At 59.1% G+C, this 51219-nt stretch carries 71 protein-coding genes, 3 tRNA genes and 1 pseudogene (1 of these 75 only partly in view); 26 read left to right on the top strand and 49 right to left on the bottom strand.

The genetic code is table 11. The annotated features are described in order from the left end of the window. Positions 1-557, bottom strand: a 557-nt coding sequence (locus ACWKV4_RS18705) for a tail assembly protein (RefSeq protein WP_483833605.1), incomplete at its 3' end; no start/stop codon positions are given. Next, the gene (locus ACWKV4_RS18710; protein WP_483833606.1) at positions 550-1320 is read right to left on the bottom strand and encodes a C40 family peptidase; all 771 of its coding nucleotides are present in this window, start codon (positions 1318-1320) and stop codon (positions 550-552) included. The genes ACWKV4_RS18710 and ACWKV4_RS18705, both read right to left, overlap by 8 nt. 101 nt (positions 1321-1421) lie before the next feature. Between ACWKV4_RS18710 and ACWKV4_RS18715 the strand changes: the two genes are divergently transcribed. Continuing rightward, positions 1422-2504, top strand: a complete 1083-nt coding sequence (locus ACWKV4_RS18715) for a type I restriction endonuclease (protein ID WP_483833607.1) — start codon at positions 1422-1424, stop codon at positions 2502-2504. A gap of 26 nt (positions 2505-2530) precedes the next feature. On the opposite strand, the gene ACWKV4_RS18720 is transcribed toward ACWKV4_RS18715, so the two are convergent. The 20 genes from ACWKV4_RS18720 to ACWKV4_RS18815 all read right to left on the bottom strand — a co-directional run bounded on the left by ACWKV4_RS18720 (position 2531) and on the right by ACWKV4_RS18815 (position 16758). Then, a complete protein-coding gene (locus ACWKV4_RS18720) occupies positions 2531-3229 on the bottom strand; it encodes a phage minor tail protein L (protein ID WP_483833608.1) in 699 nt (232 codons plus the stop codon). After that, positions 3229-3567 carry a phage tail protein gene (locus ACWKV4_RS18725; RefSeq protein WP_483833609.1) on the bottom strand — a complete coding sequence of 113 codons (339 nt, stop codon included), beginning with the start codon at positions 3565-3567 and terminating at the stop codon, positions 3229-3231. The genes ACWKV4_RS18720 and ACWKV4_RS18725 overlap by 1 nt, the downstream gene beginning before the upstream one ends. Beyond that, positions 3564-6092, bottom strand: a complete 2529-nt coding sequence (locus ACWKV4_RS18730) for a phage tail tape measure protein (RefSeq protein ID WP_483833610.1) — start codon at positions 6090-6092, stop codon at positions 3564-3566. The genes ACWKV4_RS18725 and ACWKV4_RS18730 overlap by 4 nt, the downstream gene beginning before the upstream one ends. A 747-nt stretch (positions 6093-6839) precedes the next feature. After that, a complete protein-coding gene (locus tag ACWKV4_RS18735; protein ID WP_483833611.1) occupies positions 6840-7091 on the bottom strand; it encodes a phage tail assembly protein T in 252 nt (83 codons plus the stop codon). 23 nt (positions 7092-7114) lie between these two features. Then, a complete protein-coding gene (locus ACWKV4_RS18740; protein ID WP_483833612.1) occupies positions 7115-7474 on the bottom strand; it encodes a phage tail assembly chaperone family protein, TAC in 360 nt (119 codons plus the stop codon). Positions 7475-7483: 9 nt separating this feature from the next. Next, positions 7484-7984 (bottom strand): phage tail tube protein, encoded by a 501-nt coding sequence (locus tag ACWKV4_RS18745; protein ID WP_483833613.1) that lies wholly within the window; start codon positions 7982-7984, stop codon positions 7484-7486. A gap of 72 nt (positions 7985-8056) precedes the next feature. Then, positions 8057-8422, bottom strand: coding sequence for a tail completion protein gp17 (gene gp17, locus ACWKV4_RS18750; protein ID WP_483833614.1), 366 nt, complete (start codon positions 8420-8422; stop codon positions 8057-8059). Beyond that, positions 8419-8901 carry an HK97-gp10 family putative phage morphogenesis protein gene (locus tag ACWKV4_RS18755; protein WP_483833615.1) on the bottom strand — a complete coding sequence of 161 codons (483 nt, stop codon included), beginning with the start codon at positions 8899-8901 and terminating at the stop codon, positions 8419-8421. The genes gp17 and ACWKV4_RS18755 overlap by 4 nt, the downstream gene beginning before the upstream one ends. After that, positions 8894-9232 (bottom strand): phage head closure protein, encoded by a 339-nt coding sequence (locus ACWKV4_RS18760; protein WP_483833616.1) that lies wholly within the window; start codon positions 9230-9232, stop codon positions 8894-8896. The genes ACWKV4_RS18755 and ACWKV4_RS18760 overlap by 8 nt, the downstream gene beginning before the upstream one ends. Further along, the gene (locus tag ACWKV4_RS18765) at positions 9232-9708 is read right to left on the bottom strand and encodes a head-tail connector protein (protein ID WP_483833617.1); all 477 of its coding nucleotides are present in this window, start codon (positions 9706-9708) and stop codon (positions 9232-9234) included. The genes ACWKV4_RS18760 and ACWKV4_RS18765 overlap by 1 nt, the downstream gene beginning before the upstream one ends. 3 nt (positions 9709-9711) lie before the next feature. Then, positions 9712-9993, bottom strand: coding sequence for a hypothetical protein (locus tag ACWKV4_RS18770; RefSeq protein WP_483833618.1), 282 nt, complete (start codon positions 9991-9993; stop codon positions 9712-9714). Between the two features lie 42 nt (positions 9994-10035). Beyond that, on the bottom strand, positions 10036-11226 hold the full coding sequence (locus tag ACWKV4_RS18775) for a phage major capsid protein (protein ID WP_483833619.1): 1191 nt from the start codon (positions 11224-11226) through the stop codon (positions 10036-10038). After that, entirely contained in the window at positions 11223-12086 is an 864-nt protein-coding gene (locus tag ACWKV4_RS18780) for a head maturation protease, ClpP-related (protein ID WP_483833620.1), read from the bottom strand. Before ACWKV4_RS18780 ends, ACWKV4_RS18775 begins: the two co-directional genes overlap by 4 nt. A 3-nt stretch (positions 12087-12089) precedes the next feature. Next, positions 12090-13400: a phage portal protein gene (locus ACWKV4_RS18785; RefSeq protein ID WP_483833621.1), complete on the bottom strand. Its 1311-nt coding sequence runs from the start codon at positions 13398-13400 to the stop codon at positions 12090-12092. Then, positions 13393-13557 (bottom strand): hypothetical protein, encoded by a 165-nt coding sequence (locus ACWKV4_RS18790; RefSeq protein WP_483833622.1) that lies wholly within the window; start codon positions 13555-13557, stop codon positions 13393-13395. The genes ACWKV4_RS18785 and ACWKV4_RS18790 overlap by 8 nt, the downstream gene beginning before the upstream one ends. Beyond that, entirely contained in the window at positions 13554-15287 is a 1734-nt protein-coding gene (locus ACWKV4_RS18795) for a terminase large subunit (RefSeq protein WP_483833623.1), read from the bottom strand. Before ACWKV4_RS18795 ends, ACWKV4_RS18790 begins: the two co-directional genes overlap by 4 nt. Further along, positions 15287-15766: a phage terminase small subunit P27 family gene (locus tag ACWKV4_RS18800; protein ID WP_483833624.1), complete on the bottom strand. Its 480-nt coding sequence runs from the start codon at positions 15764-15766 to the stop codon at positions 15287-15289. Before ACWKV4_RS18800 ends, ACWKV4_RS18795 begins: the two co-directional genes overlap by 1 nt. A gap of 150 nt (positions 15767-15916) precedes the next feature. Continuing rightward, complete coding sequence (locus tag ACWKV4_RS18805) at positions 15917-16291, bottom strand: HNH endonuclease (protein WP_483833625.1); 375 nt, start codon at positions 16289-16291, stop codon at positions 15917-15919. Then, positions 16291-16479 carry a hypothetical protein gene (locus tag ACWKV4_RS18810; protein WP_483833626.1) on the bottom strand — a complete coding sequence of 63 codons (189 nt, stop codon included), beginning with the start codon at positions 16477-16479 and terminating at the stop codon, positions 16291-16293. Before ACWKV4_RS18810 ends, ACWKV4_RS18805 begins: the two co-directional genes overlap by 1 nt. 60 nt (positions 16480-16539) lie before the next feature. Next, positions 16540-16758 carry a hypothetical protein gene (locus tag ACWKV4_RS18815; protein ID WP_483833627.1) on the bottom strand — a complete coding sequence of 73 codons (219 nt, stop codon included), beginning with the start codon at positions 16756-16758 and terminating at the stop codon, positions 16540-16542. 100 nt (positions 16759-16858) lie between these two features. On the opposite strand from ACWKV4_RS18815, the gene ACWKV4_RS18820 reads away from it, so the two are divergent. Further along, positions 16859-17077, top strand: coding sequence for a DUF6434 domain-containing protein (locus tag ACWKV4_RS18820; RefSeq protein ID WP_483833628.1), 219 nt, complete (start codon positions 16859-16861; stop codon positions 17075-17077). 3 nt (positions 17078-17080) lie between these two features. On the opposite strand, the gene ACWKV4_RS18825 is transcribed toward ACWKV4_RS18820, so the two are convergent. Together ACWKV4_RS18825 and ACWKV4_RS18830 are read right to left on the bottom strand one after the other, a co-directional pair. Next, the gene (locus ACWKV4_RS18825; RefSeq protein WP_483833629.1) at positions 17081-17419 is read right to left on the bottom strand and encodes a hypothetical protein; all 339 of its coding nucleotides are present in this window, start codon (positions 17417-17419) and stop codon (positions 17081-17083) included. Next, a complete protein-coding gene (locus ACWKV4_RS18830) occupies positions 17412-17789 on the bottom strand; it encodes a chemotaxis protein (protein WP_483833630.1) in 378 nt (125 codons plus the stop codon). The genes ACWKV4_RS18825 and ACWKV4_RS18830 overlap by 8 nt, the downstream gene beginning before the upstream one ends. Positions 17790-17900: 111 nt before the next feature. On the opposite strand from ACWKV4_RS18830, the gene ACWKV4_RS18835 reads away from it, so the two are divergent. Next, entirely contained in the window at positions 17901-18083 is a 183-nt protein-coding gene (locus ACWKV4_RS18835) for a type II toxin-antitoxin system HicA family toxin (protein ID WP_483833631.1), read from the top strand. A 39-nt stretch (positions 18084-18122) separates the two neighbouring features. Then, positions 18123-18524 carry a type II toxin-antitoxin system HicB family antitoxin gene (locus ACWKV4_RS18840; RefSeq protein ID WP_483833632.1) on the top strand — a complete coding sequence of 134 codons (402 nt, stop codon included), beginning with the start codon at positions 18123-18125 and terminating at the stop codon, positions 18522-18524. Positions 18525-18635: 111 nt separating this feature from the next. Here the strand turns inward: ACWKV4_RS18840 and ACWKV4_RS18845 are convergent, their stop codons facing one another. The 13 genes from ACWKV4_RS18845 to ACWKV4_RS18905 form a co-directional block, all read right to left on the bottom strand. Then, positions 18636-19214, bottom strand: coding sequence for a hypothetical protein (locus ACWKV4_RS18845; protein WP_483833633.1), 579 nt, complete (start codon positions 19212-19214; stop codon positions 18636-18638). Between the two features lie 11 nt (positions 19215-19225). Then, complete coding sequence (locus ACWKV4_RS18850; RefSeq protein WP_483833634.1) at positions 19226-19492, bottom strand: hypothetical protein; 267 nt, start codon at positions 19490-19492, stop codon at positions 19226-19228. 44 nt (positions 19493-19536) lie between these two features. After that, positions 19537-20838, bottom strand: a complete 1302-nt coding sequence (locus ACWKV4_RS18855; protein WP_483833635.1) for a tyrosine-type recombinase/integrase — start codon at positions 20836-20838, stop codon at positions 19537-19539. Next, the gene (locus tag ACWKV4_RS18860) at positions 20835-21254 is read right to left on the bottom strand and encodes a VRR-NUC domain-containing protein (RefSeq protein ID WP_483833636.1); all 420 of its coding nucleotides are present in this window, start codon (positions 21252-21254) and stop codon (positions 20835-20837) included. Before ACWKV4_RS18860 ends, ACWKV4_RS18855 begins: the two co-directional genes overlap by 4 nt. Positions 21255-21292: 38 nt before the next feature. Next, positions 21293-22495 (bottom strand): polysaccharide lyase family 7 protein, encoded by a 1203-nt coding sequence (locus tag ACWKV4_RS18865; protein WP_483833637.1) that lies wholly within the window; start codon positions 22493-22495, stop codon positions 21293-21295. Further along, the gene (locus ACWKV4_RS18870; protein ID WP_483833638.1) at positions 22495-22800 is read right to left on the bottom strand and encodes a nuclease domain-containing protein; all 306 of its coding nucleotides are present in this window, start codon (positions 22798-22800) and stop codon (positions 22495-22497) included. Before ACWKV4_RS18870 ends, ACWKV4_RS18865 begins: the two co-directional genes overlap by 1 nt. Before the next feature lie 304 nt (positions 22801-23104). Beyond that, positions 23105-23272: a hypothetical protein gene (locus ACWKV4_RS18875; protein ID WP_483833639.1), complete on the bottom strand. Its 168-nt coding sequence runs from the start codon at positions 23270-23272 to the stop codon at positions 23105-23107. Continuing rightward, positions 23269-23436: a hypothetical protein gene (locus ACWKV4_RS18880; RefSeq protein ID WP_483833640.1), complete on the bottom strand. Its 168-nt coding sequence runs from the start codon at positions 23434-23436 to the stop codon at positions 23269-23271. The genes ACWKV4_RS18875 and ACWKV4_RS18880 overlap by 4 nt, the downstream gene beginning before the upstream one ends. Continuing rightward, a complete protein-coding gene (locus ACWKV4_RS18885; protein WP_483833641.1) occupies positions 23429-24139 on the bottom strand; it encodes a replication protein P in 711 nt (236 codons plus the stop codon). Before ACWKV4_RS18885 ends, ACWKV4_RS18880 begins: the two co-directional genes overlap by 8 nt. Next, positions 24139-24921 (bottom strand): helix-turn-helix domain-containing protein, encoded by a 783-nt coding sequence (locus ACWKV4_RS18890; RefSeq protein ID WP_483833686.1) that lies wholly within the window; start codon positions 24919-24921, stop codon positions 24139-24141. The genes ACWKV4_RS18885 and ACWKV4_RS18890 overlap by 1 nt, the downstream gene beginning before the upstream one ends. Positions 24922-24932: 11 nt before the next feature. Next, on the bottom strand, positions 24933-25577 hold the full coding sequence (locus ACWKV4_RS18895; RefSeq protein ID WP_483833687.1) for a phage antirepressor KilAC domain-containing protein: 645 nt from the start codon (positions 25575-25577) through the stop codon (positions 24933-24935). Positions 25578-25735: 158 nt separating this feature from the next. Further along, a complete protein-coding gene (locus ACWKV4_RS18900) occupies positions 25736-26158 on the bottom strand; it encodes a phage regulatory CII family protein (protein WP_483833642.1) in 423 nt (140 codons plus the stop codon). A gap of 83 nt (positions 26159-26241) precedes the next feature. After that, entirely contained in the window at positions 26242-26478 is a 237-nt protein-coding gene (locus ACWKV4_RS18905) for a helix-turn-helix domain-containing protein (RefSeq protein WP_483833643.1), read from the bottom strand. A gap of 111 nt (positions 26479-26589) precedes the next feature. Between ACWKV4_RS18905 and ACWKV4_RS18910 the strand changes: the two are divergent. From ACWKV4_RS18910 to ACWKV4_RS18920, 3 genes and pseudogenes are all read left to right on the top strand, one after another. Beyond that, positions 26590-27258 (top strand): annotated as a pseudogene (locus ACWKV4_RS18910) (S24 family peptidase); the annotation flags it as partial. A 79-nt stretch (positions 27259-27337) separates the two neighbouring features. After that, positions 27338-27853, top strand: a complete 516-nt coding sequence (locus ACWKV4_RS18915; RefSeq protein ID WP_483833644.1) for a hypothetical protein — start codon at positions 27338-27340, stop codon at positions 27851-27853. Continuing rightward, positions 27850-28605: a DUF1828 domain-containing protein gene (locus tag ACWKV4_RS18920; protein WP_483833645.1), complete on the top strand. Its 756-nt coding sequence runs from the start codon at positions 27850-27852 to the stop codon at positions 28603-28605. Before ACWKV4_RS18915 ends, ACWKV4_RS18920 begins: the two co-directional genes overlap by 4 nt. Positions 28606-29179: 574 nt before the next feature. Here ACWKV4_RS18920 and ACWKV4_RS18925 read toward each other — a convergent pair. Beyond that, positions 29180-29488 carry a hypothetical protein gene (locus tag ACWKV4_RS18925; protein ID WP_483833646.1) on the bottom strand — a complete coding sequence of 103 codons (309 nt, stop codon included), beginning with the start codon at positions 29486-29488 and terminating at the stop codon, positions 29180-29182. Between the two features lie 321 nt (positions 29489-29809). Next, positions 29810-30040, bottom strand: coding sequence for a hypothetical protein (locus tag ACWKV4_RS18930; RefSeq protein WP_483833647.1), 231 nt, complete (start codon positions 30038-30040; stop codon positions 29810-29812). A 159-nt stretch (positions 30041-30199) separates the two neighbouring features. On the opposite strand from ACWKV4_RS18930, the gene ACWKV4_RS18935 reads away from it, so the two are divergent. The 6 genes from ACWKV4_RS18935 to ACWKV4_RS18960 all read left to right on the top strand — a co-directional run bounded on the left by ACWKV4_RS18935 (position 30200) and on the right by ACWKV4_RS18960 (position 33217). Beyond that, positions 30200-30637 (top strand): tellurite resistance TerB family protein, encoded by a 438-nt coding sequence (locus ACWKV4_RS18935; RefSeq protein WP_483833648.1) that lies wholly within the window; start codon positions 30200-30202, stop codon positions 30635-30637. Continuing rightward, the gene (locus tag ACWKV4_RS18940; protein ID WP_483833649.1) at positions 30638-30808 is read left to right on the top strand and encodes a DUF3927 family protein; all 171 of its coding nucleotides are present in this window, start codon (positions 30638-30640) and stop codon (positions 30806-30808) included. Between the two features lie 195 nt (positions 30809-31003). After that, positions 31004-31339: a hypothetical protein gene (locus ACWKV4_RS18945; RefSeq protein ID WP_483833650.1), complete on the top strand. Its 336-nt coding sequence runs from the start codon at positions 31004-31006 to the stop codon at positions 31337-31339. After that, positions 31336-31773: a hypothetical protein gene (locus ACWKV4_RS18950; RefSeq protein ID WP_483833651.1), complete on the top strand. Its 438-nt coding sequence runs from the start codon at positions 31336-31338 to the stop codon at positions 31771-31773. The genes ACWKV4_RS18945 and ACWKV4_RS18950 overlap by 4 nt, the downstream gene beginning before the upstream one ends. A gap of 265 nt (positions 31774-32038) precedes the next feature. Next, complete coding sequence (locus ACWKV4_RS18955) at positions 32039-32386, top strand: hypothetical protein (RefSeq protein ID WP_483833652.1); 348 nt, start codon at positions 32039-32041, stop codon at positions 32384-32386. 15 nt (positions 32387-32401) lie between these two features. After that, positions 32402-33217, top strand: coding sequence for a DUF2303 family protein (locus tag ACWKV4_RS18960; RefSeq protein ID WP_483833653.1), 816 nt, complete (start codon positions 32402-32404; stop codon positions 33215-33217). A 275-nt stretch (positions 33218-33492) separates the two neighbouring features. On the opposite strand, the gene ACWKV4_RS18965 is transcribed toward ACWKV4_RS18960, so the two are convergent. Continuing rightward, entirely contained in the window at positions 33493-34428 is a 936-nt protein-coding gene (locus ACWKV4_RS18965) for a hypothetical protein (RefSeq protein ID WP_483833654.1), read from the bottom strand. A gap of 195 nt (positions 34429-34623) precedes the next feature. Between ACWKV4_RS18965 and ACWKV4_RS18970 the strand changes: the two genes are divergently transcribed. From ACWKV4_RS18970 to ACWKV4_RS19025, 12 genes are all read left to right on the top strand, one after another. Beyond that, a complete protein-coding gene (locus ACWKV4_RS18970) occupies positions 34624-35481 on the top strand; it encodes a phosphoadenosine phosphosulfate reductase domain-containing protein (RefSeq protein WP_483833655.1) in 858 nt (285 codons plus the stop codon). 440 nt (positions 35482-35921) lie between these two features. Beyond that, positions 35922-37001 carry a DNA-methyltransferase gene (locus ACWKV4_RS18975; protein WP_483833656.1) on the top strand — a complete coding sequence of 360 codons (1080 nt, stop codon included), beginning with the start codon at positions 35922-35924 and terminating at the stop codon, positions 36999-37001. Positions 37002-37059: 58 nt separating this feature from the next. Beyond that, positions 37060-38991 carry a DNA cytosine methyltransferase gene (locus tag ACWKV4_RS18980; protein WP_483833657.1) on the top strand — a complete coding sequence of 644 codons (1932 nt, stop codon included), beginning with the start codon at positions 37060-37062 and terminating at the stop codon, positions 38989-38991. Then, positions 38988-39233 carry a DUF7220 family protein gene (locus ACWKV4_RS18985; RefSeq protein WP_483833658.1) on the top strand — a complete coding sequence of 82 codons (246 nt, stop codon included), beginning with the start codon at positions 38988-38990 and terminating at the stop codon, positions 39231-39233. Before ACWKV4_RS18980 ends, ACWKV4_RS18985 begins: the two co-directional genes overlap by 4 nt. Positions 39234-39375: 142 nt before the next feature. Continuing rightward, positions 39376-40065: a hypothetical protein gene (locus ACWKV4_RS18990; RefSeq protein ID WP_483833659.1), complete on the top strand. Its 690-nt coding sequence runs from the start codon at positions 39376-39378 to the stop codon at positions 40063-40065. Between the two features lie 151 nt (positions 40066-40216). Next, complete coding sequence (locus ACWKV4_RS18995) at positions 40217-40777, top strand: hypothetical protein (RefSeq protein ID WP_483833660.1); 561 nt, start codon at positions 40217-40219, stop codon at positions 40775-40777. Then, the gene (locus ACWKV4_RS19000) at positions 40774-40935 is read left to right on the top strand and encodes a hypothetical protein (protein ID WP_483833661.1); all 162 of its coding nucleotides are present in this window, start codon (positions 40774-40776) and stop codon (positions 40933-40935) included. The genes ACWKV4_RS18995 and ACWKV4_RS19000 overlap by 4 nt, the downstream gene beginning before the upstream one ends. Further along, the gene (locus ACWKV4_RS19005) at positions 40932-41156 is read left to right on the top strand and encodes a hypothetical protein (RefSeq protein ID WP_483833662.1); all 225 of its coding nucleotides are present in this window, start codon (positions 40932-40934) and stop codon (positions 41154-41156) included. The genes ACWKV4_RS19000 and ACWKV4_RS19005 overlap by 4 nt, the downstream gene beginning before the upstream one ends. Before the next feature lie 51 nt (positions 41157-41207). Then, entirely contained in the window at positions 41208-41705 is a 498-nt protein-coding gene (locus ACWKV4_RS19010; protein WP_483833663.1) for a hypothetical protein, read from the top strand. A gap of 47 nt (positions 41706-41752) precedes the next feature. Further along, a complete protein-coding gene (locus ACWKV4_RS19015; protein ID WP_483833664.1) occupies positions 41753-42547 on the top strand; it encodes a hypothetical protein in 795 nt (264 codons plus the stop codon). Between the two features lie 34 nt (positions 42548-42581). Continuing rightward, the gene (locus ACWKV4_RS19020; protein WP_483833665.1) at positions 42582-42902 is read left to right on the top strand and encodes a helix-turn-helix domain-containing protein; all 321 of its coding nucleotides are present in this window, start codon (positions 42582-42584) and stop codon (positions 42900-42902) included. Beyond that, positions 42788-43897: a tyrosine-type recombinase/integrase gene (locus ACWKV4_RS19025; protein ID WP_483833666.1), complete on the top strand. Its 1110-nt coding sequence runs from the start codon at positions 42788-42790 to the stop codon at positions 43895-43897. Before ACWKV4_RS19020 ends, ACWKV4_RS19025 begins: the two co-directional genes overlap by 115 nt. Before the next feature lie 8 nt (positions 43898-43905). Here ACWKV4_RS19025 and ACWKV4_RS19030 read toward each other — a convergent pair. The 3 genes from ACWKV4_RS19030 to ACWKV4_RS19040 all read right to left on the bottom strand — a co-directional run bounded on the left by ACWKV4_RS19030 (position 43906) and on the right by ACWKV4_RS19040 (position 44242). Further along, positions 43906-43990, bottom strand: a tRNA-Leu gene (locus ACWKV4_RS19030). A 54-nt stretch (positions 43991-44044) separates the two neighbouring features. Further along, positions 44045-44120, bottom strand: a tRNA-His gene (locus tag ACWKV4_RS19035). Between the two features lie 45 nt (positions 44121-44165). Then, positions 44166-44242, bottom strand: a tRNA-Arg gene (locus ACWKV4_RS19040). Positions 44243-44530: 288 nt separating this feature from the next. Between ACWKV4_RS19040 and folD the strand changes: the two genes are divergently transcribed. Beyond that, a complete protein-coding gene (gene folD / locus ACWKV4_RS19045; RefSeq protein WP_483833667.1) occupies positions 44531-45385 on the top strand; it encodes a bifunctional methylenetetrahydrofolate dehydrogenase/methenyltetrahydrofolate cyclohydrolase FolD in 855 nt (284 codons plus the stop codon). Positions 45386-45493: 108 nt separating this feature from the next. On the opposite strand, the gene ACWKV4_RS19050 is transcribed toward folD, so the two are convergent. The 6 genes from ACWKV4_RS19050 to ACWKV4_RS19075 form a co-directional block, all read right to left on the bottom strand. Next, a complete protein-coding gene (locus tag ACWKV4_RS19050; RefSeq protein ID WP_483833668.1) occupies positions 45494-47236 on the bottom strand; it encodes an ABC transporter substrate-binding protein in 1743 nt (580 codons plus the stop codon). Positions 47237-47313: 77 nt separating this feature from the next. Further along, positions 47314-47586 carry a DUF2160 domain-containing protein gene (locus tag ACWKV4_RS19055; protein ID WP_483833669.1) on the bottom strand — a complete coding sequence of 91 codons (273 nt, stop codon included), beginning with the start codon at positions 47584-47586 and terminating at the stop codon, positions 47314-47316. Positions 47587-47598: 12 nt separating this feature from the next. After that, complete coding sequence (locus tag ACWKV4_RS19060) at positions 47599-48399, bottom strand: carbohydrate ABC transporter permease (RefSeq protein ID WP_483833670.1); 801 nt, start codon at positions 48397-48399, stop codon at positions 47599-47601. A 4-nt stretch (positions 48400-48403) separates the two neighbouring features. After that, positions 48404-49267 (bottom strand): carbohydrate ABC transporter permease, encoded by an 864-nt coding sequence (locus ACWKV4_RS19065; RefSeq protein ID WP_483833671.1) that lies wholly within the window; start codon positions 49265-49267, stop codon positions 48404-48406. Next, positions 49264-50361 carry an ABC transporter ATP-binding protein gene (locus ACWKV4_RS19070; RefSeq protein WP_483833672.1) on the bottom strand — a complete coding sequence of 366 codons (1098 nt, stop codon included), beginning with the start codon at positions 50359-50361 and terminating at the stop codon, positions 49264-49266. Before ACWKV4_RS19070 ends, ACWKV4_RS19065 begins: the two co-directional genes overlap by 4 nt. Beyond that, on the bottom strand, positions 50361-51219 hold the 3' portion of the coding sequence (locus ACWKV4_RS19075; RefSeq protein WP_483833673.1) for an ABC transporter ATP-binding protein. Its footprint extends 236 nt past the window's final position; 859 of the gene's 1095 nt are visible here — the last part of the coding sequence; the start codon falls outside the window, past its right edge; the stop codon is at positions 50361-50363. Before ACWKV4_RS19075 ends, ACWKV4_RS19070 begins: the two co-directional genes overlap by 1 nt.

Genomic DNA, 51219 nt, shown 5'->3' on the forward strand with positions numbered 1-51219 from the left:
AGCGGGACCGGGTTGCCCTGGGTGGTGGTGTTCTTGATGCCCGAGAAGTTGTAGCTGGGCGTGTTGTCGGCGCTCTCCGCGCTATCGATCTTGGCCTGGGTGCCGGTAATCATTTGGGCTACACCGCCAAGGGCGAGGGATATCCCAACGCTGCCGGCGATGGCCCACGCACTGCCAGCGGTCGCGGTACCGAAAAGGCCAACACCACCGGCCGCAAGCCCTCCAGTGAAGAAGCTGGCTGCAGCCACAAGTGCGATGCCTAGCACAACCTGAAGCCCGCCACCGCTCTTGCTGCCCTGGACCACCGGCGCGATGCGAATGTCGTTATGGCTGGGTGGCTCGCGCAGCTGGTCCTCGCCCAGGCTGCGCTTGCCATAGAGCACAGCGAAGGCCAGGCCCATATCCCTGGAGCCGATGAGGAACTGCTCGAACCCCTTATGCAGCACACCCAGGGCGCGCACAGCCTCTGCAGCCGAGTTGACCGCCAGGTGATGGACCCGCCCGAACCGGGCGCCGAGCTTGCCGTATAACCGCACCGTTCTGATCCGCTCAGGCATAAGGGGAATCCTTGTGTCGCATGTAGTAGCGCGCCGCCTCGCGCCAATAGCCCCCGAAGGGATCACGCTTCGAGTCACGGCCATAAAGGTGGTGAAGGATGGCACCCGGTACCGGATGAAGGTCTGGCTCCGTCTTCAAAATGCCGTCGGCCAGGTACACCCCGGCGTGGTTGGCCACTGGAGACCGAACCTGCATCACGATCAGGTCACCCTGGCGCAGGTCGTCTCCGCTCACCGGTTCGAAGCCGGCGGCCTTGAAGTTGTCGGCGTAGAGATCCTGGCCCTTGTCCCACCAGCCGTCCTCACGATCAAAGTCGGGCAGATCGATTTCCAGTTCGCGCCTGTAGTAATCGCGCACGAGGGTGTAGCAGTCGAGCACGCCGTGCTGAAACGGCCGCCCCACCAGCGGCGCCTGGTAGCCGCTGGGTTCGTGGATCAGGTGGCCAGTGGGCTCGCCTTCGCGGATTGCAACCACCAGCCAGGGCAGCCCGGTTGCTTCCATGGATACCCGGTCGGCGTGGCTCAGCCGTGCGGATTGGCCAGGGTGACTGTGCACGATGGCCACGACTTTGCCGGCGTCTTCGGCCTCGGCCCAGGCCTCAGCGCTGATGCGGAAGTCTTGGCTAGGGCGCTCGGCTGAGTTGGGCACAGGCAAATAATGACTGGCGCGGTCCCTACGGATGATGAATCCACAAGACTCGTCAGGCAGTCTGGCCTTTGCATCGCCATATATAGCCTTGAGCACACGAGCTGATATTTGCATGGTTAGGCATCCAGCTTGGATAAAGAGCCAGTAGATGAAAAGGATCCATTCGTAGTAGCGTTACGCTGGCACAGCGTGGGTGCCTTACTAGGGGATCGTAAATGGATTTTGTTGAACGCCTGAATAGCCTTTCAGCCAAAGTAAAACAGCAAGCTCTTTCAATAAAAACAGAAGAGGCTACCAAAACTGCTCTTGTAATGCCGTTCATTCATACGGTTCTGGGTTATGACGTATTTGACCCCTCCGAAGTCGTTCCAGAGTACATTTGCGACGTGGGAACAAAGAAGGGCGAGAAGATTGATTACGCGATACTCAAAGATGGCCAGATACAGATTTTAATCGAGACTAAAAAGGTCGGTGAGGCGTTGAATATAAACCACGCAAGCCAGCTGTTTAGGTATTTCCACGTTACGACAGCGCGAATATCAATTCTCACTAACGGCCAAACTTATAAATTCTTTACGGACCTCGACGCTCCGAACAAGATGGACGATAAACCTTTCTTGGAACTGGACCTGCTGGATATAGATGAACACGCCGTACCAGAATTACAAAAACTCACTAAGTCGGCTTTTGATGTAGAGTCCATCATCAGCGCTGCAGGTGAGCTTAAGTACGTAGGCCAGATAAAACGTGAGCTTGCGAAGCAATTCAGCTCTCCAGAGGAGGATTTCGTAAGATTCTTCGCTTCTCGCATTTATGAAGGGACACTGACGCAGAAGGTGCGAGATCAGTTTTCTACCCTGACTAAGAAAGCAACGGCGCAATTTCTCAACGACCAAGTAAATGATCGGTTGAAGTCAGCTATGAGCGGCGCTCCTCTGCCAACCACTGCTGAAACGCAAATTGCCCTCAACACCCAACCAGCTGAGCCTGAGAGCGAAGAAGATCGCGTAGTCACGACTGAGGAAGAAACAGAGGGTTTCCACATCGTGAAGTCGATAGTGCGTACGGAAGTCGACCTCAGCAGAATCTTCTCCAGAGACACTCAAAGTTACTTCGGCATTTTGCTGGATGACAACAATAGGAAACCGATTGCCCGCCTACATTTTAATCGGAGCCAGAAATACATCGGCCTGTTCGACGAAAATAAAGCTGAAACACGGCACCCTATTTCTCAGTTAAATGACATCTACACGTTCGCTGATCAGCTACGAGAGGCCGTAAAACGGTACGCTGAATAGCTCTTTAGACAGCGTATAAGGTTTAATCAGTAACCTGCGCTTGGGTACGATCCATAGCGCAGCGGGTTATTGGCACCGAACCGCAGCTTGCAGCCAGTAAGCGTGCCCGAGCACATATCCTTGGCCGGGTCATCGGTGAGTACATCGTCGTCAGTGGCGTACACGCTCCCGGTGTAGGCGCAGTAAGGGCCGCGGTAGCCGCCGATGGTCAACCACTGGCAGCAGTTGGCAACGATCTGGCGCCCGGGCAGCTTGCGGTCGGTTGCAATCAACGGGGACTTCAGTACGAAGCTCACCGTCAGGTCATCGGCCGTCTGCTTCTGGTCGATGGTGTAGAGGTCATCCGCGAAGTGCTCGGCCGGGTCGGCCTCTGGATTGCCGCCGGGGAAGTTCGCGGCGTCCAAGTAACGGCCCAGGGTGCGGTGGCGAACTACCTTCCCGTCTACTAGATCCTGGTAAGTTGCGCAGAGCGCTGTGATGAACCCAGTGACGTTCGCCACGGTGAGCATGGGGTTGCTCTGCTGCCCTTCCCCTGTCATGCCCATGCCTTCGACCTTGATGGGCCAGGGGGAGTACTCCAGGCCCTGCCAGTAGATCGGCCCGACCTGCGTGTAGCCGTGGAAGCGGTACACGTCACCGCCCAGGCCACTTAGGTCTAGTTCGAACAACTCAACGTACTGGCCCACCTCAAGGCGCTGGATCTCCTCGTAAATACTTTCGGCCATCAGGTCACCTGGTGCGTCTGGTCAAAGGTGGCCGTGAGCTTCCAAACATTGCCGCCCACGGCCGCTGGGTTATACGCGTTGCAAGTGAAATACCTATCCCCATCGAATGGCGTAGACCAGATGAATGTCTTATACCCTTGCTGGGCTCGCAGAAAAGCCAGGATCTCTGCAATACGCGCCTTGCTTCCTGTGAACGTCAGTTCCCACGACTGGCTTTCGTTGTTGATACCATCCGCAGCGCGCTGGGTGTAGCCATTCCCGAACTGGGCCGACCGTACCCGCTGCGTGAAGGTGCCCGGGGCGGACATGTTCGGCTTCCAAGTGAAGGTGTCGGTCATGAATACAGCTTCCCTTGGTTTGCCTTCCACAGAGCGCCGCCGCGGGACGCGCTTTTGGCCTCGTTCTGCTTGATCCTAGAATCAATTAGCTTCAACACGTCCGCCCCTATGCCCTTTCCTAGGTCCGTGTCTGATTCAACTGATGACGAACCGTCTCGATTGATGGTTATGTTCACTTGTGGGGCCATGCTGTCTGCCCCAGCGCTTAAGGCGGGCATGTTGAAACCCGAATTAGCACCCAACGGCGTGATGCTGCCGCCTTGCGCACCCATCATGAGGTAGGTCTTGCCGGACTGGTTTAATAGCTCAGGACCAAGCTCATTCACCTGATACAAGGAGTTGGCAGCTACCGGCCCGCCGCTGGCACGAGCCCCGCCGTAACTGATACCGCTCGAAGCGCTGGCCAAGCTGAAATCAACCGCGCCACCCGGCACCGCCGATGCTCCAAGAGAGGAAATCCCGGCAGCCCCGGCACTGAACAAGTTGCCGAAAATGCTGGAAGCTATATTCGAGGCTGCCGCCTGCGCTGCCATCTTGGCGAGCATTTTTGCGAAGCTGACTGCAACCTCCCCGAAGCTTTCATCTGCACCAAAAGCCCATTCGACGGTGGCGTCGGTAAGGCCGTCGAACAGACTGGTAAACGCCTCTTTGGTCTGTCCAGCGATGTCTTTGGCGTTATCAAGGTAGTTGTTCCAGGCGGAGCTCACACCGGCAAGCCAATCAGCCCGCGCAGCATCTTCCTGGTTGTAGAAGTCCTGCTGATCTATCAGTCGCTGAGCCAGTGCTTCCTTCAAACTATCGGTTTCTTTGGCGTAACGCTCTGGGCTAATGTCGCCAGTGCTCCGCTTATCCTCAAGCTCCTTAAGGTCATCGTAGTAGTCCTGCTGGAGCTTGAATGACTCTTGCAGCCTCTCCTTTTCGCGATCGCCCATACCCGCGCCAGCCAACTGCTGCGCGTAGTTCTGCCGCATGCTCTCAGTTTGAGCTTGTAGCGTGGCGGCATATGAAGCTGCGGCAGCGGTGTCCTCATTGGCCTTCTTGAGCCTCTCCAGGCCATCCAGCTCAGCAGCCAAGGATTCCAGGCGCTTCTGCTGCTCGGCATTGATGCCTACCAGCTTCCCGCTCGCGATCTCGAAATGGAGCTTGTCGGCCTCCGTCGCGTTTTTGGTCGCGTCGGTGCTGGTGTTGACCAGCTCGATCTGACGCCGAAGGTCGGTCTCGGTACCCTTGTAGGCGTCGCTGATTTTCTTCTGGGCAGCATCAGCGGCCTTAGCTGCAGCAGCAGCTGCCTTGTTGGCGGTACCGTCTACGCCTGTCCCGGTGCCAGTGGTCCCCTCGTCGCCGAATAGGCGGTTGCGCTCGGCCGCAGCGGCTTTGGCGTCTGTCACATATTTCTTGAACAGGTCGCCCGCTAATGGGGCCTCTACCTCATCACGGATGGCTCCCGCCGCCTGGGCTGCTATGCCGAACTGAGTCTGAGCGTCGTTAGCTAGGCTTGCGGCATTAGCCTTAAACTGCTTGCTGGCATCTCCGAAGGTGATGAAGCCCAAAGCTTTGTTAGCATCTGCTGACAACTGGTCAATATGGCCAGCGGCAGTGGAGTAGAGGCCAACAATCGTGTTGGCGATGATGGAAAAGGCACCGCGTATGCCATCACCCACATTGGCGACCGATGCGCCGGTGTCTACCAAAGCCTCGCCGGCTTTCTTGGTTACCTCTCCGAGCCCACCCGCCGATTTTATGGCTTCGTTCACATCAGTTGTGAACTGAGCAACTACTGGTAGAAACTCGGCCGCCATGCTGGTCTTGGCCGAGGTCAGGTACTGGCCCAACTGCGTGAGCTGTCCATTGAACTGCTGCGCGGCCACGATCGTATCGCTGCTAAGAATGGCCCCAGCAGCTTCGGCCTGGTCGCCCAGCTGCTTCATGGCTGAGCCATTGTCCTTTAGCAGCGGTATCAACGCGGTGGCGTCGTTGGCCAACGCCTCCATGTAGAAGGTCATTTCGTTCTGGCTGGCCCCTGCCTTTTGCAGGCTCGACACATACAGCTGCAAAGCGTCGGCGCCATTCAGCCTTTTGAACTGAGCGGCAGTTACCCCAACCTTGGGTGCGATATTGGTGAAGAAGTCCTGCAGTTCGCCGCCGCCGGTGTTCATAAAGTCGCCAACCTTATCGTTGACGTCCTTGAATATGTCGGACAGCTTCTCTTGGCTCACGCCAACCGTCGCAGCACCTGCGGCGAGCTTCTGGAAGTCGGTAGTGCTGAGCCCAGCGATGCGCGAGAGGTTGGCAATCTCCACTGCACTGTCGGCAGCACCTGTTATCAGCTCCTTCAACGCGTCAGGCGCCGCCCCGGCGGCTCTGACAGCAAATTCACCCAGCGCGACGCCGGCAGCTACGGTTGACACCTTGATGTCAGTGAAGGATTTCTGCGCCGAGCGGCTGGCTTTATCCAGAGGGCCGGTGAATCCGCCAATCTTAGCGATTAGGTCCAGCGTCAGCGTACCCAGTGATTTGCTGGCCATTCATCTTCTCCGGGCATTAAAAAACCCGCCGAAGCGGGTCGTTGAATTTCAGCTAGTTCCCAGGGTAACCACGTAAGTCAAAGTCAAACGTCTGCTGCCCTGCTTGAAAGAAATTTATGCCGACGCGGATGCTTCCGCCTTTTTTTACTATTGCCTCAAAGGCCTTTGCATCGCGAATGAACATCATATCCGAGTCGTGGGTAGAACTGCTTAGGCCTGTCCATGTAGAGGCCTTCTCCCCATTCACTCTCAGAGCGAACGTACAATCTGAATAGCTGCAGAGCATCTGCCCTTTTTCTATCTTGAAGAACGCATCGAAGCTTTTTCCGCCTTTTCGTATCGCAAGAGTTAAATGCGAGCCGCTAGGTGTGTTGTACGGAAAGGAGAACGAGGCAGTGTTCTTAGATTGCAAACTGAGCACAGTTACCCGATCGTCAGACATTTTCTCTGTGAATTCGGATTGGGTCCAAGCCACCGCAGGTAGAGGCTGAGGTTCTACCGAAGCCGGAGCTTGAGAGCCAGTGCCAGCAGCGGTGCTTTCGACTGGCCTATTGGATATGAAGCTGAAGATGACAAAGGCAAACAGTAATCCAATAGCCCACGTGAAGAGACTCGTTTTCTTCCTTTGTTTGGCGCCGCATGAAGGACATGCGTTCGCGTTTGTAGAGATAAGTGTCTGGCAGTCCTTGCACTTCTTCAACGCCACGGTAAATCCCCGAATTTCGTAAAAATCGGACTGTACCAGCCTCAGGCCCAACTCTCCATGGCCTGCTCGAGCGTTACTGGCTGTTCCGAATCGTGCTGCATGAAGTCGTAGATCTTGAAACCACCCTTGTTACTGTGGGTGTTGGCGTAGAGGGTGGCGAGCATGGCATTGCCGCGCTCGATCCTCATGCCCAGGTGAAGGCTTCCCCGCTTGCGGCGGTATTTGCACCACTGGCGAAATTCCGGATAACTCAGCCTGGCCATGGCTTCGGCGATCGTACAGCCGAAGGTCATGGCCAGTTCGTGCCAGATTTCGTCTAGTTCGCTGAGCTCGTCGTCTTTCCCATGTTGTTCACTTCGGCGATGACCGCCATAAGCGCCATGGAAAGGTTGCCGTCGAGCGGGCCACGCTCCGGGTCGGCTTCGCCAGTGATGTCGCCCACAGTGAATACGGGAGCGCCCTTCTCGTCACAGATACAGGATGCAATGCGGCCGGCAAGCCCGTCACGTTTGCCTCCGGCAGCCAGCACATCGCTCACCGCCGACAGGTAGCCCAAGGGCCGCACGAAGACAGTGGCCTTGAACTCCTTTTCGCCCTGCTTCCAGGTAATTTCGCGCTCAACCGGGGCACCGGTAAAAGCGCCCATTTCTTTCAAGCTGCTGATGCTCAGTTGCATGGTCGGACCTTAGGCGGGGGTAGATTTGCGAATCCAGGCAGAACCGCCCGAGCGCTGGATGGTGGCTGCGGTGGTTACAACCGTATTGGCTGCAAAATCGAATGGGAAGTCAGAGACATAGCCATCGAAGACGAACCAGGTGCGGGTGGTCGGAAGTACGAAGTCATCGCCGTCGTCGCTGAGGGTCGGCGCTATGTCCTTGCCGTCGGACCAGCCCACCGCCCAGTGGATGCTCTCAATGGTGTCGTCTTCGGAAAGCTGGTGCAGGCGGACATGGGAAGCGTTGCGCGGGTCCGCATTTAGGGTCAGCGATGCTTGCCCCGGGGTACGCAGGCCGCGCATATAGCTGCGGACGGTTTCGCTAAGGCAGGTCGTCTCGATCTGGTCGGCCGGGTTGCCGCCTGGGGTGAAGGCAGTGGCGCACTCGATCTCCAGTACCTCCATTTTGGTGGGGTCCGCCGCAGTGGGCACCAGCGCGTAAACCTGGGTGCCTTGGGTCAAAATACTCATCAGGTGTTTCTCCAGTAGCGGGTTTTCAGGCAATAAAAACCCGCTCAAGGCGGGTTGCGTGTAGGGGTCGAGCTACCTTGGAACGAACCAGTCCACATCGAAGGAGACGCGGTAGTTGTTGGTTTCGCCGTCCCTTGGCATCTCGGCCCATCGGGTTATGTAGGACTGCAATTCGATGGCGTTACGAATCGCTTCGGAGGCCTTCAGGACGGATGCGCCAGTGGCGCCGTAGACGTCCACCTGCAGCGAGAAGCCGTCCATGTCCGGACGACCGGCCAGGTAGTTTTCTGGGCTACCGGTAATGACCTGCCAGACCGCGTAGGGCTTCGCCGTCCCCTCTGGCGCCTCGCCGAAGGGGAAGATCCGCACCGGGTTGGTCCCCAGCAGGCTTTTAACGGTCGCATCGGCGGCGGCCACTGCAAATATCGGGGCAGTCATGAGCTGGTCTTCTTCGCCGCGCGTTTGATGGCGCGATCAATGGCTTTTTCGTATTCGCTGAGGAAGATATTGGTGGCCAGGTCCACGTTGTTGGCCAGGGCCGGGCGCATGAATGGCTGAGCCGCCATCTTTTCTGTCCCGAATTCCAGCAGGCGCCAATGGGGCGTCGGGGCGTTGGCCGAGGTATCGCCGTCGTTCTTCAGCACCGCGCCATGCAGTACCCCGACCCGGAAGCCCAGGTTGCCGGACTGCTTGAAAAGGCGCCCATTCCACCGGAGAGCGATGTTGTCGGCGATGGATCGGCCTGTTTGGGGGTCATCCAGTCGATGAGCGCCCTCCTTCGCCTTGTCCGCGATGGCCTGGGCCGCTTTGCGCAGCGCCGCCCGGCCGCCCTTGCGCTTTACGTCGTAGGAGACCGCCTCAAGCTTTCCCAAGAGCGAGTCCAGGCCAATCAGGCTGAATTCCAGCGTGCTACCCATCGTTCACCCCCGTGGACACAAGGATCGTGAGGTATTCCAGGCCTGAGCGCGGATCAGGCAGCGCCGGCCCCTCGATGTTGTAGATCTGGCCGCGGTGCAGGATGCGCATGGTGGGCACCACGCCAGCCCGGTACCGGATAACAATGCGCGCAGTCGCTTCCGACTGGCCCGCCTGAGCGGCGATCAGGTCCTTTGCGGACAACGGCTCCACTGCAGCCGGCACATCCTTCCATACCGGTGACCAGCCTGGGAGCATCTCACCGCTTTCAGGGTCCTGACTTAACCCAGGGCTTTCAAAAGTGATTCGGTGACGCAGTTTGCCGGCGCGCATCACACGCCCAGCCCGGTGCGGTACGGCTGCATGAGGTGCCGCGAGCCCATGGGGAGCTCCGCGACGGTCACGCCGGTGGCCACATCCTCGCGGTTGGCGAAGAGGTGACCCAGGATCAGCAGGCAGGCGGACTGGATGGATTTGTTGATGATGATCCCGCAGGCCTGCATCTCGACCTCGGCGCGGGCATCCGCGAACGTCCGGGCAGCACGATCCCGCGCGCCCTGGCGATCTTCGGAGTTCTCCACCGCCTGAGCGTCGGCCACGGCCTGCTCATAGCGGATACGGTTGGCGCTGATCGCTGCCGGCACCAAGGCCACGGCGGCGTCCAGCGAGGCCTGATCAGTGTAGAACCGCCGCTGCATGTATCGGCTAGCCGAGTCCTCGGCCGCTTCCAAAAGCTGCTGGACCAGATCCTGATCCTCGGGCTCGGCCAGCAGGTGCTTCATGGCCAGGTCTATGCTGATCACGGGCATCGCTTACTCCTGGGCTGCAGATGCGTCGGTTGCCGCGGGCGCCTCAACTTGAGCGGCTTCCCGGGGCCTGCGGCCTGCGGAGCGTGCCTTGCCGTCCGGCTTTTCTTCAGGCTCGGTGGCCTCTTCGGTCTTCCGGGCCTTCACTTCACCAACGATCTCGCAAAGCTTCAACTGCTCCAGCTCCATGGCCAGCCATTTAGGCGCCGGATAGGGATCGTCGTCGACGTCACGGATGGTGCCGCGGTCCTCATAGGCCCGCAGCGGCTTTATCAGTAGATCGGACATGTTTCACCTCGAAGGGCCGGCAGCGCCGGCCAGTGCAGGGGGTTAGGCCGCGTCGGCGGGAGCGAGCTTGCCGGTGACGAAGGCTTCGGTCCGGTAGATGGCAAGGGCCAGGCGCTCTTCAGCGCGAAGGGTGACCATGTTGTTCTCGAAGTCCCTGTCGTTCTCGGTGGAGATCAGCACCTCGACGTCCATGCGGTCGAAGATCTGAGCGCCCAGCTTGAACGCACCGGTGAGGAAGTCGTTCTGCTTCATCGCCTGTGTGGCCACCACCGGGCGGTTCCACAGACGAGCAGCAGTGCCTTCCTGCGGCTGGCCGATGATGTAGCGGCCGACCTCGTCCTTGATCAGCTCGATCAGGGCCCAGTCGATGGGGTTCAGCACGATGCCGTCCGAGGGGAACTCGGCCAGCTCGGCCTGCAGCAGTGCTAGGCGCAGGCGATCGATGCGCTGCTCACGCGTCACGGTCACGCCGCCCGGCACGGCGTACTGAGCTGCCACCGGCACCAGGCCCTGTAGGTTCGCGCCGGCGCCGCTGCCATACAGCAGCTGAGCTTCTTCAGCCAGCAGCAGACCGTAACGGGCACGAGCGTCGATGTAGCTCTGCAGCGCCTTAGCATCGTCCAGGATCTGACGCGAGGCCTTGAATAGGTGGGCGATGGTGCGCACCGGCGCGTTGACCAGAGCGGTGGTGATGTCGGAGTACGGCTTTGCCAACGTCTCGCCGACGGTCGCCGCGTTATTAGTGAAGCCGGTTTCGCGAACGTACTCGATAGAGCCCGATTCGGTCTGGCCGGGTGCAACCAGGTCACGAATGGTCGCGCGGCGCAGACCCGGCAGGGCCACAGTATCCAGGCGTTCGGCCGGGGTCAGGCCACCTGCGGACGTGGTGGTGATTGCGGCGCGCGGCACGGACACACGGCGGGAGCCACGGAACGAGGAGTTGACGCCTTCCATGTGTTCGCTGTTCACGAACAGCTCGCCGGCGGACTTGGGCGCCTCAGGGCGCTGGGTGGCGCTGTTGGCAGCGACCAGCTTTTGCTCTGCTTCGAGCACGCGAGCCTGTAGCTCGCCCTGCTTCATCAGAAGCTCGTCGACCTTGGCGCGGGTCTCAGCCTGCATTTCACCGTGACGGGCGATTTCCTTGTTGCTGGTTTCCGCCTGGGATTTGATCTGATCGCCGATGCTCTTCAGGCTGGCGTTCAGCTCGTTGTACTGCTTGTCGAAGTCGCTCACTGCGATGCTCCTTGGAGAGATTTGAGGATGTCGGATGCCGCGCTCAGAGAGGCGGTGAGGTCTGGCGCGACAGCGCTAGGCTTGTCGGTCGGGGCAGCGTCTTGCGTGCCTCCGCCAGCAGCGCGAGGCATGCTGGACTTGAAATTCTGGAAGAGGTCCTTGCGTTCGCTGCGGGTCATACCCGCCTTGGCCAGGGCGCGATCCATGGCCTTGAGCGCGTTGTTCTGCTGGGTCTGCTCGTCCTGGCGCTCGGTGATCTCGTCCGAGGACAGCAAACCGGTGGCGAAGCCCAGCTCCAGGGCGCGGCGGCCGCGGATGAAGGTCTCGTCGTCCATCATCTCGGCGACCTCGGTCACCGGCTGGCCACTGCCTTCGGCGTAGAGGTCGGCCATGGCGGCATCGAACTCCTGCATAGTGTCGGCGATATCTCGCAAATCGTTCCGGTTGCCGACGGCCAGGGTCCAGCAGTTGTGGATCATCAGGAAACCGGTGGCGGCAACCTCGCGCTTAGCCCCGGCCATGTATATGACTGAACCTGCCGAAGCCGCCAGCCCGAGCACCTTGGTGGTGATGGGCTGGCTGTGCTCGCGCAGGCGGTTGTAGATGGCCAGGCCCTCGAACATGTCGCCGCCGGGCGAGTTGATGTAGACAGTGACCGGCTTGTCGCCGATTGAGCGCAGCGCGGCATCTATGCGCGAGACGGTCACGCCCTCCCCGTACCAGTCCTCGCCGATCACGCCGTAGATGGTGATGGTGTCGCTGGTGGATTCCACGGCCGCCTTGATGGCCGGGTTCCATTTGTCGAGCGCGCGCGGGCTCAGCTCGCAGCGGAAGCTGCCAGCCTTGGATTTGACTTGCATGAGTTACCCCTTGGAGTTTGCCGGCTGATCGAGCCAGTTCTGCAGAGCAGCCCTTGCGGCTTGCCCGTCGTCGCCCTGACCAAGCTTATCGATCGGGGACAGGTTGGTTTGCACTGTGAGCACACCGGCGTTGCCGCCCATCCTGGGCAGGTTCTCCTTCATGCGGCACTCGTCACGGGTGTAGATGCCGTTCTGCACCATCTGCGAGTACAGGGTAGCGCGACCGGCGCTGTCGGCGCGCAGCAGGCCTTCGATGGAGAACTCCGAATAGATCTGGCGGCGCTGGGCGGAGGTGAGCAGGTTGCGGTTGATGCCCTCCTCAATGCGTCGCATATAGCTGCGCAGGGTGAAGGTCAGGAAGCGCAGCAGCTTCTGCTCCAGGCCCGTACCCCAGTTAGACGCCTTGTCGCTGTAGCCCACCAGGGTCGGGTCGACCATGTAGAAGCGACAGATCTCCTCGGCGCTGTATTCGCGTGACTCCAGCAGTTGAGCATCCACCGGGTTGATGCCGATGACCTTGGCGCTGACGCCCTCCTCCAGGACCGGCGACTTGCCCGCGTTCATGGCGCCGCTGATGCGCTGGACGTAGTCGCGGAAATCGTCACGCTGCTTCGGCGTAAGGGTCTTGTTCACCTCGAAGGCAACCGTCTGGTGCATCCCGTTCTTGAAGGTGGAGCCGGCCACGTCCTCTGCCGACATTGCCGCGCCGAAGACATCGGCGCCGTAAGCGATAGGCGACAGGCCGATCTGCCCGTCCAGCGAGAAGGCCGGAATGTGCATCATGTCGCTGCCGGCGATGTCGCGCAGCTGACCGTTCTTCTCCCGGTACCGGTAAAGGATCTCGCCATTATCGGCGACGTCCAGGTCCATGCGGTTGGGCAGCAGGAAGTCCAGCGCCACGATCCGGCCGCCGATGCGGACGATCTCGACGAAGGCATTGCCGCGCAGCAGCATTGAGGCCACCACCGCTTCCCAGAACTGCACCGCGGTCATGCGGCTGTTGGGGTTGGTGTTAATGATCCAGTGCAGGTCGTTGTCGCTGGCCACCTTGCGGCCGCCGTCGGCCTGGCGCATGTACAGGCCCAGCGGAAGCGTGGCGATCGTCTCGGAGATCAGCCGCACACAGGACCAGCAGGCCGCGAGTCGCATGGCTTTATTAACGGTGATGGTCTTGCCGGTGGCGGAAGTGCTTCCGACCGTTTGTGCCCAGATCCCGGCCGCGCCGCCAGATAGCGAGCGACCGACCCAGTCGATGATCGACGTCTGCGGCGCCGCCACGGCGCTGCTCAATACGGACAGAAGGGACTTAGCCACTGGTCAGTCCTCGCCGGATGAATGCCGCGGCGGCGAAGCATGAGGCCGCACCGGCGAGCAGCGCCCAGCCAAGGCCGAGCAGGATGTAAACGCCAGCCACAGCCAAGCCTAGGCCCAGCGCTGCGATCAGCAGGTAGAGGATCGATGCGGTGCTCATTCAAATATGGGGTCCCGGATTGAATCCATGAATCGGTCCATGCCGCCGTCGCCGAGCGTGACCTTAGCCATCGCTCGCCCCACCGTCATGATCAGCGCCACAGCGCCATCGATCTTGTTGTCATCGCCCTGCTTGATCGGCCGCACGACGTCGTCGTTGCCGGGCAGGTTCTTGCCTACCACGTTACCGATACACCAAGTCATGATCGGATTTCCGTCGTGGTGAAAGCGGCCCGACTCGATGGCAGCTTCGAGCTCCTTCATCGGGTCGGACATGTTGGTGTAGTTCTGCACGATGGTGACGGGGGTCAGGCCCTCGTCATCGAGCTGGTGGCTCAAGTTGGTGGCGCCGTGCGGGTCGATGGGGCTTTCCAACACCGGGGCGGCCTGGTTGGCCTCCTTGGCTTCCTCGAGAATTTCGCGGTAGTCGATCTCGGCCCCCGCAGTGACCTGCAGGTCGCCGGTGTTGATCCACTTCTGGAAGCGCTCGGCCATCCGCTTGTTGTCGGTATTGAAGGCGGTGTCCTCCGGTACCCAGAAAGCCGGCGCCACGCTGTAATAGTGGATCTTGCCGTCTATCACGCGCCAGAACAGCCGGGCCATGGAGTTCATGTCTAGCTTGCGCGCCAGGTCGAAGCCCAGGATGCACTCCTGCCCCTCGAACTGCTCCAGGGTCAGTGTCTTGTCTTCGCAGGCCTTCCAGTTTTCGACGTTGAAGAAGCCCGCCTTGGCGCTCACCCACAGGTTAAGGTGCTTGGTCTTGAACGTGTTGGTGAAGCGCGCCGAGCGGATGGCCCGGGCCAGCTGGCTCTCCAAGTACTCTTGGAATACGGAGACCCCCATGCAGGGGTTGGCCTTGGCCAGGTTTTTCGGATCGGTCCAGTCGTCACCCTCGTCTAGGGTCCATATCCAAGCGAACAGCTCATCATCCGGCACCGTGCCTTCGAGCATTTCCAATGACTGACGACGTTTGTCGTAGCACGGCCCCTCGATGTTGGCCCCGGCGGTGGTGATGATGAACATCAGCGGCTGCCGCCTGGCGCCCATACCGGTGAGCATGGTGTCGTATTGGGCCGCGCTATCGTGTTCGTGGAATTCGTCGATGATCGCGCAGGACGGCGAAGCACCGTCACCTGGGTTGCCAATCAGGGGCTCGAAGCGGCTGCCATTGGATGGAATGTTCAGGTTTGAGGCGTTAACCTCAATACCGGCCGCCTCAATAAGCATTGGCGAGCGGCTGATCATCAGGCGCGCCGGCCGGAATACTTCCCACGCCTGCTTCTCGGTAGTAGCGCCGGAATACACCTCGGCGCCGAACTCGTTGTCGGCGGTGAACATGCTGATGCCAACGCCGGCGGCGATCACCGACTTGCCGTTTTTGCGCGGCACCTCCCAGTAACTCTCACGAAAGCGCCTGTACCCTCCCTTCTTCCGGACCCATCCAAAGGTGCAGGCCAGACCAAATAGCTGCCAGGGTTCTAGCGTGATCAGTTGCCGCTTGAACGCCCACTCGCCTTTGGTATGCGGCAGCAGCTGCATGAGCCGCAACTTCTTCTCGGCCTTGGCCGGGTCGAATTTGTAGGGATAGCTCTTGGACCGGCTCTCTGCTACGTCGTCGAAATGCCGCTCGATTGCCTGGTGGATGTAGCGACACGCGGGAAACTTGCCTTTGAGAACGGACCTCGACCACACCATTGCCTTATCGACATTGGTGTATTTGGTCCGGGCCATCAGGTACTCAGCAGGGCTGCAAATTCGTTGGTGGATTTTTGTTTGTTACCGCCGATGATCCGCGTGCGACTGGCTGGGTCCAGGCCCAGCATGGAGCCGAAGGTGACCATCTGGCGCATGGCCTCATTGGCAGCGGTCAGTGCAGGGTTTTTAACCGGTCCGCCCGACGCCCCAGAGACCACGATCCCGTGTTCCTGAACGGACTCCTGAGCCATCCGCCAGTTGTCATAGGCAGTACAAAAAGCCTCGACGTTGTGCAGATCGGTCAGTGCAATGACGTGCTCGCGCAGCAGCTCCGGCACCAGCATTTTCCACATCATAGTCGCGCGTTCGCCTAGCCAATCCGGCGGATCAATGTTCGTGACAGTAGAAAACGAAGGCTCGGCCTTATTGAGCTTGCGCTTGCCAGGGTTACCGGCCAATTCCTTCTTGGCGGTGGGCTTCGGGGTACGGCCAGACCGCCCCTTCACACCAGCCATGGGAGCTCCGTTTAAACTTTATATTTCGCGGGTGTAAAAAAACGATTGAGGGCGCGGTGTCCGAGGCCAAGGCCCTGGACTTTCGACCCGCCCCCACCCTGAAGGGCGCCCCAGGCTGGTGCATGGCGACAGGCGGTCGCGCCCCCAGTCTCAGCCTCGACCTCGCCGCGCCTGGGCCTCCTGCTGGCTCTTGCGCAGGTGGCAGTCGGCGTTGATAGCCCTGAGGTTGGACGGCAAGTCGGTACCGCCCTGCGACAGCGGGACGATGTGGTCTACTTCGTCTGCTTCGCGAAGCCTGCCCAGCCTCGCGCAGTCATCGCAACGGCAGAGATAATCGTCACGCTTCAGGACTTGGTCCCGTAAACGACGCCATGGCCTGCCTCCACGCCCGGAGCCCTTACGAGTAGCCCAGGCCTTGGCCTGTTCTGCGGCCAACTCTGCATGGTCGGCACAGTAGCCGTTGGCATTGCGGTGGATGGCGCGGCACCCTTGTGCGCGGCACGGTCGTTGTGGACGTTGTGGCATCAGCGTATGGGCCTGCCGTCCATGTAGGTTCTGGGTTGTGCATCTGGGTCGTCAGGCTCTTCAGCCAGCGCGTCGATCAGCATCAACTGGTTGTCGGCTATCCGGTGCATGAGGGTGGTCTGAATCCGGCTCTCGGCCAGCAGTTCGCTCATTAGACCGACCAGCGATAAGGTGTCCTGCTCGTTCATAAGCTTCCTTGGTCCACTTGGCTATCCACGCCCTTCGTGCTGCACATCCAAGGCAGGCCATTACTCGCCTGCCAGCCGGACGTGCTTGCCGTCGCAGGTGAACTCCACATGTATGCGGGGCAATTGCCCAGGCTCTTGGATTAGCTCTACACGCGACTGGCCAGCCAGTACCTCTCCACTGAACGCATCGTGAAGACAAACGTGCATGCCATTGCGCTTGATCAGCAGGGGCCGGGAGCTGAGTAGATACTGAAGTTCTGAGTGGTCGCTGCTTTTCATGCTGTCTCCGTGCGCGCCACGAAACGTGGGCATCGTGTTTTGTGGCGCGGATATTGTTAGGCTGGGCCTAGCATCACGACCGCCATATCAAGGAATGACTATGACTTTCGACTGGCACAGCGGCCCAATAGCAAGGGACACACCACTGGACAAGAACTACCGGAACACACAAAAGGTTCGGCAATTCCTAATGAATCAGTGCGGTGCTGCATTCAAGTTTGACCGACCCTTCATGGCCTGGATCAAAAGCTCTTCCCCATTGACTATGGGAGAAGTGGCTGATGAATGGAACCGGTTACATCCTGGGGCGGAGGTGTAGCGGTTACTGGCTAACGCGGTCCACGGCCTCTACGGCTTTGTCGGCTGCCTTGTTGGCGGTGTCAGCTGCCTTGTTGGCGCTGTTAGCTGCGGCTTCGACCTTCTCGGCGGCCTTGGTAGTCTTGTCCGCCAGGGTGCTGAGGCGCAGGTCACGCTGCTTCAGTGCTTCGTCGTAGGCAGAGCGTACCGAATCCACTGACTTAACGTAGGCGCTGGCCAGCGACCACTGGGCAGCCTGGAAACCGAAGATTCCCCCGCCACCCACCAGCAGTGCAGCAATTAGCCACACCTCTGCGCGCCGCCACCATAGGCGGGCGATAAATTCCATTGCGACTCTATGCATCAGGCGGCGCCCCAAGCTGTGACCGAAGCCGAGAAATCTCAGCACTTTGGGTGGTCACCTTTTCAGTGAGTTGAGCTACCTGGTTGGTGAGGGATTCGATCTTACCCTCCATCCGACCAACTGCGGCGGCAAGTTCGTTTCGTTCTTTTGCAAACTGGTCAGCGCGTCCCTCTGCAGCCAGTCGTGCCGTGCGTTCGGAATCGAACAGTTCGTTCAAGCGGCGCACGGTACCAATGTCGGCATTGTCCATGGCGCGGTCTACAGCGTCCTTGGACAGAAACTTGCGCAACCAGAGGAAACCGCCCAATAGCACGGTACCCGTACCGCCCAGCCAGGTGGCAGTGCCTGCGCCGAGATCGGTTGGGTCCATCGCAGAATCCTGCTAAAAAGGCAAATATTTATACCTCTAGGCGCATTTATATATTGCCTAGCGATGCGCCTAGGGTTATAATTATCCCATCAACAACGACAGGAGACGGAGGTGCAGAGCAGAGAGTTGATAAAGGAGCTTGAGGCAGATGGTTGGGTTCTAGAACGCATCAAAGGAAGCCACCACATGTTCAAGCATCCGACCAAACCCAACACCGTTGCAGTACCCCACCCCAAGAAGGATCTACCACGGGGAACGGTGAAGGGAATCAAGGAAACAGCCGGGTTGAAATGACCCGGCTACACCCTTTGCACCTTCGTAGGAGACGCAACAATGAGATATCCAATGTGCATCGAATGGGGCGACGAAACCACCGCCTTCGGTATTCAGATTCCCGACATTCCAGGCGCCATCACTGCGGGCGATACCTTCGAGGAGGCTTACGCGGCTGCTGTAGAGGTCGCGCACATCATGCTCGAAGATGCGGCTGCCGACGGCAAGTCAGTGCCAATGCCCTCCGCAGTTTCTGCCCATCGGGACAATCCAGACTTCGCCGACATGGGCTGGGGAATGATCGAGATCGACGTGACGCCCTATCTCGGCAAAACCGAGAAGGTAAACGTCACCCTGCCCGGCTATGTCATTCAGAAGATCGACAGCTACGTGGCTGCCCACAAGATCAAAAGCCGATCTTCCTTCCTGGCGGATGCCGCATTGGAAAAGATCGGTCGATAATACTGCGCCCACAAAAAACCCGGCTTTATTGGCCGGGTCTTTTGATTCCACTCCTCAACGTGTGCAGGAATGGCAGGATGGGCAAATAATCGGCCATGCGGCCATGTTATGTCAAGCGGCCATTTGTAACGTTAGCCCTTCATACTCTAAGAGCTTTCCCGCCTCAGCTAGGGCCTCGCTCACCATTTCATTCAAGGCGTCTTCGATCCCCTTCTTCCAACGTCGCCGGGTGCGCTCTGGACGCGCCTCTGGGTCCCAACGGTTCACGTCATAGAACTCGGATGGCAAGACGATCATGTCAGAGGACCGCTTCCCATCAGCCCCCTTTAGCTTAGGTATGGCCCACGCCGTAACCGCGTTGACGACGAATAGCTTCGGGGCATGGGAAGCGATTAGGGAATGAAGATGACCGATAGACTGCACCTTCCTTGCACGATGCGTGCTGTATTTGGCTACCAGCGCATCCCAGTGCCTGGCCTTCAATTGGCTGTGCAGCCGGGCGAATACCCAGCAGTCGGCGTCCATGCGCGTCAGTGAGCCGGATTCAACCGATCGGGATAGCGTAGCCAGGTCGTGGCCGTCGTCGTGCCCCGGCTGATATAGCTTCTGCCAAGCCTGCTTGCTGGTGTTGTCGATGGCCTCGGCGGCCAGGGCGGATACAACCGCGCTCAAAACGCTGGAGTAAATCATGGTGCTCTCCTTCAATCCCCGGTGTAGTTGGTGCCGCCGGCGCCGCGGCGGTTGTTCTGTTCGTATTGTTCGTGGGCACCGCCCATTCGATGGCCGACCCTGGCAATCTCGGCCAGGGCTTCCCGCAGCCTGCGGTTCAGCTCAATCACTAGCTCTGGATGAGGGATCGGCTCGCCTGTCTTGGTAGATAGCCACCCCGTTGCATTGCAGTTGGCGCACTCGAGCTCATAGGAAATGCCTTTAACCAGGCCAGTACCACGGCAGGTCCTGCATTCCACTATTGAGGTCCGTTCGCGTCGGAAGGCGGGGCCATGCTGCTTTTTCATGCTTTTGAAACCTCGCCATTAACAATGTTGGGAATAGCCTCGCAGCCCGCGCCGTTCGTGGCCTGTACGGGGTTTTGCGAATCTTCGGATCTAACACCCGTCCACCCGTGAACAGGTACAAAGCCACGTTCATCTAACCAGCCGTGCCACTTCTCCAGGGCGATGCGACGCTGCACCGTGGCCTGGGTGTTGATGTAGGTGCTGGCGATCTTGCCCAGCGAGTGGTTCAGCAGCATCTCGCCGATGTGGCCGTCGATACCCAGGTCGGTCCAAGCGGTACGGGCAACCTTGCGCAGGTCGTGGCTAGTCCACTGCCCCTGGCCCAGGCGGGTGAACACCGCACTGGCCTGGCTCTCGCTCAGCGCCTGCCCTCGGCGGTTGGGGAACAGGTAGATGCCGTCATAGCCGGCGGCGAGCTGGGCAGCACGATACCGGCGCAGCAATGCCTGGATCTGTTCCGTCAGCGGTAGCCGATGCTCGGTTCGGGTCTTGGTGTGTTCGGCGGGGATGAACCACTCACCTTCGGCCAACGCCATGTCAGGCCAGCGCGCCTGGCGGGTCTCCCCTACCCGCGTCCCATGGCACAGCATCAGCAGCGCCAGCATGGCCGGTGCCGGGTCGTTACCGAACAGGCCAGCCAGCAGCGGCATCAGGTCGGTTAGCTGGCCACCCCGCAGCCGGGCGCTTTTGGGCATTACTCGGGCGGTAGTGAAGTCCACGAACTTCATGCCGGCCATGGGGTTGGTCTGTATCAGGTCCAGCTTGTGCGCCTGGCGAAAGGCAACCACCAGCAGGCGGTACAGCTGCTGCACGTAGGAAAGAGATAGGGCCTCCTGCGCAGGCCACATCAGCAGCTTGTCCAGGGTCTGGGCGCTGACATCACGCACGGCCAGCTCGCCCAGGCGAGGCTTTAGGTGGCAGGCGATCGCCGACTTGGCACCGGCCTTGCGCTTGGCGGACAGCGAGCGGTCGCGAGCCATACGATCACCGAACCAGTCCAGCAGGTCGCCCACGGTGCTCCAGGCTTCGACGGCAGTACTGGCGTCGGGCTTCAGCACCAGGCGCCGGCGAATCTCGGGCAAGACAGCCAGCACGGCCCCGGTCTTGAGGTCGGGATATCCTGCAATGCGCTTCCAGGCGCGGTTTACTACCAGGTACCACGAGCCCCGGTCGCGCCCGCCATTGAAGCGCAGGTACAGGCCAGGGTGGCGCGGATCACGCAGCGAGGCCACCGAGGGGTCACCGGCCTGCCGACGGATCTCAGCATCGGAAAGGTTGACGGCCAGGGTACGGCTCATGCCATGGCCCTCGTCGGGGGCAGCAGCAGGTACGCCCGGATCGTTTCTAAGGCATCGATATGCCCGCGGCACACCACCGCCAGGTAGCCCTGCGCGTTCAGCTTGTTGATGTAGGCTTGTTGGTTAGGCGAGACCTCCGCATCAAAGGGAGGTTTGGCTTTGAATTCGATGAAGAGCCCGAAGTAACCACCACGGGGCATAGGAAGGTTCAGGTCCGGCACTCCGGCCTTTACCCCCTGGGCTTTCAGCTTGGCGGCCACAGCCTTCACGCGGTGGCCACCGTTGGGTACATGGAAGATCAGGTCGGCGGCAGCCGGAAACCGCAAGCCAAGCTCGCGCAGCAAGGCGGCTTGCTCCAGGCCCTCGCGGTCCACTGGCTTCGCCCGCTGAGTACGAGGTTTGAAGGGCTTGACCACGGTTGCTGAAGGGCCCTGTGGTTTCCGGCTGCCACTGATCACGCCACAAGCCTCCGAACGTCGTCGATCAGGTGGCGCAGCGGCTCGGCCGTGGCCTCAGGGATCTCGTCCAGCAGGTCTTCCATCTGGGTGAGCTTGGCCTTGATGCCCTCCCCGTCGTTGGCGGGCTCGGGTGTGCTGGGCTTGGGGTCAGCGGGCACGGTGGGCTTGGCTGGCTCAGCAGGGGCTGCGGGCTCGGCTGGTTTATGGATTGCGGCACGGGCCGCAATGATCTGCTTGTAGAGCTCGGTACGCTCTTTGCTCACGGCGAACTTGGTGTCAGCCTCGACCTTCAAGGTTTCAATCGTGGCCAGGGCCTCAGGTACCGCCAATGTGCCCTCCTTCACCTTCGCCAGGACTTCCGCTACGGCCTTGGCCAGGTCGCTCAGCACGCGCTCGGCCGGCGTAGTCGGCTGGGCTGGCACAGGCGTGGAAGGCTGCTCTGGAACGGGCTTAGTCGGCTGCTCTGTGCCCGATTGGGTGTGCGTGATGGTCAGGGCGTAGAACGTGGCACGGCCTTCCCCAGGCTTACCCACCTTAGTCTGGCTGTACACACCCGCCTTGGCGTACCAGCGGTCGCCCTCCCCTTTGAAGGCTTCACGGTAAGATTCCAGGTCAAATTGATAGTCTTTCAAAACGTGGGCGCCGTTGATCCACACGTTGAGCTGCATGAGCTCATTCAGCTCGATCTTGTAGGTGAACCGGGTGCCCAGTTTGTAGCCTTTCAAGATAGCGGGCTTGTCCTCGGGGTAGTGCGGGTCACCGTCCTTGATATTGTCGGGCGTGTACTTGCGGCGCAAGTGCATGTAAAGCGTGTTGCCGGTGAGGTTTAGCTTCACCGATACGTTCGTGCCCTTGGGGTGGAACTGCCCAAAGATGCCTTTCCCGCCTGAGCCAAGGGCGTCGATCTGCAGCTCGGCATAGAGCGTATGCACGCCCACCCAAGGCTTCCACCATGCCAGCGAGCCATCTGGGTTCGTCTCGCGGAACTCGGACCGGGGATAGGTGCTGTTCTTCGTCGGCTTGATGTTCTGCCCAGTGGACGGCGCGATGAACGTAAGCGCACCGTTGAACTGCTTTTGGAAGAAGGGGCTTTGATACCCCGCCAACAGCTTTTGGGTGGGGATGGTTTCGGCATTGACCGGAATTGTTAAATTCCAGCAGGAAAGGTCGATCAAGGGCAGGTCCTCTTTGGGTCTCATTAGGCGGCCACGCCCTGGACCCGCAATAGGCCCTCGCGCAACCAGGTGGATTGGGTTTCGGCTACAGCGCGGATCACGTCCTGCCAGTCGATTTCGATATGGCGGCGGCCGTCTAGGACGTCGTGGCAGTCGCTACAGGCAAAGCACGCGATCTGGTCAGGGCCTTTCATGCCCATGCCCTTCTGGCCGCAGGGAACGTGGGCCAGGACGGTGGTTTCTGGGTTGCCGTTGCACACGCCGTAGATGCGAAGGGTGCAGTCACGGCTGCGGGCACTATCGCGGAGCTTCTTGGAGATCACGCGCATCGCTCCGCCTCCCGAGTCTTCCCTAACTCGGGGGTAGGGTCGCCGCTAAGGGGCATGAGATAGGCCTCGCGGACGGCCGCGCAGCCAATTGGGCCGCCATCTGTAGATACAAGGCTGTCGCCGATGACAAGGCAAAGCCTAATCCCTACAAGATTTCGTACACGCCATCCCAGTTGGGGATGTCTCCACGATGACAAAGCTCCCGGCTCAAGAAACTCAGCTAATTCGACGACCTTCCCAACGTTTATTGGATTTTCCGTAAATCCGACTATCACCGCTAAATCGCCCGGCTTGAATTGATGGCTCATAAGGCCTTCCTCGCTTCCCGCTCAACCTGGGCCTTGCGTTCGCGGCGGTTACGCTCGAATTCTTCCACCGAGCGCTCGCGCCGACGCTCTATGAGGTGGCCGACAACCAGGCCTGCAAGCAAGAAGCAAAAAACCGCGACCCAAAACTGCTCTGCAATGCTCATGCAGCCCTCCGAAGCTGAAGTTGATCTTTGAAGCAGGCCCAGGCCGTGCGGATGCTGTAATCGCGGTACCCACCCGTGGCTGAGCGCTCGAACTTCACCTGAAGCGCGGTTATGCCGTGCTGGCGGGCATAGATGGCTTCGAATTCCTCACGCAGGTCATTCATGGCCACGGCCCGCCCGTTGTTGGCGCAGTGCTGCCAAGGCAGCCCGACCCACTGCCGGTGTGCTGACCGAAACTTCGGGAGGCAGCGCCAACGGCACCTTGCGCAACGGCTCGCCAGCGACAACGGCCCGGACGGCGATCTGATAGTTACGCTCGAACAGTCCACGGCTCTTGTCCGCCCCCAGCGTGTAGAGCTCGTAGAAGCCGGTTTCACAAGCCGCGTGGTAAACGGCTGGATGCGACCAGGCTACGAAGGCGTCAGCAGATGGATGAGCCTTGGCTACAGCCTCCCGATAGGCCGCCGAGACCGAAGGCAGGCCCATGTTCTCCGGTGTTGGCTGGCACAGCTTGATGAAGCGCCCGGAGCTGGGCATGAAGTCCTGATCAAGCTGGCGGCATTGCTGGACGCCGAATCGGACCTGCTCCATCGTGTTGATGCCAGCTGCCATGAATGCCTTGGTCCAAGCAGCCTTGGCCATCTTCACAGCTTCGTCATCGGGCCAAGCCTGGCGCCAGGCGGTGAAGATCACCTGCAGCTCGCGGAACAGGGTATTGATGACCCTGGCCGCTGCTGGATCAATCTGGCGCGGCTGGACTTCTGGCGAAGGCATGGTCACCACTGTGCCCATGGCAGGCTTGAAGGCTTTCACCGCGCGCCCTTGGCTCAGGCTCATACCGGACAGCACGTTCGATACGTTTTGCATCACAGGTCTCCCAGGTCGTTGGCCCAGCTGAGGTCGTCAAAGTCAGGCTCGGCGCCGCGGGCGGCGGCCTTGGTGCGCTCACGCTTGAGCCAGGCAGCCAACCGGTAGCACCAGCCCCCTGCCGACTCAGCCACGGATTGTTTGGCGACGAAGAAGCCCTTGAACGCTCGCAGGGCATCGTCAGGTACGCCGAGGTGGCCAAGGCCAGCAATGGTCAGTTGGGCCTGAAGCTGGGCAGCATCTGGTTCCCACTCGGCGAACATGGCAAAGCGGCGATCAACACGTGGGGCTTCCAAGACGGCGGCGTTCTGCCGAGTGATCTCGTCGTCAGGCACATCGCCCTCGCGCTGCTGCTGCTCTTCGGTTACTTGATGGTTAAGTGACGTATTGGGTGCAGCCGCTGCACCCCGTTCTGTCTTGGTTTGCACCCCGTTCTGTTGTGAGTTGCACCCCGTTGCGTCATCTGCACCCCGCTTTGAACGGGGTGCAACGTTTGCACCCCGTTCAATTTGAAGGTCATAGACCACTGGCCGGCGGTCGTGCCGATCAATGTGAACTGCTGCGATGGCCTGCTTCCCGAGCACGATTAGGCCGAGCTTCTCCAACAGATCGAGCTTGTAGCGAACAGTGCGCTCGGAAAGGCCTGTCTGCTGGGCCAGAGTGGAGGCAGAGGGGAACGCATGCTTGCCTTCAGGGCCTGCGTAGTTGGCGAGGCACAGAAGTACGTGGCGGGCGCTGGCATCGGCCAGTACGTCTCGGGATAGCTTCATGGCCCAAGTCATAGCTTCGATGCTCACAGCTTTGCTCCAGAGAAATGCTGGGCCAGCACGGTCAGGCCGCGCGGGGTAATAAGGGGATCGAAAGCAGCACGCTCGGCGCCGGTCTCAGGGTCAGGCTCAAGGGCGGTGACCTTATGGGTGATCACGCCGGTATTGATGCGAGGCTGATACCCAATCCAGCGCCGCGAGCCCTTGCGCCGATAGATCCAGCGATTTTCCTGAAGCCAAACAAACAGGAAGCTCGGCTTCAATTGCAGCTGCTTGGCAGCATCCGTGATACAGATCGCGCCTTGAGCACTGGCCAAGCGCTTGATCGCTGCAACCTGAGGTGCCTGCTTGTCGATCTGCTCTTGAAGCGTCAATGCAAGGCGAAGGGCTTCAGTGAATGTTCCTGGGATCTGAGGTGGGGACGGCTGAAGCGACTCCAGCTCCTGCCAGCGATCAATTATCCTGGCCCGGTGCTCGTCACTGTATCCAGCTACAACCATGTGGGTGTCACGCTCAATCAGGTCGTAAACCTCGACAGGGCGCCCACGGGTAGCCTCACGCCGGCTTTTACGACTTGATCGTAAAAGGCCCTTTTCGAAAAGACGGTTGATTGTTGCCACTACATCGTTGTGTCGGGCATCAACCAGCTCGGCGATTTCCCGTGACGACATCGTGCGCGCCACGTTTTCGTGATTCCCATTTCGTGGCGCGGCGCCTTTGAGGGCTTGTACATTCGGTGGCTGTAACTGCATAATCAGGCCTCACTGCGTTGTTTAAGAGCCGGGTCACTACCCCGGCTTTTTTTCGCCCATAATTTGGGTAGTACCGCTCAAGCCACCTTTACGGAGGCTTTCAACTGATCCAGCGCAGCCTGGGCCTGGGTTATCTCCTTCAGGATGCGAGCACGCTCCACCTGATCTACCCGGCCATCAGCCATGGCGGCGTGGGTTTCAACAGTTACCTCGGAAATCTCAAGCGATACCCTTCCCAGTGCCTGGTGCACGTCGATGGCGGCAGGCGCCTCTTTCTTGGTGATCGCATAGCCGAAGCTCTCAGCCAGGGCAGCCAGAGGGCGCATGTCGCCCGAATGCAGCAGCAACGCGTACAAGTGCTTCACGTTGAACCAGTGCGCATCGTTCTCAGAGTTGGAGCGCTGCAACAGGCTGACCTGGGGCATGCTCATGAGCTCGGCCAACTTCTTGGTTTCAGCTGATTTCACGACGTCGTGGCAGGCTTTGAGGAAGTGTTCCATTCGTAAAACCTCGTTACATTTTCAGTAGTGGCAAATAGCCCTAGCTGGGAAGATGAGCGCGTTGATAGGCCAGCGCAGAAGAACTAAGCCGCGCCTTGCAAGACTTTGCGGGCAAGGAGAACGAGGTCAGGCCGAAGTCCTGCGATGGTTATTTCGCCCTTTGAGGCGTCTTGAAGGCGTTCGGCCAACTCTGCAGATGCTTTGCGATGGCCGCCAGCGAGCTGCCAAAGGTGGCCCAGAGTGGTTCCAGCAGCTGAAGCGATGGCCATCCGAGTTTCGGTCGGGGTCCTGGCCAGCCATTCACGAAGGTGATCGTTCATGAGTTGTCTCCTATTCATGAACGAAATTTAGCTCATGGCTAATTTATGATCAAGAGAAATTTAGCTTTAAGAACATTTAGCAACGAGCTAACGAGTGGCATTCTTGCGCGCATGGATATCTATCAAATTCGTAAACTCAACCTGGTGCAGCTGATCGGCAGCCAGAAAAAGGCGTCCTGCGCAGAGCGATGGGAAATGAGCCCTGCGCACCTCAGCCAGATACTTTCAAGCAAGACTTCTAAGAATCTGGGGGATGACGTAGCGCGCCGGATAGAAGTACTCCAAGGCCTGCCCCGCGGATGGCTTGATAGTCTGCAAAACGAGCAGAAGATCAGCGAAACAATTGATATCGAAGGCCTACCGGCGCCGCTGGCGCAAAAGATAACCAGCTACCGGCAAGTGGTAGACGTTCCGCGCTACGACGTAGCTGGCTCAATGGGTCCTGGCACGGAGCCACCTGAGATGAACATGGTCGTTGAGAACATGAGCCTGGATGCGAATTGGGTCAGGCAAAATCTGACCTATACCAAGCTCGATAATCTCAAGCTGATATCGGGGCGCGGTGACAGCATGGCTCCTACGATTCGAAGCGGCGATGCCGTTCTGGTGGACTCGGGGGTAACAACGGTCGAAGACGATGCAATCTACTTCTTCCTCATGCGCGGAAAGCTCCAGATCAAGCGGATCCAGCGCGGCCTTGATGGCTTAACCATCATCTCCGACAACGGGCAGTACCCTCCCATTGATGTGCCAGGTGAGCGTGAGGCAGACATTACAGTCCTTGCTCAAATCATCTACTGGTGGACTGGACGAAGCTTTTAAGTTGGCCCAAACCATTCAAGCAAGGAGCGGCTGGTAGATGGCACAAAAAATGGTTCCCTATGACGACGTTGCTTTAGCCATAGCGACCGATAAACACTGGCCTATCGGGTTGCGGTTTGACTGGAAATGCTCATCCACGAAGCGCTTTCCTGCGCCCTACAGCTTCAGGGCTGCACTGGCCTTAGACCCTCAAGGGCGGCAGTATGCGGAAGACTGGTTTATTGAGTTGTATTTCAAGCGCGCGAAGATCATAGGCGCCCGGGACACGATTTCGATAACCCTTGTCGTGAACAGGACCAGAACCGTTGCGATAGATGACAATGGACCCGGCTCCCATGTGAATAAGGTGGGAGACGGCCTGCCCTTTTACCAGAAGGCAGTGGGTTTTCCTCACATTCACGTGCCTATTCCTCAAGCTAGCTACGGCTACGCCGAGCCTCTCAGCGGTACTACTGCTCAAGGCCTCTGGGAGCTATTCTTGATCAAAGCGAATATCAGCGGAGCTCCGAGGATCGAGCTTCCCGAGTTTGGACAAATGGACCTAGACGTATGAACTGCACAGTGATCGGTAGCCAGCTCGGCTTCACCTGCAAGCCGATTTCAGACAGTGTTTTCTATCTCGAATCGCCTATATCTCTGGCTTTCGACGGAAACCTGATAGGCGCTTACGTTCAAAACCTTGGGAACGGTAATTTTCGGATTTCTGATAATGCTGACACGTTGTTTTCGGCGATGACTCACGGCGTTAAGCCCACAGCAGCAAAAGGTAGGAAGCTCGCTGAGCTGGTAGCGATGAGCGGCTTGGACCTGTCCGACGACGGAGAGATCTTCAAATCTTGCCCTGAGGAGCACCTGTCGTTCTACTTGGCCCGTTTTATTGAAGCCGCAGAGCATGTTGGTTTCGCCTGCAAAAAACTTAAACCTTCACCTGTATCTCGCTTCGACAAGGTAGTGGAGCGCGCGCTAAGAGCGGCTTATCCTGAGCAGTTGAAGACGGACTTTTACATAATTGGCGCCAGTGGACACCAGCTTACCCTTCCGTTTGCTTTGGTAGATGAGGGTCGGGACACGACTCTGATCCAGACAATCCCAGCAAAAAATGGGAAGGTCGATTGGAGCCTCGTCTATCGAGCCGTGGGCAAAATGCTAGACATTAAGAATGCACATCAGGGCACCCATCGGAAAATAATCCTGGAGCCTGGCGATGAAATCGAGAGCCGTAAAGCCGCTACCGCTTTAGCAGATGCCGCTGAAGTTGTTATCTATACAGGAAATGCTCATCTCGTTGACGCTATGGCTGCTTAAAACGCCACAGCCAGTCCAGCTAAAAGGCCCCCTACCTACGCCCAACCTAAGCCCGCCACTGAGCGGGCCTTTTTGTGCCCACTTAAAAATATTTAGCTTACAGCTATTGACTGAATTTTAGCTGATGGCTAAATTAAATCCATCGAGACGCCATATAGCCTCGGCAGGGCCTGAAGCGGCCCGCCGCTCTTTAACAACCAGCGCAACACACAACAGACCGCATTGCCTCTACCGGCGACCGGCGATCAGACAGGCGAACGAGGAAAGCCTGCCCACGACAGGGAGAACCCTGGACGGCTGATCGAGAGCGAAACGCTCGAACCGCGCGAACGACCCGGCAAGCAATGCGCCCCGCGAATCCCAGCGGCAGAAGGGAGAGACACCGAATTGAATTAGCGCCCTGAGTTTCGACATTGAGGGGCGCCGGACCTCATGCACCCTGCCCCACTTACCCGGGCACCAGAGCTGTAGCGTGCATGTTGTAAAGGACCTGTGATCCATGGCGGACAGATGCTGATTGACGCCATGAGGAGGAAGCTCACCGCCCAAACCACCGATGACTCCAGCCCTGCAATTAGCGGCGGGAACGGAGCGGCGCCAGTGCCGAAGACTGGATGACAGCCGGGAATAGACCGGCACCTATCGATTTACTGAAGCGTCTAGGCGACTGGGCGCTTTGGAAATCAACGGAGCAAACAACATGGAAATAACCGGAATTCAGGTAAAGAGCATGCAGAGCGCTGCACGCACTTACGACGCGATCATCCTGAAATTCACTGACATGCACTTCAGTAAGGATCTTCTGCCGGGAGCTAGTGGGGATAGAGATATCCGACGTATCAAGCGAATGGCCGGGAGCATAGGCATTGATGTTGATTGCCACGAAGCTCGCCTCCAGGCGCGTATTTCGGAAGCTATGAGCGGGTTATGAGCCCGCTGGCTCATATGGTCCATAGATTTCACTGGCTAGCCTTGGCAACAGGGCCTGACGGGAAATCAACACGGAGAGTCGACATGATTCACCCTCACCCAAATTCGCCCGGAAAACCAATCGTTAGCGCTCCCACCCTTGAGGGAAGAATTGAAGCAGCCCTAATGACGCTGGCATGCCAGGGAGAACCCGGGTTAGCGACGAAGATGGCTTTAATGCACCCAGCTACAGAGCTTGGCCCTACAGGGTGCAGCAAGTTCGCCACGATCGTGCTTACTCGGACAATTGCTGCCTTAGTAGAAGCTCTGCCTGATCAGCGTTCTGACCAGATTCAGAGAGAACTAGCAGCATACCTTCAGGAGTTCTGCGGGCCTTGATAACTCCATGCCACATGCCGTTCTCCAGCTCGATAACATCCCCTGCCTCAATCTCTCGGCTTGATTCATAAGTCTTCGGCAGATCGCTACCGAAATCCCGGTCGTGCTTCAGCTTATAGGTGTGCATGAGCACCGCCCTCCTTTGCTGGCTGTGTTGTGGGAGAACGCTCAGCCTAGCGCAAGGCCCGTCACCTGGGCAGTGGTGAGCTGGCCGCCGGCCATCGATTTCACTGGCTGGCCTTGGTGACAGGGCCAGACGGGAAATCACCCATCCGAGGAACACTCAATGCTTGGCAAATTGTTCGGAAAGAAAGGCCGTGAAGCTCGTACAGCCATGGCAGTTGTACAGAACCGCGACCTGATGCAAGCGATCGTCTACGGTGCGTTTTATGTCGCCGCAGCCGACGGTGATATCAGCGAAGACGAGCTGAAGAAAACCGAAAAGCTGATCGCCAATACCCCGCAGCTCAAGGGCTTCGGCCCAGAGCTTTCCAACACGATGGACCGCGCCGAGAAGGATTTCCACGACGGCGGGCACCGCATCCTGCGCATGAACGCTGAAAAGGAACTGAAGGACCTGGCTCATTCCCCCGATGAAGCAGCGACCGTTATCACCATCATGCTCACCATCGCCGAGGCCTCTGGCGACATCGACGACAAGGAAATGGCTGTGCTGGAAAAGGCGGCCAAGCTCATGGGCTTATCGTTGAAGGACTATCTGTAAATGGCCTGGATCAGGGAAATGGGGAATCGCCTGCGGGTCATTCTCATACTGACCCTACTCATCGGCGTGGTGTTGATCGACTCGGTGTCTCGAATTATCAGCATGTGCGCTGATGGGTTCCTTGCGATCCTGATCCTACTGCTGATCTGGCCCTTGATAAGAAAACGCTGATCCATCCTCCTGCGCATTCACAGAGTGCGCAGTGGGATGCGGAAGACTTCTGCACCGCGCAACGCGGCCCCCCGCATCGCCGCCTACCCACGACCGTATCGGACAGGCGCCAGGCTGGCTTTTCCCCAGTTTGGTCACTGGGCTTGGCGCCTGCCCCATACGGTCCATACGCACACCACACGCCAAGGATTCCCAATGAATACCCATACCCTCTTCCAGCAGAAGCTGGACGTGCTCAATGCCCTGCGCGATCGCACTGCCAGGGCCAGCGCCGAAGCACGCAGCAAGTGCCGCTTCTATGTCGAACCTCACGCCGGCGGCTGGGGGGTTGTGAGCGCGGCCACTAAACGCCTGCACGGCCAGTGCAAGAACCATAAGGATGCTGTTCAGTATGCAGAGCAGCTGGAGCGGGCCGTGGAAAAGCGCGAACGCTCCACTTCGGTAGTGAAGGACTTGGCGGACCGCATGTTTCGTTGGGTTCTGATCATCGGCCTGGCCATGTTCGGGTGCGCATTGTGGGGGGTGGGATGAGCGACTACTTCACGCAAGTTTGCGCGGACCTCCAGGCCGACCTCGACAAAGCAAAGGCCGCCTTCTTCGAGGCAGGCGGTCAGGTGCGGGTCATCCAAAATGCGCCACCAGGCCCGTCCCCTAGCATCACGGACAACCCTGAAGTGGTTGCCGCTATACGCGCTCACAGTCACTTGGGCGTAATAGCCGCGGCTAAAGCGGTGCGCCTGGGCACGCCCACTGTGAACAAGATCGCTAAGCGCAATGGCATCATCTTCTCTACCAACACCAAGGACAACCAAGATTCCCGGCGGACCATCTTGGTGCCGCTCATTCGTCGCCTATCGAGCGAAGGCGCCAGCCAGGCAGCAGCAGCGGCAAATCTGGGTATCAATCGGCATTTTCTCAGGCGCCTGGCGGCCGAGGAAGGGATTGCCTTCACAGGGGGCCATTGATGAGAGCTATCAGCAGATCACCGAGTGGCCACCGCTGCGGCGCTTCCCACCAACGGGCCAAGCTGACCACCGAACAGGTCAGGCAAATACGCGCCGACTACGAAACCGGGCGAATGAGCTACCAGCGACTGGCCGCTATTTACGGCTGCGGCCCTTCAACCGTGCGCGACATTGTGCAGTACCGCACCCGAATAGCCGGCTAACGCCTGTACCCCGCTTCAAAGCCTAAATGCCGCCCTGCGGCCCTACCCAAGGAAACTTCGATATGCCAAGTCCAACCGACGTCTCCGAGTTCCTCGAAGAACTCAACGGCGGCGCATTCGCGAGCCAGATCGGCCACGCCCTCTCCGAAATAGCTGAGGGGGTTGTCGAGCACAGTAAGGCCGGCAAGCTGGTCATCACCCTCGATATCAGCCAGATCGGCGAAAGCCACCAGGTGAAGGTCAAGCACAAGCTGGCTTACAAGGTTCCGACCCGGCGTGGCGATCGCAGTGAAAACACCAGCTTGGATACCCCGATGTATGTCGGCACAGGCGGCAAGATCACGCTCTTCCAGGAAAAGCACGACCAGTTGTTCAGTCGTGAACAAGCCCCCATCAAACCCCGTAGCTGATCGAGGAATCAACCGATGTCTTTCACCAAAGAAGCTCTGCAACTCGTCAACGATAACGCCCTGGCTGCCGCCGGCAAGACGCTCGAAACCGACACACCGACCGTGTTGGTACCAGAATCTGTTCAGGTCATCAGCCTGGAGAAATATCAGGATGGCCGCTCCCGTTTCCGTGGCACCTACTCCACCGATTCACTGGCCGACTTCGGCGGCTACGTGGTAGATCGGGGTCACGCGCTTGCCCAGGGCTTCGTCGATCAGAAGGCCATGGCTTGTAAGGTGTTCTTCAACCTTGGCGATGAAAGCCGGCCAGGGCACGCAGATGACAACGCGGTGCTAAAGCTCCTGCCCACTGCAGCCTATCAAGCCGTAAGTGCTATCGGCGGCAAGGGCCTGAGCCAGAAAGACCTCAGCGACTGGATTGAAGACTGGAGCCTAAACCTCAAAGTGTTCGACCAGTCCGGCGAAGAAGTGAAGTTGGCAAAGGCCATCGCGGGAGTACGCAACATCACTGTGAAGGGCACCACCGAGAGTGATCACAGCGTAGGCGAGACGCGCTCCAGCCGCAGCGCTATGGAACAGATCGAGGCCAACAGCAAGGACACCATTCCGGCCAACCTGGTATTCACTGCCGTACCGTATGAGGGCCTAGCCCCGCGCGACTTCACATTTCGGCTATCGGTGATCACCAGCGGCAGCCAGCCGGTGCTGAAGCTGCGGTGGATAGGTGAAGAGGTCCAGCGCGAAGAAATCGCTCAGGAATTCAAAGGCGTGCTGCAGCTGCTGGTGCAGGACAAAGCATCGCTGCGCCTGGGGAGCTTCGACGCCCGCTGATCCAACCGGGGCCGCGACCACCGGCCCCACCCGTTTACCACCAAACAAACTAGGCGCTGAAGGGTGGAGCGTGGATTTGACACAGGTCGTTCTGTCGAAATTGAATTTCCCAAGTTTCGGTACCGTTTGCAGATCCAGTCCCAGCATCCGCTGCGACCTGCAACCTGCAACCTGCAACCTGCAACCTGCAACCTGCAACCTGCAACCTGCAACCTGCAACCTGCATCTTCAATGACTTCCTGATTCAATCAGGTCACAAGGCTTCAAGGCAGATCCTAAGCAAAATATTTTTCATGCTTCTTTGGTACAAGCGCGACCTCGCCCCAACTAGGATACTTGACACTCAGGCCCTGGCCGTTATCAGTGATTCTCCCATAGAAAATCACAAACCTACCGACATTACTCATGGTCAACTCACGAAGATCAGCATCTCGTTGCGAGATCATTACAGAAAAATCTTTGTACCCCCCTTTGGATTTGAAACCCAACTTAACAAAACGGGTGCTAGTTGGATATTTTCCGGGTTCATAAATACTAACGATTCGTCCATAACCTAAAATTGGTAAATTGGTAGTTTCTGATAGGCTTTGAACATCTCGTAGGGCGTCAACCAACAACTGTGCATGCTGGGACTCGGGGAAAACGTAATACTTATAGAGATTTTCGTCAAACTTTCTGCATAGGCCAAATACCGATGTCACCGAGCTAGGCAGTTTGAAAGTTTTTCCGCGATGACGGGCTATAGGAACCTCCGTAATTTCGCCCTGTTCATCCTCAACAGCCGTTTGGTCATACTCTTTCATCTCTTTATCTGGCGAAACCGGTCTATCTTTCATAAAAGAGTGGACGATTACAAGCTTGCCGTCGATGATAGCCTGTGCTGCCTCCTCCTCGCTTACATATTTCTTCCCGACTATCTGCTTGGTGCGAAGACCACATTTGGTTTTGACATTGCGACGGTGCGCATAGTAAGCATTACGGCCACTCTTATCCGCGTCGTTATCTTCAGGCGACCTAAATAAAGGACAAGAACATTCCGGACAGAATATTTGTGCCTTCATCTCATTTTGGTATTCGGATGTTAAGACGGGCTTCCCTTTTGCCCTCAAACTTGAATCGCTATCTTGCCCAAAAACCCATCCTGGTAAATGCAGCGCGTGCTTTATTCGATTGATACCAAAGCTCTGTTTTTTTGTGATTCCATCAGCCATTGCACGCTCCTTAGTAAAACCATACCTCTACTTACACGAAACTATAGCTCATAGCCAGTAAGGTAATTTCCGCTCCTACAGCAATGGATCTATCCGCTGGCCTCGGCGGAATGAAGCACCGGCGCGGAAGTGGTTATCGATGCCATCCGGTTTCCTCATCACCATCCCGGCAAACCCACCGCTCCCGGAGAATTCATGAACCCCTACGCCCTGCGAGGCAAGACCGTCCTGAGCTTTTCAGGCGGGCGCACCAGCGCATACATGCTCCGCCAGGTACTGGATGCGAACGACGACCGTAGCGACCTGCTCGTGTTGTTCGCCAATACCGGGAAGGAGCATCCAGCCACGCTTGAATTTGTCCGGGAATGCGCCAGCCATTGGGCCGTGCCGATTACCTGGCTAGAGTACCGCGACGATGAGCTGGGCTTTGCCGTGGTGGATTTCGACAGCGCCAGCCGCGACGGTAAGCCTTTCCAGGCCGTGATACGCAAGCGCAAGTACCTGCCCAATCCGGTCACCAGGTTCTGCACGGTTGAGCTGAAAATCAGAACGATGCACCGCTATCTCAAGCACATCGGCTGGACCAATGAGGATGGCGAGTGGGATCAGATGGTGGGTATCCGGGCTGATGAGCAGCGCCGGGTGGCGAAGATTCGCAAGCGCGGGACCAGTACTGAAACGCCCCGGGAACACATGCTAATGCCATTGGCAGATGCTGGTGTATCCGTGCATGACGTAGGGGCCTTCTGGCTAGCCCAGCCGTTCAACCTCCAACTGGCCACAGTCAATGGCCGAACGCTTGAAGGCAACTGCGACCTCTGCTTCCTCAAGCCGCTCAACCAGGTCTATTCGATCATCGCCTCGGACCGTACTCGAGGCGAGTGGTGGGCACGCCAGGAAGCTGCGACACGCTCTGCCGGCATGTTCGCCGGCGACGGTGCGCGGTTCCGCAAGGACCGACCCAGCTACCAGCAGATGATCTATTACGCCGGCCAACAACATGACCTCTTTGCCGAACTTGATGAGCCCATTGAGTGTTTCTGCGGTGATTAGTAATGGCAATCCCCGAGCCTCTACCCGGGATAGCAGTCCTTCTCAGCAACCCACCATTCGCGCCCATCATGCTCATTGCAAGACACGCGCAAATTTATGCCGTCATGCTCCTCAACAACTCCGCATCTCTCCGTGCCCGTGGTGGTGTCACAGACGTCATCTCCTTTATTAAAACCCTCACTCAACGCATCACTCATTTTGTATCTCCTGCTAAGGCGGGTGTGATGTTCGCTTAACCAATACCCCATTTCATGGTTTTTCTCCAGTCTCTTACTTTTTGGAAGCAGCTATGACCGCTGCAATCAACCTCTTCTCCTGCCTCGGCGGACGGAGCACGGCCTAACGCGCCGCTGGCTTCAAAATCGCTATACGTTGCCAACTGGTATTCGTTCCCTCTCATTCATTGCGCACGCCTAGGCGGACGGCTTCTTGGAGTATCCATGGACCATCACCGTATCTTGGTAGGTGACTGCATCGACATGATGCGGACGCTGCCAGGCGAGAGCGTGCACACTTGCGTGACCTCGCCGCCCTACTTCGGCCTGCGGGACTACGGCGTTGACGGCCAGATCGGCCTGGAGGCCTCTCCGCGCGAATTCATTAACAACCTGGTGCAGGTGTTCCGCGAGGTTCGCCGGGTGCTGCGTGACGACGGCACCCTATGGGTGAATATGGGCGACAGCTATGCAGGAAGCTGGGGCGCCCACGGCCGTGACGATATGGGCCTGGGCGTTTCCTCACTCAGTGCCCGCCAGGTTGCCGCCAGCGCTCTAAAGCAGAAGAAGCCCAACCACGGCGGATTCAAGCCGAAGGACCTGATGGGCATGCCCTGGCGCCTAGCCTTCGCCCTCCAGGATGACGGCTGGTATCTACGCCAGGACATCATCTGGCATAAGCCAAACCCAATGCCCGAGAGTGTGCGGGACCGCTGTACGAAGGCACACGAATACCTGTTCCTGCTGAGCAAGGGCCTGCGGTACCGCTTCGACCAAGAAGCCATACGGGAGCCTGCCACAAACAGCAGTGCCGCCCGATGGGCGCAGGATGTTGAAAGCCAGGCTGGTAGTGACCGTGTCCCAGGTAAAACTAACGGTCCAATAAAGGCCGTGGGCAGTAGCCGCCGCAACAGCTTTGCTCGAGTAACGAAGTACTCCGAAGGCGAACACGGCCAGACCGGGCAGCACCGGCCCGGTCGGGAGCATATCGACTACGACCAAACGCGGAACAAGCGCAGCGTGTGGTCGGTGGCCACCAACGGATTCAAAGGCGCCCACTTCGCAACCTTCCCGCCGGAGCTAATACGGCCCTGCGTCCTGGCCGGGGCGCCGCGCGGCGGGCTGGTCCTGGACCCATTCGGCGGATCGGGCACCACAAGCCTAGTCGCCATGCAGGAAGGCCGGCAATCGGTGCTCTGCGAGCTCAACCCCGCATATGCCGCCCTCGCCCGTCAGCGCCTAGACGCCGCCTGGCTCGAAGGCGCTTCCCAGATGGACATGCTGCTGGATATGCCAGCCGCTTAACCCATTCCCTATTTCCAACGTCGCCAGCCCGGCAGGCCCAGGGCTGTTTGGAGCATTCATGACCTCGCTTAAAAAACCCGCTTTTGACTTCAAAACGCAGTACAGCCTGGGCTTCTCCACTCAAGACGATGAGATCGTGGTGGACTTCTTCTGTGGCGGCGGTGGCGCTGGCACCGGCCTTGAGATGGGCCTGCGCCGCGCCGTCACTGTAGCCAAGAATCACAGCCCGGCGGCTATCGCCATGCACACCGTCAACCACCCCCACGCCCGGCACTTCACCACGGACGTGTTCGACGGCGACCCAGACGAAGAATGCCAGGGGCGTGCCGTGGGTTGGTTCCACATGAGCCCCGATTGCACGCATCACAGCCAGGCTGCTGGCGGCCAGCCGCGCAAGCGCGAGATCCGCAACCTGTCGTGGATCGGTTTGAAGTGGGCGGGCAAGAAGCGGCCCAGGGTAATCAGCCTGGAGAACGTTAAGCAGATCCTGCAATGGGGTCCACTGATCGCTAAGCGAGACAAGGCAACAGGCCGAGTAATGAAGCTAGGCGGCCAGGTAGCAGCCCCTGACGAAGTAGTGCCCGTGCACCAGCAGTTCCTGGTGCCCGACCCGAAACGCCGCGGTACCACCTGGCGTCGGTTCGTAGCCCTGCTCGAAGGCATGGGCTACGCAGTCGAGTGGCGCGTTATCAAGGCCTGCGACTTCGGCGCGCCTACCAGCCGTGAGCGCTTGTTCATGATCGCCAGGTGCGATGGGCAGCCCATTGTGTGGCCAGAACCCACCCACGCCCGCCAGCCTGCCAAGGGACAGCATAAGTGGCGCACCGCCGCTGACTGCATCGACTGGTCGGTACCGAGCAAAAGCATCTTCGGCCGCAAAAAGGACCTGGCCCCGGCCACGCTTCGACGGGTAGCCAAGGGTTTGAAGAAATTCGTCATCGATAGCGCGGACCCGTTCATCGTGCCAATCGCCAACTGGTCGGGTGAGTTAGCCCAGTCGGCCCGCGAACCGCTACGCACCGTGACTTCCTGGCCTCGCGGCGGATCGTTCGCCATGGCCAGCCCCATCATCGCGCCCGCTACCCACCAGGGCAGTGACCGGGTTAACGACGCGGGCGAGCCTCTTCCCACTATCACCTGCGCCAATCGGGGCGAGCTGACACTGATCAGCCCTACCCTGATCCAGACAGGGTATGGCGAGCGTGCCGGCCAGCAGCCGCGCGCACCTGGCCTGCACCAGCCGCTCGGCACGGTCGTGGCCGGCGGCGTCAAGCATGCGGTCGTCGCCCCTCTGCTGGTCGGTACCGGCGGGCCGGCTTACTCAGGCGGGCCGGGCACTGCCGATCAGCCCATGGGCACAGTGATGACCCAGGACCAACGCGGCTTGGTGTCAGCGTTCATGGCCCAGGCCAACGGCGGTTTCAACACCACCCACGCCAAGGGCTTAGACGAACCCATGACCACGGTGACGAACACAGGCAGCCAACAGCAGCTGGTGAGCGCCAGCCTGGCCACGCTGCGCCGTAACTGCACCGGCCGACCCATGAATGAGCCGGTACCGACGATGACCGCCGGCGCCGAGCATCATGCGCTGGTGGAGTACACACTCTCTCCAGAACATGAAGAAGGCGCTCTGCGCGTTGCGGCATTCCTGATCAGCTACTACGGCACAGAGAACACCAGCAGTTGTGCCAGCCCCGCGCCAACGATCACAACCAAGGATCGCCTCGGCCTAGTAACCGTGTACGTGCGTGGGACGCCCTATGTGATCGTGGATATCTGCCTGCGGATGCTGCAGCCGCATGAGCTCTATCGGGCTCAGGGCTTCCCCGCTGACTACATCATCGACCGTGGCGCCGACGGCAAGCCCTTCACCAAAACCCAGCAGGTGCATATGTGCGGCAATAGCGTGAGCCCGCCACCCATGGCTGCACTAGCCCAGGCCAATGATCCATGGCGGGTAGCCACGCGGGAGGCAGTAGCCGCATGAACCAATCCAAACTCGAATCACTCATCGAAACCTGCATCAACACTGCCATTGGTTATGTGGTGGCCTTGATTTCTCAGTTGCTGGTATTCCCACTGGTGGGCATTGACGTTCCGTTTAGCACCAACCTGGTGATCGGGGCCTGGTTCACCTTGATCAGCATTGTTCGCGGCTACGTTATCCGGCGCTGGTTTAACGCCAGGCTGAAGCGTGCTGCCCGACAGCTGGCTGGAATTGACCCATGACCCGTTACCGCCCAACTCAGGCGCGACGCCGGCCCATGCCCCTCTTCCTAACCGTTCCGACCTGCGAGTACTGCGGTAACCACCGCGCCCAGGGCAACCACACCAAATGCAGCAAGCAGCGCCAGGCCGACAGGAGAGCGCAATGACGAAAGAGAAAGATGCAATCCAGCTTATCCAGCGGATGCTGAATAATCTTGGGCGAGAAGTCTTCTTCACTGAAGATGTCGGGCCAAGCGATCGAGAGCATGATCAGATCGTGCTGGAAATGCAGCGCCTGGTTGAGAGTGCGAGTGCCGCCCCACAGCCGCCGTCTGTTGGCGAACTATCTCGCACAGAGAACGTGCCCTGCCCGGCGTGCGGTGGAAGTCTTAGCACTTGGAAATGCCTGTGTACACCTATGTGGCCCAGCTATAAAACCGAACCGCTACCGCTGTCTGTTGGCGAGGGTTGCAGCCATATTTGGGTGAACGCCGCTAACCGTGGCGCTGGCAGCGGTGAAGTGTGCCAGGTGTGCGAGATCCACCGTTCTATTGATCCATCTGTTGGCGGGGAGGTGGAAGTGCTGGGGCATATGTATAGCCGCCCCGAAGTTGAATGGCCTGTCTACTACCCCCAACCGTCTAAGGATGGGGGTGGATGGACACATACCGAACTGGTAGACCGCGCCCTCGTCACCGCCCAGGCCAAGGAAATAGCGGAGTTGCGGGCGCGGGTGGCAAAGGTTATTTCTTTCGTAGAAAGACTTTGCGATGCAGCAGGGGACCAGCCAAGTGTGGCAACAGGGTACTTGCGCGATATCCTGTCAGCACTGGCCCAGCAGGTGACACCATGAAGAACTGCACCCAAGGTCGGAGGCACAAATGGGCTTTCCAGCACAACGTCCAGATTACCCGTATCAACGGCAATCGTGGCTCTGTCAGCCTGCGCGGCTTGTACAAGTGCGCTTGCGGCGAGCAAAAGCAGGGCTCGCCGGGGTTAAGCTCATGACCGACGAACAGAACCGGGTACCGCTCAACTGCCGGCAGCGCCTAGCTGCAGAGGGCAAACCCTATCCGAGATCCTCATGCGCATCTTGCGGTCAGTTCTCGCCCAAGTGGAAGGAATGCGATGCACAGCTTAAAGCCTTGCATGATGAGTTGCCGGCCATGGCCGATCTCAACCTGCAGGTGTTCGAAGAGCTGCAGCAGGCCCAGGCGCAACTCGCCGTTAGCCAGGCTAGAGTCGCCGAGCTGGAACGCCTTCTCAATACACCCCACACGACTGAATGGTTTGAGGGTGTTCGATTGGAGGCCGGGCACCAGATCAAGCGGTGGGGTGCAAACCATGACGCAGGCAAGCAGCCAGCCGACTGGTTTTGGCTTATCGGCTACCTAGCGCAGAAGGCTATGACAGCGCAAATGGCTGGCAACGATGAAAAGGCCCGCCATCACACCATCAGTACCGGCGCCGCTATGCTCAACTGGTTTCGGGCCATCGTAGGCGATAGCACCGCTATGCGACCTGGCATTGATGATGCTGCACTGGCCCAGCAGGTAAAGCCATGACTACGGAGGTCAGAACTAGCGACCTCATCGGCAGCGCGCTGGACTGGGCCGTGGCCAAGGCGGTGGGCGTGCCGGTTCGCCTGGAGCCGCCCTGCTATGAAGTGCCTGGCGCACCTATCGAACCGACCTGGATGGCTCGCGCTATAACCCATCCGTGAACTGGGCGATTGGCGGGCTGCTGATCGATCAGCACTGCAAAATCTTTGGCCTTCACCATGTGCATGCCGAGTGGCGCGCCTTCGCTTACCGGCCTTACCTACAAACCGGCTTGACCCGTCTTGCTGGCGGCCCTACCGCCCTAGTCGCCTTCTGCCGCGCGCTAGTGCTAGTTCACCTGGGCGACACGGTCACCGTACCGGCTGAGCTCGTACCAGCCTAACCCCCCCTTCCCTATTTGAACCTGCCGACTGACGGCGGGTGAGGTATTCCCATGTCCGCAACTCAGCGATTCCACGAAGTAGCCAATGATGCACTGGTCAATATCAGCGAGCAGCTTTGGCCCGACGCCAAGCTCTGCCTCACCATCTACACCGAGGGCAAGCCAAGCCTCGACATCGTTCTCAAGGATCAAGGCATTTGCCTGGATGAAGTCCTGAGCACCCTGCGCAGGGCCGGGCTCAGCATTGATGGCGACAATACCTACAAGCGGGATCTGTGCGACGCAATCGTCGGGGCGTTGGCGGTAGGCAAGCAGGATCGTAACCCGCCGCCGGAAGGTCACTGGGCCCAGCGCTTCTGGGATATCGGACGGGAGGAAGGGAAGCTTCAGGATGAGCTGCTGATCGACTTGATTGATGCCGCGGCCCAGTTGCGCACATACGAAACCCTGCATCGCGCCAAGGGCACCGCCGAAAGCACTGCCAAAGCCGAGGTAAACGCCGAACTGGCTGCACGCTTCGAAGCAACCATCGCCAAGGCTACTGCCTAACCCCTTCCCTATTCAGCCTGCTGGTGACGGTGGGTGAGGTGTCCCCCATGCCTGAGGAAATCCCAATTACGAAGGAGGCAGAGCTCTGCGAAGCCTTCATTCGCTCAATGAACAAGGTTGAGGGCTGGACCTGCTACCCCGAGGCGGCAGGGTTCGACATCCTGGTTGTGCATGAAAGCGGACGCCAGATCGGCGTTGAGGCGAAGCTAACCCTTAACGCCAAGGTAGTGGACCAGATCCTGCCCCACGACTACGAAACCTTCTATGGAAAGCCTGGGCCAGACCACAGGATGATCATCGTTGGCAAGCTGACTGATGCGAGCCGGGGCGTTTCCAGATTGCTGCATATGCTCGGAATACCCGTTCTCGTGCCCCGATGGGGATACAGGGGTGTCATGGCAGGCTCTTGGGAGTTCGACCTAGAGTACCAATGCAACCTCGGAAACGGCCGGAGCTATTTCAGCAACGGTGAAAGCCTGCATCTCCATGACTGGAACCCCCCGGCACGGTGCCAGGTGCCAATGGTTGTAGGCTGCCACAAGGCCGGCGTTCCATCCCCGATCAGGCTCACCCCGTGGAAAGAGTCGGCCCTTCGAGTGATTGCTCTTATCCGGAAGCAGGGCTCCATCACCGCTAAGCAGATTCAAGAGCAAGGGATCAGCCCTACCGCGTGGACTCGCCCGAACGGCCCGAAGGAAAGCTGGCTTGGCCGTGGGGCAATCCGAGGGACTTGGATTGAAACCTCGCACATGCCTGCCTTCGACAAGCAGCACCCCGAGGCCTACGCACTTGCTGTGGCCATTGTCGCCGAGTCATCACCTGCCGAGTTAAAGCTCGCCTAACCCCGACCGCCGCCCCAGGCGGCCTGGAGACCTCATGTCACTGATATCCGTAGAGCAGGCGGCGGGCGTGCTTGGCGTGAGCCGGGCCACCGCCTACCGCATGGCCAGGGAGAACCTAATCCCCGTCGTGCGGCTTTTGAAACGCGGCATCCGGATACACCACGGAAAGCTGCAAGAGATGATCGATGCCGAGGCGGCTGCTAGTATCTGCGCCGCGGGCGGCATATCGGAGGAACCCGAATGCCCTACAAAAGAGCCGATTCGCCTTACTGGTGGATATTCGTCACCCAGGCGGATGGAACAAGAACTCGACGATCTTCTGGCACTAGCGACTTCGCGGCGGCAAAAGCGATAGAGCAACAGGCTAAGGCCGACGCGTGGAAGGAAAAGGAATGGGGCGTGAATCCGCCCCGATCGTTCAACGATGTAATGGTCCCGTACCTGCGTAACGCCAGCCAGCACCAGCGCAGTTTCGAGACGACAGCACATAGGGTCAAACCATTGCGTGCCCATTTTAACGGGTTTGTGATGAACGATCTAAGCGGAAAGCACATTCGAGCGTATATCGACGAGCGGTTGTCTGGAAAGACCTCCGCAGCCACGATCAACCGGGAACTGGCGGCGCTGTCTGCTGCGATCAACTGGTGCAACGTGGAATACGAATGGGCTTTGCCTAACCCTGTGAAGGGCCGGACGCTAAAGGAACCTGAAGGCCGGGTGCGTTGGTTAACCCGGGCAGAAGTAGAAAGCCTGTGCCGCGCGGCCAGGGCGCAGAAGTTCGGGGTGATCCTCGAGAGCTTCATTCGCCTGGCGGTGAACACAGGTTGCAGGAAGGAAGAGATGCTGGGGCTGGAGTGGCGCCGGGTGGACTTCACCAACGGGCTAATTCATCTGGAAGGGATTCACACGAAGGCAGGGAAGCGGCGAAGCATTCCGCTGAATGAAGGGGCGCTGGATGCGCTGAAGACGATGGCCAGCTTTCGGGCGCAGTACTGCCCCGCTACACCCTGGGTATTTGCCCGTGGCACCGGTGAGCGAGTGATCTGCATTCGGAAGGGGTTCAACGAAGCGTGCAAGACGGCGGGTATCACCGACTTCACGATTCACGACCTGCGGCACACCTGCGCGGCGCACTTGATAAGCGCGGGGGTGGCGATGGCCGAAGTCAGGGATTTGCTGGGACACTCCACGATCATGATGACGGAGCGTTATGCGCACTTGGCGCCAGCGAGGGTAAGGGAAGCGGTCCGGATACTGGACCAGGGCCGCGAACAGGCAAGTTCACGTACAGTTCACGCTGCTAATCCAGCGTGCCAAGGGGGAGCACTGCTTAAGCTCGTAACCCCTTGATTTTCAATTGGTGCGGACGAAGAGACTCGAACTCTTACAGCTTGCGCCGCTGGAACCTAAATCCAGTGTGTCTACCAATTTCACCACGTCCGCGTAACCGGTCGAAGCAAAGGCGCCAGACTTGCGTAAGGCGCCTCCTAGCGAATATGGGGTGGACGATGGGAATCGAACCCACGACAACTGGAATCACAATCCAGCGCTCTACCAACTGAGCTACGCCCACCATATTGCATTTACTTGTTCAAGGCCAAATACCAAAGCTGCCAAATGGCGCACCCGGCAGGACTCGAACCTGCGACCATCCGCTTAGAAGGCGGATGCTCTATCCAGCTGAGCTACGGGCGCTCTGTATTCAACTTCAGGGCTGAAGTGAAAAAGCCGCTACCGCGAATACCTGCTAACTAACTGACCAGAAAGAGGTTTTCAGCGATCACTTGCGCCAGCGTTAGGCCCTGCCCGACAAGTGCGACGAATCTTATAGAGGGCACCAAAAGGCGTCAATAGTTTTTTGGAAAAAAATGCAGGCGAATAAAGGGCTTAGCGGATTCGCGCCTGCGTGTGCCTTTGACCTGATCGCCGAGCATGCGAGAATAGCGACACATTTTCTTCCCCTTCGAGTGTTTACCACGCGTCATGACAGCACAACTTATCGACGGCAAGGCGATCGCCGCCAGCTTGCGCCAGCGCATCGCTCAGCAAGTGATAGAACGCCGGCAGCAGGGCCTGCGTGTTCCAGGGCTGGCAGTCATCCTGGTCGGTACCGATCCTGCGTCCGAGGTGTACGTTTCCCACAAGCGCAAAGATTGCGAGGAAGTGGGGTTTCTGTCCCAAGCCTATGATCTGCCCGACAGCACCCGTCAGAATGAGCTGGAGGCATTGATCGACCGCTTGAACGGCGACCCGGCCATCGACGGGATTCTCCTGCAACTGCCGCTGCCTGCCGGCCTGGATGCCTCCAGCCTGTTGGAGCGTATTCGCCCCGATAAAGACGTTGATGGCTTCCACCCCTATAACGTAGGCCGTTTGGCGCAGCGCATTCCGCTGCTGCGGCCGTGCACGCCCAAGGGCATCATGGCGCTGCTTGAAAGCACCGGGCAAAACCTCTATGGCATGAATGCCGTGGTGGTGGGCGCCTCCAATATCGTAGGGCGGCCCATGGCTATGGAGCTGCTGCTCGGTGGCTGCACCGTAACCGTGACTCACCGTTTTACTCGGGACTTGGCCGATCATGTCAGCCGCGCGGACCTGGTAGTAGTGGCCGCGGGTAAACCAGGGTTGGTGAAAGGCGAGTGGATCAAGCACGGCGCCATCGTGATCGATGTGGGCATCAATCGCCAGGAAGACGGCAAGCTGGTAGGGGATGTGGTGTACGACACTGCCCTGCCCCGCGCGGGCTGGATTACCCCCGTTCCTGGCGGCGTTGGCCCAATGACCCGGGCCTGCCTGCTGGAAAACACCCTGTACGCCGCTGAATCGTTGCACGTTTGAGGTCTGTTTCGGCCCATAGGAGCGAGCGCAAGCTCGCGAAGAGACGGCACAGGCATCCCGTGACGTACTGTTCGCCAGCTCGGCTGGCTCTTACAGCCATCCCGATTGTTACTTCTTGGCCGCCTCCCACGATTTCACCAGCTCGGTGTAACTGACGGTTTGGCCCTGGGGCTTTTCGTTGGCCAGTTTTGGCTTGGGCGCCCCGGGCTGGTCGAACCAGTACTGGGCGGTTTTTTCCTCGTTGAGTTTAGGCCCGCACTTGGAGCTTGCCTGAGCGCGCTCCAGGCGCTTGAGCATATTGTCCTGGTCCATGGCCAGCCCATCGAGCGCCTGCTGGGCGGTTTTTTCGCCGCTGACCGCGTCCGACACATGCTTCCACCACAGTTGCGCAAGTTTTGGATAGTCCGGCACGTTAGTCCCGGTTGGCGTCCATTGCACCCGCGCCGGGCTGCGGTAGAACTCCACTAAGCCACCCAGTTTGGGCGCCATTTCGGTCATGGCCTGGGAGTTGATGTCCGATTCGCGAATAGGCGTCAGGCCAACGATGGTTTTCTTCAGCGACACGGTTTTGGCGGTCACAAATTGAGCATAGAGCCAGGCAGCCAGGCGCTGTTTTTCCGGAGTGGACTTAAAGAACGTCCATGAACCGGTATCCTGGTAGCCAAGCTTCATGCCTTCTTCCCAATAAGGCCCTTTAGGTGAAGGCGCCATGCGCCACTTGGGCGTGCCATCGCTGTTCACCACGGGCAGGCCGGGCTTGGTCATGTCGGCGGTAAAGGCGGTGTACCAGAAAATCTGCTGCGCCACTGCCCCCTGAGCCGGTACCGGGCCTGCCTCGGAGAAGGTCATGCCCGCCGCTTGTGGGGGGGCGTAGGCCTTGAGCCAGTCGATGTATTTTTGCGTGGCATAAACCGCTGCCGGGCCATTGGTGTCGCCGCCGCGGGTTACGCTGGAGCCCACCGGGCGGCAGTCCTCCACGCGAATGCCCCACTCGTCCACTGGCAAGCCATTAGGTAGGCCCTTGTCGCCACCACCGGCCATGGAGAACCAGGCATCGGTGAAACGCCAGCCCAGGGAGGGGTCTTTCTTGCCGTAGTCCATATGGCCATACACCCGCTTGCCGTCGATCTCCTTTACGTCCTCGCTGAAGAATTTGGCGATGTCCTCATAGGCGGACCAGTTGACCGGCACGCCCAGTTCGTAACCATACTTGGCCTTGAATTTCTCTTTCAGGTCAGGCCTTTCGAACCAGTCAGCGCGGAACCAGTACAGGTTGGCGAATTGCTGGTCGGGCAGTTGGTAAATCTTGCCATCGGGGGCGGTGGTAAAAGAGATGCCAATAAAGTCCTTGAGGTCCAGGGTCGGCGAGGTGTAGGCCTTGCCTTCGTTGGCCATCATGTCAGTGATCGATTCAGCCTTGCCGTAGCGAAAGTGGGTACCGATCAGGTCCGAGTCATTGATCCAACCGTCGTAGATGCTTTCGTCAGATTGCATCTGGGTTTGCAGCTTCTCAACCACGTCCCCTTCCTGCATCAGGTCGTGGGTCAGCGTGATCCCAGTAATCTCGCTGAACGCCTTGGCCAGCACCTTGGACTCGTATTCATGGGTAGTCAGGGTTTCGGACACTACCTTGATGTTCATGCCGCGAAACGGCTTGGCGGCCTCGATAAACCATTTGAGCTCGGCCATCTGCTGCTCGGGCGTGAGGGTGGAAGGCTTGAACTCGCTGTTGATCCACTTCTTCGCGGCGTCCTCATAGGCATCGGCCCAGGCCAGCGAACCATAGGCGCCGAACACGAGCAGGGCCGCCAACGTGATGCCCTGTCGCCTGTTGTTTTTATTCTCGAACATGGGTTTCCTCCCGAATGGATGTACGCGCGCGTGGCTCGGGGCCCGGCGCTGTTCTTGCTACGCGCGAGCGCCAGGCATTAGCCCCAGCGCATCACGATTGCCAACCACACCAGGGCAAGCACCGAGCCCACCCAGATGCTCCAGTCAGTAGCGCCTATCACCAACAGGTGAAGGTAGGCGCTACCGAGAAGGCCAATGAACAGCCGGTCGCCACGGGTTGTGGTGATCGGCAAGAAACCCCTGCGTTCGGTGCCGGGCCAGCGTAGCTCCACAGCGGTCATAACCAGCAGTACCAAGGCCACGGCAATGAAAAACACAGCGGTTGGAAGGGTCCAGGCCATCCAGCTCATGCTACGGCTTCCTTATACCCGGCCCAGGGCAAAGCCCTTGGCCACATGGTTACGAACGAACCAGATCACCAGCAGCCCCGGCAGGATGGTCAACACCCCCGCCGCCGCCAGCACCCCCCAGTCGATACCTGCCGCAGACACCGTACGGGTCATCACGGCGGCGATGGGCTTTGCGTTCACGCTGGTCAGCGTGCGCGCCAGCAATAGCTCCACCCAAGAGAACATAAAGCAGAAGAACGCCGTAACACCGATCCCCGAGCCAATCAGCGGGATAAAGATCCGCAGGAAAAATTTGCCGAAGCCATAACCGTCGATGTACGCGGTTTCGTCTATTTCCTTGGGCACGCCGGACATAAAGCCTTCGAGAATCCACACCGCCAATGGCACGTTGAACAAGCAGTGAGCCAGGGCTACGGCATAGGGGGTATCGAACAGGCCAATGGATGAATACAACTGGAAGAACGGCAGCAAGAACACCGCCGGTGGCGCCATGCGGTTGGTCAGCAGCCAGAAGAACAGGTGCTTGTCGCCCAAAAACCGATAACGGGAAAACGCATAGGCGGCCGGCAGGGCCACTAGCAGCGAGATCGCCGCGTTAAGGCTCACGTAGTACATGGAGTTGAGGTAACTCTGGTACCAACTGGGATCAGTGAAAATCACCTTGTAGTTCTGCCAGGTGAAATCCTGGGGCCAAAGCGTAAGGCCGCCCAGGATCTCCGTGTTGGTTTTGAACGACATGTTGACCAGCCAGTAGATGGGCACCAGCAGGAAGGCCAGGAACAGCAGCAGGATAAAGGTTTTACGTGTGATCATGGTGTCAACCCCGGTCGGTATGGGTCATGGCGGTGTAGAACAGCCAGGACACCAACAGGATGATCAAGAAGTACACCAGCGAGAACGCTGCCGCCGGCCCCAGGTCGAACTGCCCTACCGCCATTTGCGTGAGGGTTTGGCTGAGGAAGGTAGTGGCGTTACCCGGGCCGCCGCCGGTGAGCACGAAAGGCTCGGTGTAGATCATAAAGCTGTCCATAAAGCGCAGCATCACGGCGATCAGCAGCACGCTCTTGAGCTTGGGCAGTTGAATGTACCGAAACACCGCCCAGGGTGAAGCGCGGTCGATACGCGCGGCCTGGTAGTACACGTCCGGGATAGCCCTTAGCCCTGAATAGCACAGCAAGGCCACCAGCGAGGTCCAGTGCCACACGTCCATGATCAGCACGGTGCCCCAGGCATCGCGGGTATGAGCCGCGTAGTTGTAGTCCACCCCCAACGCATTGAGGCCCCAACCCAGCAGGCCAATGTCACCTCGGCCGAAGATCTGCCAGATGGTGCCCACCACGTTCCACGGGATCAGCAGCGGGATGGCCATCACGATCAGCACCAGCGACGCGCGCCGCCCACGGGCAGGCATGGTCAGGGCGATGGCGATGCCCAGCGGGATTTCGATCAACAGTACACAGGCCGAGTAGATAAATTGCCGTAGCAGCGAATCGTGCAGGCGCGGGTCTTGCAGCACCTGGCGATACCAGTCGGTGCCGACGAAGAAGCGGCTGTTGGCGTCGAAAATATCCTGCACCGAATAGTTGACCACGGTCATCATCGGCACGATGGCGCTAAATGCCACTAGCAGGAACACTGGCATTACCAGCCACCAGGCCTTGTTGTTGGGTACCTTGTTCATTGTTCGGCCTCCACCAGCACGTCGTTGGCGTAGAGCATCAGCCAGGGCGCCGGAAAGCTCACTGGCACCTCGCCTTCAGGTAGCGGGCGGTCCTCGGGCAGACGCGCCATGAGCCGCTGGCCACCCAGTTCCAAGGTAAGAATCCGGTAGGTGCCCAGGTCTTCCACATGGCGCAGGCGGGCGGCCAGGGTGTATTCAGCGGGCGCGTCCCAGATGCGTACGAATTCAGGCCGGATACCTAGCTGCAAGCGCTGCCCGGCAAGCTGTGGCAGTTGGCCTGCCAAGCCCGGAGGTGGCGGTACCTGAATGTCGCCAAACGCCAGGGCATCACCTTGCTGGGTAACGTCGATCAGGTTCATGCCGGGGCTACCGATGAAGTAACCCACGAAGCTGTGGCGCGGGCGCTCGAACAACTCCCGCGGAGTGCCGAACTGCACGATCTTGCCCCCGTACATCACGGCGATCTTGTCGGCAAAGGTGGAAGCCTCCAACTGATCGTGGGTGACATACACCATGGTGATGTTGAACTGCTCGTGGATCTGCTTGAGCTTGCGCCGCAGCCGCCATTTCAGGTGCGGGTCGATCACCGTCAGCGGCTCGTCGAACAGAATGGCCGATACGTCGTCACGCACCAGCCCACGGCCCATGGACACTTTCTGCTTTTCGTCGGCGCTCAGGTTTTTGGCTTTTTTCGCCAACACCGGAGTGAGTTCCAGTACGTCAGCGATTTCCTCCACCTTCTTACGCACTTTGTCCGCGGCCATGCCCTGGTTGCGCAAGGGAAAGGCCAGATTGTCGAACACCGTCATGGTGTCGTACACCACCGGGAACTGAAACACCTGGGCGATGTTGCGCTGCTCGGGGGTTTTCTCGTTTACCCGCTGGCCGTCGAACAGCACCTGGCCTTCCGAAGGGGTCAGCAGCCCTGAAATGATATTGAGCAAAGTGGACTTGCCACACCCAGACGGCCCTAGCAAGGCGTAGGCCCCGCCCTGCTCCCAGATATGGTCCAGGTGCTGAAGCGCATAGTCTTCGGGCTTGGCCGGCTGGCTCATATAGCTATGTGCCAATTGCTGCAAACGGATCTCGGCCATCAGGCAGCCCTCGCCGCGCGCCGGCCCGGGGCCTGAACCAGGCGCCCCTGGGGCTCGAACACGAATAATTTATGAGTGGGGATGTACACCTTGATGGGCGCGTCTACGGCAAATTCATGCACCCCCGGCAGGTGCGCCACCAGCCGCCACTGGTCATTGCGCACGTGCAGGAAGGTTTCCGAGCCGCTGATCTCGGCAAGCTCCACGGTCACTGCCAGCTCCAGATCATCATCGTTGGAAGGCACCAGGGTGATATGGCTGGGGCGCACGCCGAAACGAAACGCCCCTTCACCGAGACCTTGCAGGTCGGCATTGAGCGGGAAGTGGGCGAAGTCGGCCAAGCTCGTTTCTCCTCCGCTGATCCGCCCCGGCAGCAGGTTCAGGGGTGGTTCAGAGAACAGTTCGGCTGCCAGCACTTCGCTGGGGCGTTGATACACCTGGGCCGTCGGCCCGCTCTGGATGATCCGCCCTTCGTGCACGATGGTCGTGGTGCCGCCCAGGGCCAGGGCCTCGTTAGGTTCGGTGGTGGCATACACCGCAATGGTATGGCGCGTGGCGAACAACTCGCGCATTTCCAGGCGCAGCTCTTCACGCAGCTTGTAGTCCAGGTTCACCAAGGGCTCGTCGAACAGAATCAGCTCGGCATCTTTCACCAAGGCCCTGGCCATGGCGGTGCGCTGCTGCTGCCCACCGGAAAGCGCCAGAGGGTAACGCGCCAGGAACGGCTCGATGCGCAGCATCTTGGCCGTGGCCCGCACCCGCTGATCGATTTCGTCCGCGGGCAATTTCGCCTGGCGCAGCGGCGAGGCGATATTGTCGTACACGGTCAGGTTGGGGTAGTTGATGAACTGCTGGTAA

The sequence above is a fragment of the Pseudomonas artemisiae genome (assembly GCF_057128685.1).

Excerpts from the sequence above, each read along its gene's own strand:
- ACWKV4_RS18710 (WP_483833606.1), bottom strand. The coding sequence starts at position 1,320 with ATGCAAATATCAGCTCGTGTGCTCAAGGCTATATATGGCGATGCAAAG.
- ACWKV4_RS18715 (WP_483833607.1), top strand. The coding sequence starts at position 1,422 with ATGGATTTTGTTGAACGCCTGAATAGCCTTTCAGCCAAAGTAAAACAG.
- ACWKV4_RS18720 (WP_483833608.1), bottom strand. The coding sequence starts at position 3,229 with ATGGCCGAAAGTATTTACGAGGAGATCCAGCGCCTTGAGGTGGGCCAG.
- ACWKV4_RS18725 (WP_483833609.1), bottom strand. The coding sequence starts at position 3,567 with ATGACCGACACCTTCACTTGGAAGCCGAACATGTCCGCCCCGGGCACC.
- ACWKV4_RS18730 (WP_483833610.1), bottom strand. The coding sequence starts at position 6,092 with ATGGCCAGCAAATCACTGGGTACGCTGACGCTGGACCTAATCGCTAAG.
- ACWKV4_RS18735 (WP_483833611.1), bottom strand. The coding sequence starts at position 7,091 with ATGACCTTCGGCTGTACGATCGCCGAAGCCATGGCCAGGCTGAGTTAT.
- ACWKV4_RS18740 (WP_483833612.1), bottom strand. The coding sequence starts at position 7,474 with ATGCAACTGAGCATCAGCAGCTTGAAAGAAATGGGCGCTTTTACCGGT.
- ACWKV4_RS18745 (WP_483833613.1), bottom strand. The coding sequence starts at position 7,984 with ATGAGTATTTTGACCCAAGGCACCCAGGTTTACGCGCTGGTGCCCACT.
- gp17 (WP_483833614.1), bottom strand. The coding sequence starts at position 8,422 with ATGACTGCCCCGATATTTGCAGTGGCCGCCGCCGATGCGACCGTTAAA.
- ACWKV4_RS18755 (WP_483833615.1), bottom strand. The coding sequence starts at position 8,901 with ATGGGTAGCACGCTGGAATTCAGCCTGATTGGCCTGGACTCGCTCTTG.
- ACWKV4_RS18760 (WP_483833616.1), bottom strand. The coding sequence starts at position 9,232 with ATGCGCGCCGGCAAACTGCGTCACCGAATCACTTTTGAAAGCCCTGGG.
- ACWKV4_RS18765 (WP_483833617.1), bottom strand. The coding sequence starts at position 9,708 with ATGCCCGTGATCAGCATAGACCTGGCCATGAAGCACCTGCTGGCCGAG.
- ACWKV4_RS18770 (WP_483833618.1), bottom strand. The coding sequence starts at position 9,993 with ATGTCCGATCTACTGATAAAGCCGCTGCGGGCCTATGAGGACCGCGGC.
- ACWKV4_RS18780 (WP_483833620.1), bottom strand. The coding sequence starts at position 12,086 with ATGCAAGTCAAATCCAAGGCTGGCAGCTTCCGCTGCGAGCTGAGCCCG.
- ACWKV4_RS18790 (WP_483833622.1), bottom strand. The coding sequence starts at position 13,557 with ATGAGCACCGCATCGATCCTCTACCTGCTGATCGCAGCGCTGGGCCTA.
- ACWKV4_RS18795 (WP_483833623.1), bottom strand. The coding sequence starts at position 15,287 with ATGGCCCGGACCAAATACACCAATGTCGATAAGGCAATGGTGTGGTCG.
- ACWKV4_RS18800 (WP_483833624.1), bottom strand. The coding sequence starts at position 15,766 with ATGGCTGGTGTGAAGGGGCGGTCTGGCCGTACCCCGAAGCCCACCGCC.
- ACWKV4_RS18805 (WP_483833625.1), bottom strand. The coding sequence starts at position 16,291 with ATGCCACAACGTCCACAACGACCGTGCCGCGCACAAGGGTGCCGCGCC.
- ACWKV4_RS18810 (WP_483833626.1), bottom strand. The coding sequence starts at position 16,479 with ATGAACGAGCAGGACACCTTATCGCTGGTCGGTCTAATGAGCGAACTG.
- ACWKV4_RS18815 (WP_483833627.1), bottom strand. The coding sequence starts at position 16,758 with ATGAAAAGCAGCGACCACTCAGAACTTCAGTATCTACTCAGCTCCCGG.
- ACWKV4_RS18820 (WP_483833628.1), top strand. The coding sequence starts at position 16,859 with ATGACTTTCGACTGGCACAGCGGCCCAATAGCAAGGGACACACCACTG.
- ACWKV4_RS18825 (WP_483833629.1), bottom strand. The coding sequence starts at position 17,419 with ATGCATAGAGTCGCAATGGAATTTATCGCCCGCCTATGGTGGCGGCGC.
- ACWKV4_RS18830 (WP_483833630.1), bottom strand. The coding sequence starts at position 17,789 with ATGGACCCAACCGATCTCGGCGCAGGCACTGCCACCTGGCTGGGCGGT.
- ACWKV4_RS18840 (WP_483833632.1), top strand. The coding sequence starts at position 18,123 with ATGAGATATCCAATGTGCATCGAATGGGGCGACGAAACCACCGCCTTC.
- ACWKV4_RS18845 (WP_483833633.1), bottom strand. The coding sequence starts at position 19,214 with ATGATTTACTCCAGCGTTTTGAGCGCGGTTGTATCCGCCCTGGCCGCC.
- ACWKV4_RS18855 (WP_483833635.1), bottom strand. The coding sequence starts at position 20,838 with ATGAGCCGTACCCTGGCCGTCAACCTTTCCGATGCTGAGATCCGTCGG.
- ACWKV4_RS18865 (WP_483833637.1), bottom strand. The coding sequence starts at position 22,495 with ATGAGACCCAAAGAGGACCTGCCCTTGATCGACCTTTCCTGCTGGAAT.
- ACWKV4_RS18870 (WP_483833638.1), bottom strand. The coding sequence starts at position 22,800 with ATGCGCGTGATCTCCAAGAAGCTCCGCGATAGTGCCCGCAGCCGTGAC.
- ACWKV4_RS18875 (WP_483833639.1), bottom strand. The coding sequence starts at position 23,272 with ATGAGCATTGCAGAGCAGTTTTGGGTCGCGGTTTTTTGCTTCTTGCTT.
- ACWKV4_RS18880 (WP_483833640.1), bottom strand. The coding sequence starts at position 23,436 with ATGAATGACCTGCGTGAGGAATTCGAAGCCATCTATGCCCGCCAGCAC.
- ACWKV4_RS18885 (WP_483833641.1), bottom strand. The coding sequence starts at position 24,139 with ATGCAAAACGTATCGAACGTGCTGTCCGGTATGAGCCTGAGCCAAGGG.
- ACWKV4_RS18890 (WP_483833686.1), bottom strand. The coding sequence starts at position 24,921 with ATGACTTGGGCCATGAAGCTATCCCGAGACGTACTGGCCGATGCCAGC.
- ACWKV4_RS18895 (WP_483833687.1), bottom strand. The coding sequence starts at position 25,577 with ATGTCGTCACGGGAAATCGCCGAGCTGGTTGATGCCCGACACAACGAT.
- ACWKV4_RS18900 (WP_483833642.1), bottom strand. The coding sequence starts at position 26,158 with ATGGAACACTTCCTCAAAGCCTGCCACGACGTCGTGAAATCAGCTGAA.
- ACWKV4_RS18905 (WP_483833643.1), bottom strand. The coding sequence starts at position 26,478 with ATGAACGATCACCTTCGTGAATGGCTGGCCAGGACCCCGACCGAAACT.
- ACWKV4_RS18915 (WP_483833644.1), top strand. The coding sequence starts at position 27,338 with ATGGCACAAAAAATGGTTCCCTATGACGACGTTGCTTTAGCCATAGCG.
- ACWKV4_RS18920 (WP_483833645.1), top strand. The coding sequence starts at position 27,850 with ATGAACTGCACAGTGATCGGTAGCCAGCTCGGCTTCACCTGCAAGCCG.
- ACWKV4_RS18930 (WP_483833647.1), bottom strand. The coding sequence starts at position 30,040 with ATGCACACCTATAAGCTGAAGCACGACCGGGATTTCGGTAGCGATCTG.
- ACWKV4_RS18935 (WP_483833648.1), top strand. The coding sequence starts at position 30,200 with ATGCTTGGCAAATTGTTCGGAAAGAAAGGCCGTGAAGCTCGTACAGCC.
- ACWKV4_RS18940 (WP_483833649.1), top strand. The coding sequence starts at position 30,638 with ATGGCCTGGATCAGGGAAATGGGGAATCGCCTGCGGGTCATTCTCATA.
- ACWKV4_RS18945 (WP_483833650.1), top strand. The coding sequence starts at position 31,004 with ATGAATACCCATACCCTCTTCCAGCAGAAGCTGGACGTGCTCAATGCC.
- ACWKV4_RS18950 (WP_483833651.1), top strand. The coding sequence starts at position 31,336 with ATGAGCGACTACTTCACGCAAGTTTGCGCGGACCTCCAGGCCGACCTC.
- ACWKV4_RS18955 (WP_483833652.1), top strand. The coding sequence starts at position 32,039 with ATGCCAAGTCCAACCGACGTCTCCGAGTTCCTCGAAGAACTCAACGGC.
- ACWKV4_RS18960 (WP_483833653.1), top strand. The coding sequence starts at position 32,402 with ATGTCTTTCACCAAAGAAGCTCTGCAACTCGTCAACGATAACGCCCTG.
- ACWKV4_RS18965 (WP_483833654.1), bottom strand. The coding sequence starts at position 34,428 with ATGGCTGATGGAATCACAAAAAAACAGAGCTTTGGTATCAATCGAATA.
- ACWKV4_RS18970 (WP_483833655.1), top strand. The coding sequence starts at position 34,624 with ATGAACCCCTACGCCCTGCGAGGCAAGACCGTCCTGAGCTTTTCAGGC.
- ACWKV4_RS18975 (WP_483833656.1), top strand. The coding sequence starts at position 35,922 with ATGGACCATCACCGTATCTTGGTAGGTGACTGCATCGACATGATGCGG.
- ACWKV4_RS18980 (WP_483833657.1), top strand. The coding sequence starts at position 37,060 with ATGACCTCGCTTAAAAAACCCGCTTTTGACTTCAAAACGCAGTACAGC.
- ACWKV4_RS18985 (WP_483833658.1), top strand. The coding sequence starts at position 38,988 with ATGAACCAATCCAAACTCGAATCACTCATCGAAACCTGCATCAACACT.
- ACWKV4_RS18990 (WP_483833659.1), top strand. The coding sequence starts at position 39,376 with ATGACGAAAGAGAAAGATGCAATCCAGCTTATCCAGCGGATGCTGAAT.
- ACWKV4_RS18995 (WP_483833660.1), top strand. The coding sequence starts at position 40,217 with ATGACCGACGAACAGAACCGGGTACCGCTCAACTGCCGGCAGCGCCTA.
- ACWKV4_RS19000 (WP_483833661.1), top strand. The coding sequence starts at position 40,774 with ATGACTACGGAGGTCAGAACTAGCGACCTCATCGGCAGCGCGCTGGAC.
- ACWKV4_RS19010 (WP_483833663.1), top strand. The coding sequence starts at position 41,208 with ATGTCCGCAACTCAGCGATTCCACGAAGTAGCCAATGATGCACTGGTC.
- ACWKV4_RS19015 (WP_483833664.1), top strand. The coding sequence starts at position 41,753 with ATGCCTGAGGAAATCCCAATTACGAAGGAGGCAGAGCTCTGCGAAGCC.
- ACWKV4_RS19020 (WP_483833665.1), top strand. The coding sequence starts at position 42,582 with ATGTCACTGATATCCGTAGAGCAGGCGGCGGGCGTGCTTGGCGTGAGC.
- ACWKV4_RS19025 (WP_483833666.1), top strand. The coding sequence starts at position 42,788 with ATGCCCTACAAAAGAGCCGATTCGCCTTACTGGTGGATATTCGTCACC.
- folD (WP_483833667.1), top strand. The coding sequence starts at position 44,531 with ATGACAGCACAACTTATCGACGGCAAGGCGATCGCCGCCAGCTTGCGC.
- ACWKV4_RS19050 (WP_483833668.1), bottom strand. The coding sequence starts at position 47,236 with ATGTTCGAGAATAAAAACAACAGGCGACAGGGCATCACGTTGGCGGCC.
- ACWKV4_RS19055 (WP_483833669.1), bottom strand. The coding sequence starts at position 47,586 with ATGAGCTGGATGGCCTGGACCCTTCCAACCGCTGTGTTTTTCATTGCC.
- ACWKV4_RS19060 (WP_483833670.1), bottom strand. The coding sequence starts at position 48,399 with ATGATCACACGTAAAACCTTTATCCTGCTGCTGTTCCTGGCCTTCCTG.
- ACWKV4_RS19065 (WP_483833671.1), bottom strand. The coding sequence starts at position 49,267 with ATGAACAAGGTACCCAACAACAAGGCCTGGTGGCTGGTAATGCCAGTG.
- ACWKV4_RS19070 (WP_483833672.1), bottom strand. The coding sequence starts at position 50,361 with ATGGCCGAGATCCGTTTGCAGCAATTGGCACATAGCTATATGAGCCAG.